Here is a 57,272-nt window from a genome sequence, read left to right as displayed (position 1 = left end):
GCGTGCGAAAGCGCGCTGGAAGTCAACCAACGCGGCCCGAACCTCGGGGATCACGGCTACTTTTGAGGCTGCTTGCGCAATCTCGGCCGTGCGCAAATCGCCCTGCTCCAACTCTTCGGGGGTCAATGCTTGAGCTGCCGCAATCGGCTCCAGTCCCTGCAATGTCCGCCTGCCGACCGCGCGGTACAAAAGCCCGGTGTCCAGATGCGCGAAGCCAAATCGGGCCGCGACCGCTTTTGAGATCGTGCCCTTGCCCGCTGCAGCTGGTCCGTCAATGGCGATTGTAAACTGAGAATCCGACATCAAACCTACCGATTATTTCGCTGCAGTTTCGCACCCAACGTGGCCATCAAAGGTTCAAAAATCGGGAACGAAGTGGCGATCGGGCCCGCATCGTCGACGGTTACACCCTTTTTGGCGCCCATCCCCAAAATCATAAAAGACATGGCGATCCGGTGGTCAAGAAAGCTCTCACACGTGCCGCCGCCGGGGACGTTGCCGATGCCCAGCCCCTCAACCGACCACCATTCATCACCTTCTTCAACGGTTACACCGTTGGCACGCAGGCCCCGGGCCATTGCGTCGATCCGGTCACTTTCTTTCACGCGCAGCTCTTTTACACCGCCCATCATCGTGACGCCGGTGGCATTTGCCGCAATCACGGACAGTACAGGGTATTCATCGATCATCGAGGCTGCGCGTTCTGGTGGAACATCGATCCCCTTCATATTCGGCGAATATTTCGCGCGCAGATCGGCCACGGGTTCACCGCCCTCTTCGCGCTCATTCTCATATGTCAGATCTGCACCCATCTCGCGCAGCGTGGTGAACAACCCTGCCCGGGTGGGGTTCAGGCCGATGCCCGGCACCAGAACGTCCGACCCCGGCGTGAGCAGCGCCGCGCAGACCGGAAAGGCCGCGCTGGACGGATCGCGCGGAACGGCAATAACCTGCGGTTTCAACTCGGGGCGACCGGTCAGCGTGATAACCCGGCCCTCATCAGTGTCCTCAACGGTGATTTCCGCGCCAAAGCCTGCCAGCATCCGCTCGGAATGGTCGCGTGTGGCCTCTTTCTCGATCACCACAGTTTTGCCGGGGGCATTGAGGCCAGCCAGCAGCACCGCAGATTTTACCTGGGCGGAAGGCACGGGTACCTCGTAGCGCACTGGCGTGGAGTCAGCCGCGCCAACGATGGTCATCGGCAAGCGCCCCCCTGAACGGCCCACCGATTGCGTTCCGAACAATGCCAGCGGATCTGTGACCCGCGCCATGGGGCGTTTGTTCAGGCTCGCGTCGCCCGTAAAAGTCGCCGAAATCGGACAGGTCGCCATCGCGCCCATGATCAGCCGAACGCCGGTGCCAGAGTTGCCGCAATCAATCACCTGATCGGGTTCGGCAAAGCCACCGACACCCACACCATGCACAGTCCATTCACCGCCGCCGTGATCGGTGACCTCAGCCCCGAAGGCGCGCATGGCCTTGGCGGTGTCCAGAACATCTTCGCCTTCTAACAGGCCCGAGATTCGGGTCTCGCCCACGGCCATCGCACCCAGGATCAGCGACCGGTGCGAAATAGACTTGTCACCGGGCACCTCTGCCGTTCCGGTCAGCGGGCCGCAGGGATGCGAGGTCATCGGGATGGGCGTGCCGTGTCCGGACATGGGGGCTCCTGTTTTCGCTATCAGTTCAAGGCGGATTAGCGAATTGGGGCCGGTTGGTCCAGCCGCAATCAGTCTTTGCGGCGGAAGGTCAGGTAGTGTGGCGTACGGCCTTCACGCAGGGCTTTCTGTTCATAGCGGGTGGAAATCCAGTCATCCCACGGCTCGCGCCAGTCGGCAGAGCGCTCGGCCAGCCATTCGAACCCGGCGCGTGGCACCTCTTCCAACGTCTGGCGCACGTAGTCGGGAATGTCCGTAGCAACGCGAAAAATAGACCGCGGCTTCAGGGCACGGGCCAAAGGATCCAGATGTTCCTGTGTCACGAAACGGCGACGGTGGTGCCGTGTTTTTGGCCAGGGATCAGGATAAAGTAGAAAAGCGCGTGAGATGCTGGCCTCGGGCAGAACATCGAACAGATCGCGCACATCGCCCGGATGCACCGCCAGATTTTCGACCCCGGCCTGACGAATCTTACCCAAAAGCATCGCGACGCCGTTGATATACGGTTCGGCCCCAATAATGCCAATATCGGGGTTGCTGGCGGCCTGGTGCACCAGATGCTCACCCCCACCAAAGCCGACCTCAAGCCAGACCTCCTTGCCACCGAACAGAGCGTTCAGGTCTAGCGGATGGCGTTCAGGGTTGGTTTCCCAATCCACCGCACCCGGTGACAATGCATCTAGGTCTTCGTTCAGATAGGTCTTTTGGCTGGGCTTCAGGGTTTTCCCTTTGAAGCGGCCATAGAAGTTTCTGCGCGGGCGTTGTGGGGTCTGGGTGCTCATGGCGGTGGCCATACTGCGACACCGAGGTTGGTTCAAGAGGGGCGTAGTAATCACCGGCCAACAAAAAAAGCGCGCCGATGTCGGCGCGCTTTGATAATTCGGATCAGACGGCAGCTTTCAGCGCATCCGCCAGATCAGTCCGTTCCCAGCTGAAACCACCATCAGCCTCTGGATCACGGCCAAAATGGCCGTAAGCCGCTGTGCGCTGATAGATGGGTTTGTTCATCTGAAGATGCTGGCGAATGCCGCGCGGGGTCAGGTCCATGACCTGACCAACAGCCTTTTCGATTTCTGCGTCCGGGATTTCACCAGTGCCGTGAGTGTCGGCATAGATCGACAGTGGCTTGGACACACCAATCGCATAGCTCAGCTGGATCGTGCAGCGTTCTGCCATTCCGGCGGCCACAACGTTCTTGGCCAGATAACGCGCGGCATACGCAGCCGAACGGTCCACCTTGGTCGGATCCTTGCCCGAGAACGCGCCACCGCCGTGCGGGGCGGCACCACCATAGGTGTCCACGATGATCTTGCGCCCGGTCAGACCTGCGTCACCATCCGGGCCACCGATCACGAATTTGCCCGTGGGGTTCACGTGCCACTCGGTTTCGTTGCTCAACCATCCTTCGGGCAGAGATTCACGAATGTAAGGCTCGACAATCGCGCGGATGTCGGCCGAGCTCAGCGCTTCGTCCAGGTGTTGTGTCGACAACACGATCGAGCTGACACCCACAGGTTTGCCGTCACGGTAAATGACCGACAATTGCGACTTGGCATCAGGGCCCAACGCGGGTTCGCTGCCATTCTTGCGCACTTCGGCAAGACGGCGCAGGATCGCGTGCGAATACTGGATCGGTGCCGGCATCAGCGCAGGCGTTTCCGTGGTCGCATAACCGAACATGATGCCCTGGTCACCGGCACCTTCGTCCTTGTCTGCGGCGGCATCCACACCTTGGGCGATATGTGCGGACTGTTCGTGCAGCAGGTTCGTCACCTCGACGGTTTCGTGGTGGAACTTGTCCTGCTCGTATCCGATATCTTTGATACAGGCGCGCGCAATCTCGTCGATGCGGCCCATGTAATCGTGCAGCTTTTCCTGATCAGACAGACCTACTTCGCCACCGATGACGACCCGGTCGGTCGTAGCAAAGGTTTCGCACGCCACGCGCGCTTCGGGTTCTTCATTCAGAAATGCGTCAAGTACGGCATCGGAAATCCGGTCGCAAACCTTATCCGGGTGCCCTTCGGAAACAGACTCCGAAGTAAATGTGTAGTTCTGTCGGGACATGAAAGTGCTCCATTAAGATTATCCCATCACGTCAGGAAGCCGTTGTAATGAGCATGCAACGGGATACGCATCAAGAAACACAGCGTCAATCCGAAAATACTATTGCTGTTCTCTGGCGTTGCGCCAAAGCAGCGCAAAAAACGCCAACAGCGCGACAAATACCGGTGCATCACCCAGCCGGGCGTACACTGTCGGAGCCAGCGCCTTGGGCAATGTCGCATCGACAAAACCGGCCTGCCCCAGAGGCAATGCCTCGGTCACCCGGCCCAGCGGGTCAATCATCGCCGACACTCCGGTATTAGCCGATCGCATCATCGGCAACCCTTGCTCGATGGCGCGCATCTGAGCTTGTGCCAGATGCTGATACGGCCCCGAGCGCGTTCCGAACCACGCGTCGTTGGTGATCTGCAAAAGAAAATCGGCACGACCCGGTGCAGACAAGACGTCCTGAGTAAAGACTGCCTCATAGCAGATAAGTGGCAGGGCTTTCCCCAGCTTGCCAGCGTCCATCAGCGAAGCACCCGGTCCGGCGCTAAAGCCATTGCCAGTAGTGGCAGCCATTCCGTAAATTCCGAACTGGGCCAAGATGTCACCAAATGGGACATATTCCCCAAAGGGTGCCAGGTGATGCTTGTCATAAAGCTCCTGCTGCCGGCCATCTTCATCCAGATAGATCATCGAATTGTAAATGCGCGGGCCGTCCCCTCTCTGAATACCCAGAAATACGGACGTCCCCTGCGCGGCATCAGCGATTGCGGTCAGATAAGGCTGCGCACTACCCAGCCATGCAGGAACCGAGGTTTCCGGCCAGACAATCAAATCCGGTCGCGGGGCCGCCGCCGTAAACTCTAGTTGTCGGGCAAAAAACAGCGGGGCGTAATCCGGATCCCATTTCTGATGCTGGGGCGCATTTGGTTGAATGAGGCGAACAACATTGTCAGTGTCCGTAACAGCCGGGCGCGACGCGGCATAAATCAATGCGAAACACGCGGCTCCAACGGTCAGGCCGAACGGATTCACGTAGCCGTTGCGCTGCGACAGCGCGGCCCCAAGCGGCAAAGTCGCCAGCAAAGTCACCGCGCCCAGCCCATATGGCCCGAACAGAGACAAAAGCTGTGCGCCCTGTGTGTCCACCCAGACCTGCGCCAGCCCCGCCCAGGGAAACCCCGTCAGAACATAGCCTCGGGCAAATTCCAGCAGTGAGATTGAAATCGCCAGAAACACGGCCTGTGATACGCGATCGCCGTCGGGACGTCGCACCAGCCCAAAAGCAAGCGCCCAAAACAGCGCGAGGCCGCCTGCCATGAATGTCAGGGCAAAAGGCGCCATCCATCCGTGACGCTGGACATCAACAAGGAACGGCTCGACAATCCAACTGAGCGCGTGTGCGAAATACCCGGTCGCAAAGGCCCAGCCCAACCACGCCGCCCTCGCCCGCGTCTCAGTCGTAAGAAACAGAGGCGACAGCAGGATCAATGCGATCACTGTTGCTGCCCAAATGCCGAACGGAGCAAGCCCAAAAGCCGCGATCGCGCCCAGCAGAGCTGCGGATATTAACCGCAACCAAAACGGCCAGCCCTGTGCAGGGTTCATTCAACGCGATCCGGCAACATGACACGCAGACGTTTGATGCGGCGCGGGTCGGCGTCAATCACCTCGAACTCGGGACCTTCGGGATGCAACACGACCTCGCCCCGTGCTGGGACGCGACCAGACAGCATGAAAACCAATCCGCCCAAGGTGTCGATTTCTTCCTCGTCCACGTCCTCGTGACTTGTCAGAGAACGCCCTATCTCGGCCTCAAATTCCTCCAAGGGGACGCGGGCTTGCACGACATAGTAGCCGGGCTTTTCCTGTATCCAAAGCTGGCCTTCGTCGGCATCGTGCTCATCCGCAATCTCACCGACCACCTGCTCGATCAGATCCTCGATGGACACCAGACCATCAACACCGCCGTATTCGTCAATCACCAGCGCCATATGGCGGCGTTCGGTCTGCATCTTCGTCAACAACACGCCAATAGGCATCGACGGCGGCACAAACAGCAAAGTGCGCAGCATCGAGACCAGATCAAACTCTGAACCCGTGCCATTAAATCCGTGCGTAAGCGCAAAATCCTTCAGGTGTACAAACCCCAAAGGCGTATCAAGCGTTCCCTCGTAGACGGGAATACGGGACAGGCCGCTGTCGCGGAAAACCTGGGCCAGCTCATCCTTGCTGATTGTCGAGGGCACGGACACGATTTCCGCTGTCGGAATAGCCACATCTTCGACCCGCATTCGCCGCAAATTGATCATGCCGCGAGGCTGAACCATGTCGACCTCATGTCCATTGGTCGTGCTGACCTCTTCGTCGCTCTGCGGCGAGAACGCGTCCACTATTCGAGAAAAGAAGCCAGCATTTTTGCTGGCATTTTCACCGCTGTCCTTCGGTTGCGCGCTCTGCGCCGCCATAGAACTGCCGTCTGTATCGCCCATAATCCTGTTCCAAATGATCGGCCAATGTGGCCACTATTACATACTATATGGGTCATCTATACCCATTTTGCCAAGTATCTCGACCTCGACCTCTTCCATCAAAGTGGCGTCGGGGTCACGGATGTGGTCATAGCCCAGCAAGTGCAACACTCCGTGAATGATCAGATGCGTGACGTGATCGTCCATAGTTTTGCTGGCGTCGGCTGCTTCGCGGGCGCAAGTATCGAAAGATATCGCAATATCGCCCAGCGCGATTTCGCCCGTAAAGTCTGGCGTGGGTCGGGCAGGTCTCTGCCCCGCTTCATCAGCGGCCAGATCTTCGGCCGGCCAACTCAGCACATTGGTCGGAGTGGGCTTTTCCCTAAATTCCGCGTTCAGATCAGCAATTCGCGCATCATCGCAAGCCAGCAGACTGACTTCACACAGCTCGGCGTCCAGATCGCAAAAGTCCAAAACAGCCTTTATCGCGCGCGCGGCCAACGGTTCAAGCTGTTGCCAGCGCGCATCTTCGATCGTCACTTCCAGGTTCATCTCACCGTGTCCAAAGCCCTGTGGCCGCAACCGGGACGACTATGCTTTCTCGCGGCCCGAGTCGGCCTCATACGCTTCGATAATGGCGGCCACAAGCGGGTGGCGCACAACATCCTTGGACGTGAAGTAGTTGAAGCTGATGTTTGGTATCGTATTCAACAAACGCTCGGCATCGGCCAACCCTGACTGAACACCGCGCGGCAGGTCAACCTGCGAGCGGTCACCAGTGATCACCATTCGGCTACCTTCACCCAGACGCGTCAGGAACATTTTCATCTGCATGGTCGTGGCGTTCTGAGCTTCGTCCAGCACAACAAACGCATTCGCCAGCGTACGTCCCCGCATGAAGGCCAGCGGCGCGATTTCGATTCGCTTTTCTTCGATCAGCTTGGCCAGCTGCTTTCCGGGAAGAAAGTCATTCAATGCGTCATAAAGCGGCTGCATGTAAGGATCGACTTTGTCTTTCATGTCGCCGGGCAGATAGCCCAGCTTTTCGCCAGCTTCGACTGCAGGGCGGCTAAGAATGATCCGATCTACATGGCCGCCGATAAACATCGATACTCCAGCGGCCACGGCAAGATAGGTCTTACCCGTACCGGCAGGGCCAATCCCGAAGGCCAGCTCATTGTTGAACAAGGACTGGACGTATGCCTTTTGTGCATCCGTGCGCGGCTCGACCAGTTTCTTGCGCGTCTTGATCTCGACCGTGCCGCCTCTGAACATCTCAAGCTGATCACCGTCGCGGCTGCCGGTTCCCGTCTCCGAGCCCCCCATCCGCAGCTCGCGGTCCACATCGGCCGCTTCGACGTCACGTCCGCCTTCCAGGCGTGTGTACAGCGCCTGCAAAACCTCGATGGCCTGCTTCTGGGCGTCTTCGTCACCCATAACGGCCAGCTGATTCCCGCGGCGCACGATCTGAACTGAGAGCTTTTGCTCAATATCTGTCAGATTGCGGTCATATTCCCCGCACAGGTCAATTAATAATCGGTTGTCTGGAAACTCAACAAACGCTTCGCGCTGAGGCATTTCATCTTGCGGTGGGTTTAGGGCACCGATGGCCAATCCGCTCTCCTGTCTTGGCGTTTCACCTTGAGCGTAGACAGGAAGTCTTGGTGGGCGCAAGCCACAGTTTCATTTTTTCCGCCCAAATGGCAAAACCGCCAATGCGCCCGACCCGTGAGCGGCACTTGTTGGCGCCGCTGTTTTAGTCGGTGTGTCAGAACCGATAGTTCAAACCCAGCTTCAGACCGCGATATTTCGGTGTCGATCTGGTCGACGTTCCATTGCCGAAATCCACGTTTTCCGCGCTGAACTGAACGTATTCGAATTCACCCGTGATCGACCAGTGTTCGGTCAGGTTATGTTCGGCCCCGATGCTGGCGGTAAAGCCGCTGCGTCGGCCGCCACTTTCGAAGAATTGAGAGCCCCCCTGGACGGCCTGTCTGCTTGTTGTGTTGATGTCGCCATTCACATATCCAGCCGACACAAAATACAACACCGTACCGCTTTTGTTGGTCAGGCCATTGCGCAGCCGAATCGAGAACACGTCCGATATTTCGGACCCGCCCGTGACCGTCTGGCCGTTGATCGGGTTGGAGGCGTCATCGCTAAGCGAACCGAACTCATACCCAAGCTCAAATCCGTAAACGTAGTCGCGCCCGCCGCGCGCAGGCAAAACGCCGCGCCACCCGGCCCGCACGCCACCCAACGAACCGCTCAGGTCCAGGTCGCCTACTTCCGAGGTTCCGCCGGGTCCAGTCAGTCCAAATCGATCGTCGCCCCCAAAAGCGTACGCACCCGTAGCACCCAGGTAAAAGGCGCTGACGTCACTGCCGAACCGTTTTGGGTTGACGACGGGAGGGTCAGAAAGACCTTGATCCAGATTGCCTGCAGCGGTCACACCGGGAAGCACCGAAACAGCGATCGCGGTGGTAAGGGCGGATTTTAACAGCCGCCCAGATAAACGTTTCAAAGTCTTCACTCGTACCCTTTCCATTCACCGACCTGCTCATCCCGCCGGCAAGAGATGAGGTTTCCCAAAGGCACAAAACACTCGACCCCTAAGCAACCTGATTTTTCTCGGAACATAATTCCGAGTAATAAATCAAGGGTAAATTTGGAATTAACAAAACCGTATGGTTTCCAAAATCCAAATAACGGACGCGTTACCGCAACGCACCCGCCAATGAATTTGCGCCCGAGGACATAATCCGGACATCGCGCAATTCGCCCACCGCAACATCAGCGTCAGACACGTGAACCGAATGAAGATACTCGGATTTTCCGACCATCTGACCTGGCAGACGGCCCGGTTTTTCAAACAGCACTTTCACGTCCCGGCCAACCATCGCGTCCTGAATCTCGCGTTGGTGACGGGTAATCAGACCCTGAAGCCGCTGCAGACGGTCGTCCGCAGCCTTAGGATCAACCTGAGACCGCTCGGCCGCCGGTGTTCCGGGGCGGGTCGAGTATTTGAACGAATAGGCATATCCGTATTTGACCTCTTCCACCAAATCCATGGTGGCCTGAAAATCCTCTTCGGTCTCTTCAGGGAAGCCGACGATAAAATCGCCGGACATCACAATATCTGGACGCGCGGCACGTATACGCTCGATCAGGCGCAGATAGCTCTCGGCTGTGTGGCTGCGGTTCATTCGCTTGAGGATACGATCCGAACCCGACTGAACCGGCAGATGCAGATAAGGCATCAGCTTGTCGCACGTCCCGTGCGCCTCGATCAGGTCATCGGCCATGTCGTTGGGGTGTGAAGTGGTGAACCGGATCCGCTCCAGCCCGTCGACCTTGTTCAGCTCCCAGATCAGACCGGCCAGCGTCATGTCCCCATTCGGACCAGCGCCGTGATAGGCGTTGACGTTCTGCCCCAGCAGAGTGATTTCGCGCACCCCGCGTTCGACCAGATCGTTCGCCTCGCGCAGGATACGATCGGCGGGACGGCTGACTTCGGCACCGCGCGTATACGGCACCACGCAGAAGGCACAGAACTTGTCGCAGCCTTCCTGCACCGTCAGAAATGCGGTCGGTCCGCGTTTTGCCTTGGGACGGTTTTTAAGTTTCTCGAATTTGTCTTCTTCGGGGAATTCCGTGTCCAGCGCCTTGGCACCGGTGCGCGTCTTCGCCTCCATCTCGGGCAGGCGGTGATAGCTTTGCGGACCGACAACAAGGTCAACAATCGGCTGGCGGCGCATAATCTCTTCGCCTTCTGCCTGTGCAACACATCCAGCAACACCGATCTTGAGGTCGGGCTTTTCGGTCTTCAAACCTTTAAACCGGCCAAGCTCGGAATAGATTTTTTCCGCAGCTTTTTCCCGAATATGGCAGGTGTTCAGCAGGATCATATCCGCATCATCGGGGCTTTTGGTTTCCACGTAACCCTGACCGCCCAGTGTTTCCGCCATACGCTCGCTGTCGTATACGTTCATCTGGCAACCATAGGTCTTGATGTACAGCTTTTTGGGTTCTGACATGAAAACGGCCTTTGCATTCGCGGGATCGGCGTCGTCTATACCCTACGAACGCCGCTTGCAATGGCGACGCGATTACCCGATTTTGACCCGAAACTCCAGCAAGGCGGCAGCGGACAGGCAATGCAATACGAATCTCTCGACTCTTTCCTGCAAACGGGCAAGTCCGCTTTGGCAAAGGGACCCCTCGCGTTGGTTTTTGTCGAAGATGACGTCGAAACTGATAGCACTATCCGTCACCATCTGAATCTGGGCTTCAAGTCCCCAATCGTTTTCATGCCGCAAGAATTTGCTGTGGACCCCGAGCTTGAGGACCGAGTTCACCGCGTCTCTCTCAGCTGCGTCCCGCGCACCGTCGTGTTCGAGACGATCAACAAGATCATTCAGGCGGCGCCAAGTTTGTGGATGTATTACTGCTTCAACGCCGAGTACCTTTTTTTTCCCTTTTGCGAGACGCGCACAATCGGTGAAATGCTGGCATTTCACACCGAAGAACGCCGCGACTCGATGCTGAGCCATGTTGTCGATCTTTATGCCGAGGATCTGAACGAATTCCCGAACGGCGTCGCACCTGAACGCGCAATGATGGATCGCACCGGATATTTCGCCCAGGCGCGGCTTGATTCATTAAAGCACCCGAAGGAGCGCCAGCTGGATATGTCTGGTGGCTTGCGATGGCGGTTCGAAGAACACGTTCCCGCACAAAGCCGCCGAATTGATCGGATCGCCCTATTCAAATCCAAACAAGGATTGTCATTGCGACCGGATCACACGTTCAACGACGAAGAATACAACACGTATTCCTGCCCGTGGCACCACAACCTAACGGCTGCAGTGTGCTCGTTCCGGGCAGCCAAAGCTTTGAAAACCAACGCAGGATCTACTTTTGACATTCCAACATTCCGCTGGAGGAATTCGATCCCGTTCGAATGGTCGTCAAATCAGTTGCTTGAGATGGGGTTGATCGAAACGGGCCAGTGGTTCTGACCCGCCTCAATGACCTGTCCGGTGTCTGATCACCGCCGGAGCAACATCGGAAACCAATCTTCGCGCAAGCGCTGGCCTGGAATCATGTCATGCCCCGGAAACGGCGGTGAGGTCCGGCCCGGCCGCTCGACATATCGCGCATCGTCACCAACCAAACGCAGTGAAAATGCGCGGCGGCGGCTTTCAGAGTTGTTTCCCCGCGCGCCGTGAAGCGTTCGGTAGTTGAAGGCAACCGCGTCGCCCGGCTCCATCTCGAACTCGACAACCCGCATCCCTTCGGCATCCGGGTCCGGGGCCGGGATGTATTGGCCTTCGTCGGGAAAGAACCCATCTTCCGAAACCCAGCGGGTCGGCAGGACTTCTTTCTCCCAACGATGCGAGCCTGCCACACACCGCAGTGTGGCTTGCGTGACCGGATCAAGCGGCGACCAGAAGCTGATCGTTTGCTGCCCTTCAACAAAGTAATAGGGCCCATCCTGATGCCACGGCGTCGCCATCGAGGTTCCGGGCTCTTTGACCAAAACGTGGTCGTGGAACATCTGCACTGTATCCGACTGCATCAAATCTGCCGCGACTTCTGCCGCCGGGGATTCGTGAATTACCGTCTGAAATTGTTCAATGCGCGACCAATTGCAATAATCGTCGAAAAACCGACCCGTCTGGCCTTTTTTCTTGTTCTCGGATGCATAAGGTCCGGGATCCGCCATATTCGCTGCCACCCCTTCTCGCAGGGCCTCAACGTGATCGGCAAATAGCCCTTTGATCAGGACCACGCCGTCCCGTTGATAGGTGTCGATCATTTCGTGAGTAACCATGGGGTGCGTCATGTCTGTCTCCGTGCCGGTGGTACGACGATCTGCACATGGATGACCCCTCTGTTCAAATAATATCTTTCTAAGATAGGTTTAATTTGATGTTATATATTTCACTCCGCCAATACGAATATGTCTGTGCTATCGGCCGCTTCGGCAGCTTGTCTGCCGCCGCGCAGCAGCTGAACGTGTCACAACCGGCGCTGTCCACCGTTCTGACGCGCGTCGAATCGCATCTTGGCCATCCGTTATTTTCGCGAAAACGCGGGGCCGCGCTGGCGCTGACCCCGCAAGGACGCAGATTTATCGAAGACGCGGAAAACTTGCTGACCAATGCGGCCCGGCTTAAGAAAGCGGATCAAGTCAGTGCAACCAGGGCACAGTTGCGATTGGGGTGTTTCGTGGATTTGGCCCCGTTTTTGCTGGCCAAGACGCTGCGCCCGCTGCGCATGGCACTGCCGGATTTGACCGTTTCGTACAAGGTGGACGGGTTCGAAGGGCTGATAACCGGCCTGATCGACGGGCGCATAGATTTGGCGCTGACATACGGCCTGAGCATGGATGCCGGATTTCAACAGCACACCCTTTTCCCCAGCAGGCCAAACGCCATCATGGCCCGGGATCACCCATTGGTACGCGCGCCGTCTGTTTCGCTGAGCGAGCTGGCCGCCCATCCGCTGATCCTGTCAAACGAAGGCCTCTCATCACAGCACGTGCTTGGACTGTTTCGGCAGATCGGATTGCGACCTTCAGTGGCACACCGGGCGGCAACGCTGGAAATCCAACGCAGTCTTGCCGCTCATCATGAGGGGGTTGCGATCAGCTATGCCACCTCGCCCTCGGACCTCAGCTATGACGGAATGCCCCTTGTCAATCGTCGAATCCTGGATGACATCGCTGCGGAACCTGTGGTTCTGGCGCGCCACGGCACCGACCCTACAGAGCCGCACATTGCACAGGCCGAACAGGTTCTGATGGAGTTTTTAGTCTGAGTTATTTTTTCCGCAGACGGATTACCACGTCGACTGACGCGATCTCAACGCCCTCGGGCGCTTCGGGCAGGCGTTGAATCACCAATTGATCCGACGGCGCATCGCTCAGGCGGCTTTCGTCTTCCCAGAAAAAGTGCGGATGATCGTGGGTATTGGTATCGAAATAGCTTTTCGAACCATCAACCGTGATCTCCTGCAGAACTCCGGCCTCACAAAACGCGCGCAGCGTGTTGTAGACCGTTGCCAGAGATACCGCGTCCCCATTCTTTTTGGCCGCCTCAAACAGGCTTTCGGCAGTGACGTGCCGATGGCGACCATCGCCGACTAAAAGCTCGGCCAAAGCGACACGCTGGCGCGTTGGGCGCAGCCCGGCGTCGACCAACCAATCTGTGGCTCTGTTCTGGCTCTGAGGTGTCATCAATCCGAAACCCAATTGTTGCTGAACCATATATAGGTGCTGTGTTCGGGTAATTTCAAATGAAATTCATTCGCAAAGAATGCCGTCTGCACAACAGGATGTGACGTGCTGCTCTTGCAGGACCTTGCATACGGGTGCTAGACGAGGCCAGATATAACGAACGGACCCCTGGCAGGAGAGGCGGCAGAATGGCCCAATTCCCGAGCAGCTTTGACAAGGACGATCTGCTGAAATGCGCCCGTGGCGAATTATTCGGCCCCGGTAATGCGCAATTGCCTGCACCTCCGATGCTGATGATGGATCGGATCACCGACGTCTCGGCCGATGGTGGCGCGCATGGCAAAGGCCACATATTGGCCGAATTCGACATCACCCCTGACCTGTGGTTCTTTGATTGCCACTTCCCCGGCAACCCGATCATGCCCGGCTGTCTGGGGCTGGATGGCCTGTGGCAGCTGACCGGTTTCAACCTGGGCTGGCGTGGCTGGCAGGGACGCGGCATGGCCGTCGGTGTCGGCGAGGTCAAGCTGACCGGCATGGTCCGCCCTGACCGCAAGATGCTGACCTACAAGATCGACTTCAAAAAAGCGATCCAAACCCGCCGCCTGACCATGGGTGTGGCGGATGGTATCGTCGAAGCGGACGGTGAAATGATTTACGATGTCAAAGACATGAAAGTCGTTCTGTCCGAAGCCTGAGCCTGACCGGCCCGAAATAAGGAGCACGCACATGCGTCGAGTAGTTGTCACCGGTTTGGGGGTCGTGTCCTCCATCGGGAACAATGCCCAGGAAGTAATGGCCTCTCTCAAGGCCGGAAAGTCCGGCATCGAGGCCAACGAGCAGATGGTCGAACACGGCTTTCGCAGCCAAATCGCCGGAACGCTCAAGATTGATCCGGCTGAGCATGTAGACAAGCGTACCCTTCGCTTCATGGGTCCTGGTGCAGCATACGCACATATCGCCATGAACCAGGCTATCGCCGACGCGGGCTTGACAGAAGATCAGGTCGTGAACCCGCGTACCGGTTTGGTTGCGGGTTCCGGTGGTCCGTCAACCAGCGCAATGCTGACAGCGCATCAGACAGTTCTGAAAACTGGTGCGACTAAGCGTATCGGCCCGTTCGCCGTGCCAAAATGCATGTGTTCGACGATCTCGGCCAACCTTGCGACCGCATTCAAGATCAAGGGCATCAACTACTCGATCACCTCGGCCTGCTCGACCTCGCTGCATTGCATTGGTAACGCGGCCGAACAGATCATGCTGGGCAAGCAGGACGTCATGTTCGCTGGCGGCGGAGAAGAGCTGGACTGGACACTGTCCTGCCTGTTCGACGCAATGGGTGCGATGTCATCCAAATACAATGACACGCCGGACAAAGCCTCGCGTGCGTTTGACCAGGACCGTGATGGATTCGTCATCTCGGGCGGTGGCGGGATCGTCGTTCTAGAAGATCTGGAACACGCGCTGGCCCGCGGCGCAAAGATTTACGCCGAAGTGACCGGATATGCGGCCACATCGGATGGCCACGACATGGTGGCCCCGTCCGGTGAGGGTGGCGAGCGGGCAATGCGTCTGGCTCTGTCGACCATGCCCGAAGGGCGCAAAGTCGGCTATATCAACGCCCATGGCACCTCGACCCCGGTCGGAGACGTTGGCGAAGTTGAAGCCGTGCGCCGCATCTTTGGTGAAGGCAATGTGCCCCCGATCTCATCGACCAAGTCGATGACCGGACACGCACAGGGTGCGGCAGGCGCGCTTGAGACGATCTTCTGCCTGCTGATGCTGGACAATGATTTTATTACGCCGTCGATCAATGTCGACACGCTTGCCGAAGGCATCTTGCCCGGTGAAATTGCAACTCAAGTAGTTGAAAACGCAGGATTGGACAGTGTGATGACCAACAGCTTCGGCTTTGGCGGCACCAACGGGTCCATGATCTTGTCGAAGTATAACGGGTGAATGTAATGTCGGATCTTCTAAAAGGTAAACGCGGCCTGATCATGGGCGTGGCCAATGACCGCTCGATCGCGTGGGGCATTGCCAAGGCCATGCATGAGGCCGGTGCCGAACTGGCATTCACCTATCAGGGCGAAGCGTTCGGTAAACGTCTTGAGCCGTTGGCCCAAAGCCTGGGCAGTGATTTCATGGTGGACGCGGACGTCACGGATGACGCCTCGCTGGATCGCGCATTCGAAGAGCTTGGCGCGCGCTGGCCCACCATTGACTTCGTGGTTCATGCGATCGCCTATTCGGATAAATCCGAACTGACGGGACGTTTTCTGAACACAACGCGGGCCAACTTCAAACACTCGATGGATGTTTCCGCCTATTCCTTCATCGAGGTTGCGCGCCGCGCTTATCCGCTGATGCAAGAGAATGGCGGCACGCTGCTGACCCTGACGTATCAGGGATCGAACAAGGTTGTGCCGAACTATAACGTCATGGGTGTGGCCAAGGCCGCGCTGGAATCGGCGACCCGCTATCTGGCCAACGATCTGGGCCCGGAAGGCATTCGCGTCAATGCGATCTCGCCCGGCCCAATGAAGACGCTGGCAGGTGCTGCAATCGGCGGTGCCCGCAAGACTTACAAGTTCTGCGACCAGAACGCTCCGATGCGCTCGAACGCAACGCTTGAGGCTGTTGGCGGCACGGCCGTTTACCTCACTTCAGACGCGGGAGCTTGCACGTCGGGTGAGATCATCCGCGTCGATGGTGGCTTCCACGTTTTGGGCATGCCGCAGCCAGATCACATGTGACCTGATCTTTCCCTGCCGGTGCCAAGATTTCACCATCTTTCACGGGCAGGGATATCGGCATGAGCAAAGCCGAACATATCCTTACCAGCAACACTCGCAGCATCAGGTCACGCCGCAAATCCGGGTTTCTGGGCACGCGTGGCATTGTCGCGTTATTGGCCCTAACCACCCTATTGTTGTTTGTGTTTTTCACACAGCCGCAAATGCAGGAAACCGTTAAAGCCTGGATCAGCCTCATATCAGGCTGATCCGACTCGTTTCATGGGTCAGTTGATCGAAACGACCTCGATATCAAATATCAAATCCTGACCGGCCAATGGGTGGTTGGCATCCAGCGTGACGGTTGCTTCGTCGACCTCTACCACCGTTACCGGAACGGCCTGTCCGTCCGGCGTTTGCATCTGCAATTGGGTGCCGGGATCCAGCGGAATATCGTCCGGAATGCCTTCGCGCGGGATTTGCTGGCGCGCCGCGGGGTTGATCGGGCCATAGGCGTCAACGCAGGCGATTTCGACCCGCTTTTTGTCTCCGATGTTCAAACCCGGCATCGCCGAATCCAAACCCGGGATAATCTGGCCCGTGCCAACGACGAATTCCAGCGGGTCACGTCCTTCGGAACTGTCAAAGACGTTTCCGTCCAACAGCGTTCCTGTGTAATGGATGCGAACCGTGTCGCCTTGTTTGATTTCGGTCATATTGGTCTCCGGCCTCTTTTGGGGTTTAGCGGCCAAGCCTAGGAGGTAACACGACATTGTAAACCCCGCCCTCTTTCATGCCCGTTATTGTTGTGCAAACCTGCCCCGGACGATCAGGAGGGGACCGGATGCCAATCACAACCTGCATTTTCGATGCGTATGGAACGCTGTTCGACGTGGCCGCCGCCGCGCGGCAAGCAGCCGGGGAACCGGGCTTTGAGAAACTGCAACAGAAATGGCCCGAACTGGCCAATCATTGGCGCCTGAAACAGCTGCAATACACCTGGCTGCGCGCGGTCACGGATGCTCATGCGGATTTCTGGGATGTTACACAGGATGGCCTCGACTGGGCGCTTGAGGCGACCGGCCTGGACGGCGACGCAACACTGCGGCAACGGCTTCTGGATCTGTACTGGGAATTGCAGGCCTATCCCGAAGTTCCAGAAATGCTGCGCGCACTAAAAGCGGGTGAGTTGCAAACAGCGATCTTGTCAAATGGCTCGCCACCGATGCTTGATGGCGCGGTTCAGTCAGCGGGTATCGGGGACGTTTTGGACGACGTGTTGTCCGTGGAAAGCGTCGGAGTCTTCAAGCCGGATTCGCGGGTCTATGACCTTGTGCAGGAACGGTTCTGCTGTGCCCGAAACGAGGTTCTGTTCGTCAGCTCGAATGGCTGGGATGCGGCTGGGGCCAGCGGGTACGGCTTTGTCACCGCCTGGGTCAATCGCGCCGGGGAACCGATGGACCGCTTGCCATGGAAACCTGCGCATGTACTGTCCGACCTAACGACGATTCCGCAACTGGCTGGACTTTAATGGCATTTTTCACTTCGTCTGATGACAGGCGTCTTTTTTTCGAGGACACCGGCTCTGGTGCGCCTGTGCTTTGCCTTGCCGGGTTGACCCGCAACAGCAAGGATTTTTCGTTCCTCGCGCCGCATCTGGGTGACATGCGGGTAATTGCGATGGATTACCGCGGGCGCGGTCGCTCGGACCATGACCCGGACTTTATGAACTACAACGTCCTTCGCGAATCTCAAGACGCGATCGAGCTGCTGGACCATCTTGGTCTGGACCGTGTGAATGTCATCGGCACCTCGCGTGGGGGGCTGATTGCCATGGCGCTAGCCGCCAGCCATCCCGAACGGTTGTTGAGCGTTGTTTTGAACGACGTCGGTCCGGTGCTGGAACCATCGGGTATCGCCAAGATCATGGAATTTGTCGGCAAGCAGCCCGTTTCCAAAACATATGATTTGGCGGCCCGGGCGTTGCAGCACGTCTTGGGGCCCCAATTTCCCGGCGTGTCACTAGCGCGTTGGCGGCAGCAGGCGGAAGTCCAATTCGACGAAACGCCTGATGGTCTGACCCTCAGCTATGATCCTGCGCTGCGTACAGCGCTTCTGGAACAGGCCGCTGCAGGGCCCGCCCCTGATCTGTGGCCCCTGTTTGAAGCACTGCAGAGCATTCCAACCGGCGTCATTCGCGGCACAAATTCGGATATTTTGGGCAAAGACACGCTGACTGAAATGCACAACCGCCACCCTGATCTTATATCGACAGAAATACCCGACCGTGGTCATCCCCCGTTTCTGGATGAACCACAGTCGGTAGAACTCATTCGCAAGGTACTGGTCACCGCATGAGCACACTTGAAATGATCGAGGCCGCCGCCGAGCGCCTTAGAGGGCATGTTCGCGAGACACCGATTCTAACCTCGCCGTTTCTGGACAAAATCGCGGGCCGCCGCGTGCTGGTGAAACCCGAGTGTTTGCAACATACCGGCAGCTTCAAGTTTCGCGGGGCCTGGTCGGCGATATCGGCCCTTGGTGATGCGGACCGGCAGCGCGGTGTCATCGCCTATTCCTCGGGCAATCATGCGCAGGGCGTGGCCTATGCGGCCGCGCAGCACGGGATTTCCTCGGTCATCGTCATGCCCTCTGACGCACCGCAGCTAAAGATCAACAACACCCGCGCGCTGGGGGGTGAGGTCGTTCTGTATGACCGCGCGAACGAAAGCCGCGAAGAAATTGGCGAGGCACTGGCGTCCCAACGCAGTCTGACCCTGATCCGGCCTTACGACGAACCTCAGGTCATCGCAGGACAAGGCACAGTCGGGCTGGAACTGGCGCGGCAGACGGCCGATTTGGGTATCGAGAAGGCGGATGTTCTGGTGTGCTGCGGCGGTGGCGGGTTGACCTCAGGTATTGCGCTGGCGCTGGAAGGCCACGCGCCGGGGCTGCGCGCCCGCCCGTGCGAGCCTCAGGGGTTCGACGATGTCAAACGGTCTTTGGCAACCGGGCACATTCAAAGCAACAACGCCGCATCGGGCAATATCTGCGATGCAATCCTGACGCCGGAACCGGGCCAGATCACCTTTCCGATCCTGAATAGGCTGTGCGGTCCGGGCTTGTCGGTGTCCGAGGAAGACGCGCTTCGCGCCATGGCGCAGGCGTTTTTGCGCCTCAAGATCGTGCTGGAACCAGGCGGGGCAGTATCGTTGGCCTCAGCCCTTTTCCGCGCCGAGGAAATCGAGGGCGACACTGTGATCGTAGTAGCATCGGGCGGCAACGCCGACCCCGAAGTCTTTGGAAAAGCGCTGGAATACCTGACCTGACAAGTCGTTTAGGCTGGGGCAACCTGAAATGTGGGCGTATTGACGCCAGGGGATTGAGTCGTGCAGATCGCAGACATTGGAAACGTTCAAATCCACTATCGGATCGATGGTGATCCAGACGGCGCGCCAATTGTGTTTGCCAATTCTTTGGGAACCGACCTGCGGCTTTGGGACGATGTGTTGCCGCACCTGCCCGCAGGGCTGCGTGTGATCCGTTTTGACAAGCGCGGGCACGGTCTTTCGTCGCAACCCCCGGCCCCCTATTCGATGGGTGCGCTTGTGCGGGACGTGGAAGGATTGCTTGATTTTCTTGAAGTGCGCGATTGCGTGTTTGTCGGCCTTTCGATCGGCGGGCTGATTGGACAAGGACTGGCCGTAAAACGTCTGGATCAGGTCCGCGCCTTAGTGCTGTCCAACACCGCAGCCAAGATCGGCATTCCTTCAATCTGGCAGGACGGCATGGACGCGGTACAAAAGGGCGGGATCGAGGCCCTGGCTGATGCAACCATGGAGCGCTGGTTTTCCAAGGCATTTCGCGCAGCGCCCGAGCATCTGCTTTGGCGCAACATGATGGTGCGCCAGCCAGTGGATGGCTATCTGGGCTGCTGCGCGGCAATCTCTGGCACAGACTTCTACACCCCCACCAGCGGCCTGCGCCTGCCGACGCTCGGCATCGCCGGCAGCGAGGACGGATCGACCCCACCGGATCTTGTGCGGGAAACCGTTGACCTGATCCCCGGCTCTCGGTTCGAGCTGATGCGACGCGCTGGGCACTTGCCTTGTGTGGAACAACCGGCAGAATACGCGGCATTGCTGCACAGCTTTCTGACCGAAATCGGACATGTTTGAAGGAGCCTTGGTTTGGCCGATCTTCTATTAGTCCATGGGTCCTGCCACGGTGCCTGGTGTTGGCGCGACCTCATCCCGGCGTTGGAAGCGCTGGGGCACGAGGTCCGTGCCATTGACCTACCCAGCCACGGATCGGATCCGACGCCCGTTGCCGATGTGACGTTGGACAGCTGTCGCGACACGATTTTGGATGCGACCTCGCGCAATACGATCATTGTCGGTCATTCCTGGGGTGGCTACCCGATCAGTGCCGCGGCAGAGGCGGAGCCGGAGGCGATGCGCGCCCTTATCTACCTTGCCGCCTACGTCCCGCAGGATGGTCTTTCGATGGTGGAAATGCGCAAACGATCGCCCCGGCAGACAATCCATGATGCGGTCGAAAAATCAACCGACGGCCTCTCGTATACGGTTGTACCAAGCAAGGTGCATGACCTGTTCTACCACGACTGCCCACCCGAAACACTGCCATTCGCGTTTGCGCGCTTGTGCCCGCAAGCCATCGCACCACAGGACACCCCCCTGCCCCTGACCGGCAATTTCGACCGGGTTCCCAAGGCATATATCCGGACAACCGATGACCGGACGATCCCGACCGAATACCAGGAACAAATGAGCCGCAGCGCCCCCGAAGCGATGCGGCATACGATTGACACGTCACATTCCCCATTCTTTGCACAACCGCAAAAATTGGCTGAATTGTTGGACAAAATCGCAAAAGACCTGCCAGGGTCACAAGTCTGAGCACATCCCTTTCAACCCGCATCGTCCGCGGATAAGGTCCGCCCAAATCATCATCCTTGCGGTTCAAATGCGTCTTCCGTTTTTCTTCGTCCTTCTCACGGTCATGATCGACGCCATGGGCATCGGCCTTGTCTTGCCTATCATGCCGGAACTGATCGTCGAGGTTCAGGGTGGCACGTTGGCGACGGCTGCGATCTGGGGTGGCATCCTCAGCACCGCGTTTGCAGCAATGCAGTTCGTGTTCGGACCAGTTCTGGGTAACCTTTCGGACGCTTACGGGCGACGGGTGGTATTGCTGGTCTCGCTGTTCGTCATGTCGCTGGACTATGTTGTCATGGCACTTGCGGGCAGCATCTGGTTGCTGTTGGCCGGGCGCATCGTCGGAGGCATTACGGCCGCCACGCATGCAACGGCGGCGGCCTTCATGGCGGATGTGTCGAAACCCCACGAAAAGGCTGCAAACTTTGGTCTATTGGGCGCAGCATTTGGCGTCGGGTTTGTCTTTGGCCCAGTACTTGGTGGGCTGCTGAGCGAATATGGCACACGTGCACCATTTTGGGCTGCCGCAGGTTTGTCTGCCCTGGCCTTCGTCATCGGTGTATGTGTCATGCCCGAGACGGTCACCGACAAGACACGCCGGGCCTTCAGCCTGCGGCGGGCAAACCCAGTGAACTCGCTGCGCGCGATTGCTGCGTTGCCCGGTATCCGGCCGATGCTGTGGGTCTATCTCCTGTACTCCATCTCGATCTATGTCTACCCGGCAATTTGGGCGTATTTCACAACCGAGCGGTTTGGCTGGTCACCACAAATGATCGGCGTGTCACTGGGCGTCTACGGAATCGGCATGGCGGCCGTTCAGGGTGGCCTGATCCGGCCCGCAACCAAATACTTGGGTGAACGCGTCACAATCATCTACGGCATGGGGTTCGAGCTGTTTAGCTTTTTTCTTCTGGCCTTCCTGACCAATGGGATCATTGCCCTGATGCTGATCCCGATCACCGCGATCGGAGCGGTTGTGACCCCTGCCCTGCAGGCCCTGATGTCGCGCAAGACGCCCGACTCGCAACAGGGTGAACTGCAGGGTGTACTGACATCCTTGCACGCTTTGTCGATGGTCATCGCACCGTTGCTCATGACCAGCGTGTTCGCTCAGTTCATCAAGCCCGACGCGGCGATCTACTTGCCGGGCGCACCATTCCTCTTGGCATTCGTCATGATGGTGATCTGTCTTCTTGTGTTTTCCCGTTCACGTAGGGTCATGGCATAACTACGACATCCCTTTGACGGATTCCGCCTTGCAGCGTCCCCATAAGCGCGCCACCGTAGCGCAAAGGGAGAGAGGGACAGCATGCAAACCATCAAAGCCGCCGTTTGCCGGGCGTTCGGTGAACCTCTGGTCATTGAAGATATTCAGATCGCACCGCCCAAGTCAGATGAGGTCGAGGTGACGTTGGATGCGGTGGCAATTTGCCATTCGGACATTTCATTTGCCGGTGGTGCGTGGGGCGGACACCTTCCTGCCGTCTATGGGCACGAGGCTGCGGGCATTATCACTGCGGTCGGCGACTCGGCAGGTGAATTTCAGGTCGGAGACCCGGTTGTCGTTACCCTGATCCGGGCATGTGGCTCGTGCCCCTCTTGCGCGGGGGGGAAACCAACTGTCTGCGAAACGCCTTATGACAAGGTCAACGGGCCGTTGCGCACAGCAGATGGCGGACTGCTGGAGCAGGCTATGGCCTGCGGAGCTTTTGCAGAAAAGGTTGTGGTCAGCCATCGGCAGATCGTCAGGATTCCACAGTCCATGCCCAAAGACGTTGCCAGCCTGCTGTCCTGCGGTGTGATCACGGGCGTCGGCGCCGCCGTCAACGCCGCCGGTCTGCGGCCCGGACAGGATGTGGTTGTGATCGGTGCCGGAGGTGTCGGGCTGAACGCAATTCAGGGCGCCCGCATCGCCGGTGCACGCCGTATTGTGGCCGTGGACATGACCGAAGAAAAGCTGGCCATTGCCAAGGAATTCGGCGCGACCCACGGCGTTTTAGCCGATCAGAAAGCCCCCTGGAAGGCCGCTTACAAAGCGCTTGGGGGTCGCGGCGCAGATGCCGTTTTGATCACCGTCGGCGCGATTCCTGCCTACGACCAAGCCCCTCGTTACCTGGGCCCGGGTGGCAAGGCAGTCATGATCGGGATGCCGCATTCCGGGGATATGGCAAGCTACGAGCCGGTAGTTCTGGCCGCCTTGGGTCAGGGTCTTATCGGATCGAAAATGGGCGATGTTGTCATTCAGCGGGATATTCCGTGGATGATCGACCTTTATGATCAGGGACGCTTGAAACTGGATGAACTGATTTCGGGCCGATGGTCGCTGTCGCAGATCAACGAAGCGATCGAGGACACCAAAACCGGATCCGCCAAGCGTAACGTGATCGTTTTCGACAGGGATTAACCCGGCAGGGCAGGAGACCACCTGATGAAACTGCAAGACCTCGACATCATTGTCACAGCCCCTCCTGCGCCCGGATGGGGCGGGCGGTATTGGATACTGGTCAAAGTCACGACCGATACCGGGATCACGGGCTGGGGGGAATGCTATGCATCCTCGGTTGGCCCCGAGGCGATGCGCCATGTCATTCGAGACGTGTTTGAACGGCATATGCTGGGCGAGAACCCCGAAAACATCGAGCTGATGTTCCGCCGCGCCTACTCTAGTGGGTTTACTCAGCGGCCCGATCTAACGGTCATGGGGGCTTTTTCCGGGCTGGAAATCGCGTGTTGGGATATTCTGGGCAAAGATCGCGATCGCCCGGTCTACGCCTTGTTGGGCGGATTGGTGAACGAACGCATAAGGGCCTACACCTATCTGTATCCCCTGCCTCAACATAATCTGAACGATTTCTGGACGTCGCCTGAACAAGCGGGCGAATGTGCCGCCGAAATGGTCAGACGCGGGTTCACAGCCGTCAAGTTCGACCCCGCCGGGCCCTACACTGTTCGGGGCGGGCACATGCCTGCGATGTCCGATATCTCGATGTCCGTTGCGTTCTGCAAAGCGATCCGAGAGGCCGTGGGCGACAAAGCCGACCTGCTGTTCGGCACCCACGGCCAGTTCAACACCGCGGGCGCAATCCGATTGGGTCAGGCGCTTGAACCCTATTCACCGCTTTGGTTCGAAGAGCCCACACCTCCGGACATGATTGAAGATATGGCTCGTGTCGCGCGAAATGTTCGGATCCCGGTTGCAACCGGTGAACGCATGACCACCAAGGCCGAATTCGCGGCCGTTTTGCGGGCTGGGGCGGCAGAAATCCTGCAACCCGCGCTGGGTCGTGCCGGCGGGATTTGGGAGATGAAGAAAGTGGCCGCAATCGCCGAAGTCTTCAACGCCCAGATGGCCCCGCATTTGTACGCCGGTCCGATTGAATGGGCCGCCAATATCCATTTGGCCGCATCCATCCCAAACCTGCTGCTGCTTGAGACCATAGACACGCCGTTTCACGATCAACTCATCAACAGCTCATTGCGGGTTGAGGCCGGATTTGTCCCCGCGCCGACCGCACCGGGACTGGGGATTGAGGTGAACGAAGATCTTGCCCGCGCGCACCCTTTCAACGGTGACGGCCTGCATCTGCAAATGCAAGAAGAGCCCTGTGATTACGTGAACGGAAACGCCTTTCAGGGTGGTGCCCCTGCAACCGAGGGGTGACAACCCAATAGGTCTTGGGGCACATTGACCCAACCCATAGGTGTTAAACAGGCCACGCGTGACACTTGAAGACGACCAAACCGAACAAACCGAAGCTGCGCTATCTGAAATGAAAGAAAGCGCGGCTCGGGCCTCTGCGTTTCTGAAAACGCTCGCGCATGAGGGTCGGTTGATGATCTTGTGCCATCTGGCCGACGGCGAAAAATCCGTGGGTGAGCTGGAGGCCTTGTTGCGTATCCGTCAGGCTGCGGTCAGTCAGATGCTGGCGCGCCTGCGCGCTGAAAACATTGTTGCAACGCGCAGGGACGGAAAGTCCATCTATTACTCGCTGAACAACGACGGCGCGGCGCAGGTGATCGCCGTTCTTTACGATATGTTCTGCAGCCCCGACAACGAATAACCCTTAGTTCGATACATAGCCCGCAATCACCTGCAACAGTTTGAACGCGGTTGCGGCATCATTTTCGACCACGGCCAGGAATTCCTCTTCACCAATACGCAGGCACGACAGTTCCGTCTCGGCGATCATGCTCAGCGCCCTAGGTTCCTTGCGGATCAGGCCCAACTCTCCGACCAGGGCACCGGGGCCGACCGTGGCAATCAACTGATCCACTCCGTCGGTCTGTGGAAGGTACAGCCCGGCTTCCCCGTCCAGCACCACATAGGCGCCGTCGGTTGGCTGATCGTCCTTAAGGAAAACAACCTCTCCTGCTTTGGCATCGAACCAGCGCGCGCCAAAGGCCAGCAGGCGCAGCTGCCGGCGATCCAGCCCGGAAAACAACGGTGTCTGTTCCAGCGCGCGCAGCTTACGCGAAAGGTCAGCCGAGGCGGCACTGTCTTCTTCCACGTCCGCAGGTCCTTCGTCCGAGACGACCCGACCTTGCCTGATTTCCACATACATGTCGAATACGCCCGGGTTTTCGAACTGGTCGTTCAGGTAGATCACTGTGGTATCCGGCAGTAACGCGCGGAGGTTTTTGTAAACGGCCACCTTCGAGGCCATATCATAACTGGCCAACGCGTCCTCAAGGATCAGAATATCCGGTTTCTTGATCGTCGCGCGCGTAAAGGACAGAGGTTCAGCAAAAACCGCGGGCAGGTTTTGACCGCCCAGCGCCACCGGAACGTCGTAGATCAGCTCGACCACCAGCGGGCGCGCACCGTTTTTGTTCAGAACATCCACGATCAGTTTGCGCGCCTCGTCCGAACGGGCGCCGCCGATCTGACTGACCTTCCCGAACAAAGCGTTTTCCAGAACCGTCAAGCCAGGCGCGAACTTCGTTTTGTCTAACGGGACAAATACATCCAGCAACCGCTCCAACAGTTTTTCGGAATGGCTATGCCGCAACTCAAGAATGCGGTCTTTGAGGTCGTCGGTGAAGGCTGGTCCAATCTGTTCCGCCGAAATCACGAACGGAACGGCCAGCAGGTTTGCCAGCTGTTCATCATTCAGCCCCGATACGCCCTCGTTCCGGGTCTTTTCAACCAGCTCGACAGCAGCCTCATAGGTCTGCGCCTCTAGTCCCAGTTTGCGAAACAGCGGGTGATCGGTGCCGTCCAGTCCGAAAATCTGGCGCAGCATCTCAATCACATCGCGTGTCAGGCTCACCAGAGTCTCATCCAGGCCAAATTCGCGCAATTGATCAAGGAACACGGTCTGCTGCGCCAAAAGCTCCTGCGTGACAGGCACTTTGGGGGTGGCGAACAACAGGTTTTCCGCAACTGGCAAGGCAGGATTATAGCTGTTGCGGTCAAAGATCAGGGCTTGTTGCTCCAGACCCGACGCTTTCACCGCATCCTGAACCAAAGGCCGCAGTTCGACCAGTTTGTCGGCCAGCTCGGGATGCTCGGTGGCATCGAACACCTGCTCGGCCCCGCGCAGGAACAGCGTCGCGCCAGAACCCATCCCGTCAATCAGTTTCAACCACCAGTCGCGCACCTCTTCAGCACTGTCCAATCCCGCAGTCGTCGGGTCCAACCAATTTGCCCTGAAGGGGTCCGGGCTATTGCCGGCACGCAACGTCTCATCATATCCGGGGTCGTTTATTTCGGTTGTCTGCGGCTTGAACCGCATCGGCATCATGACGTTGTCGCCCAGCGTGCCCTGGAACATTACGGGCCGTGACGAAGCATACCCAATACGGGCGGCCACGACGCTTTGATGCAGCGCTGACAAATGGATTTCACCGATCCGCACCCGGCCCGAGCTGGGCGAAATTTCTCGCGTCAGCAACTCGGCCATGGCGCGCCGATCTTCTTCGCTGGGGGCCGCGATCCCGATGATTTTCCCGCTGGGAAAGGACAGGTCCAAATCATCCAGAACCTGATTGCCGTCCATATCGCGGACCGAGACATGGTCGAGTACAATGTCACCGTTCAGCCTTGGCGTGGCCTCGGGTTCGCCATCGAACAGTTCTTCGTCATGCATTCCGGAAGGTGCAAACCGTTCCGTCACCACGTCCCAGCGCAACGACATGTCCTGTGTCTGGTTATAATAGGTCAGCAGTTCCTTCCACGGCGAGCTGAGATCCTTATACGCGGCCAGCGCAGCGACCAATGCACCCAGCGAAACCGACCCCTGCAAGACCAGAAGACCGCCAACCAAATAGAACAGGAACGGCGTCATCTGCGAGATGAAGTTGTTTATGAATTTCATAAAGAACTTCTTTTGGTAGATCTCGAACCGGATACCAAACAGGCGCCCCAGCTGCTCGGACACCATCGCCCGGCGATACCGCCACCCGCCATTGGCACGCAAAGTGGACGCGCCCGCGGCGTTCTCGCCGATCTGGGCGGCCAGCAAGCGAACCTCTTGAATGCGTTTTTTGTTCAGAAGGTTGATCTGACGCTGCAGTTTCGGAATTAGCCAGGCTTGCAGAGGTATCAGCGCTACTGCCGCCAACCCAAACCAGAAGCTTTGCAGAAACAGGAAGGACAGGATGGTGATCATCTGACCCGCCTGCAAAACCGGTTGGCTGATCGCGTCCCCCATGAGCCCGCCCATCGGCTCGCTTTCGGCGGTGACCATCGACACCAGCTCACCTTGGCTGACGCGCTCAAAATAAGGTTGAGGGAAACGCAACGCGCGGCTGATCAGCACATACCGGAACCGGCGCAACATACGCTCGCTCAGCACGCCTTTCATTGTGTTGATGCGCATTTTCATCAGGCCATGCGCCAGCACCGCGATCAGAAACCCGATACACAGAATGATGAGGAATGTCGTCTGAGGCAGGCTATAACCCCAGACATCTACAACCGGGCTGGCCGCGCCAATCGCATCGTTGATGATGCGTTTGGGCAATTCGAGCGTCAGATAAAGTAGTGGAAACAACGTCGAGGTCACGGCCAGCAGAATCAACTGGTCGCGTTTCGAGTATTTCCAAATAAACTGGAAAATTGAACGTTCTATGGAACCTGCCCCTACTACGGATCACTGAAACGATCTTGACGAAAGTGCCGTAAACCCAACACTCTGAATTTACCTTAGTCCAGCCAAAAGAGGCAAATAGTTTCCAATTTGATCAGTTAATTGCCGAGTGTGAACAAGTTCATTTGCGCAACCACAGATTAGTGCCTAGACTCCGTTTGGGACGATTTCGGGAGGACTCATTTGACTGCCAGTATAGGCGCAGTGCTATTGATGCTCTGCTTGTTGCAGATCAAACATATGTTTGCGGATTTTTTTCTCCAGACTCCGAAAATGTTGGCAGGGCGCGGTGAGTATTTCCACCTGGGCCGCGCGCAGCATGCGGGCGTGCACGTCATCGGGTCAGTGATTGTCTTTTTGATTTTTGGCGCGCCGTGGTCGTTTATTTTGATCATTGCTGCACTGGAATGGATTGTTCACTTCAATATTGATTTCGCCAAAGCCAGCTATTCAGACAAAAAGAAACTGATGCCGACACAGGCTGCGTTTTGGCGGGCTGCAGGACTGGACCAGTGCCTGCACAACCTGACATACATCGCCATGGTCTGGGCCTGGGCTGAATTCGCGACCTGATCAGCGATTGCTTCAGGCGACGTTTTCAAGGGATTGCGGACAATACGCGTCCAGCCACATTCGATCCAAATGGTCAATTCTAGCGGCGTCAAAACGTTCCTCTTCCATCCAGTAGCGACCAGACGGAACAAAGTAATTAAGCTGTGCCTCCGCCTGCACTGCCGCTTGCATACCCTTTGTCGAAGGCCGTGCGGCAGACATTAGGGTGTCAGTCGTCACCGAAGGAAAGACCAGCCGGCTTTCACCCTGCGACAGTCGAACCACGCGGCAGTTCTGCGCGGCACCAAACAAAGCCAGTCGGGCGGATTTTGCCTCGAGCGATCGCAGCGTCACATCAGCGCGCAAAGGATCGGCTGCTCCGTTGCCGTAAAAATGGGTCTTGCCGGAATTTGGGTAAATCATGTCACAGCCAAAAAAGGCCAAAACGGCTGGCTGAAGCGCGGCCAAGGCCCAGTAGCCCACCGTAAACGCCATGGTGCCGCCGGCGTAAACAAATCCGCCGAACTTGTTTTGATGCGGAACGTATTCATCCGCCTCGACGATGCTTTGACCGCGCGCCAGTATGTCCGGACGGTTGCGTACAGGAAAGTCCTCGGGATGGACGAGGAAATCCCAATCGTCGCGGATACGCCAGGCGTTGTTGATGGCAACAATGCGAGTAAACGGATCCCGCGACCACTCTCGTGCTGCAGCGGCGGCCGGCGCACTTCCAAGTATCAAAACGCGATGCATCGGTTCGGCCATTCTGGGCCCTGCCCTTTTCCAGTTCCCCGGAAGGATAGAGCGATTTTTTTCCTTAACTACCCCAGTACAGAAAAACTGCTTTCTTCGTTGATCGGGCGCTTGCGGGAATAGAACCCGACATCAATGCTCCGCCCGATATAGGGAAGTTCGTATTGCAGCGGCTGCGCATCGTGATCCGCGCCCCCTTCACAATACGCGATCAGGGCCGTCATCATCTTGCCTGCGATCGGCGCGTTCTTGTACTGGTTCCCACTGGTCCCGCAGGCCATGTAGAACCCCGGCAGGCTGGATTTGTCATAGATCGGAATCCAGTCTGTGGATGCGTCATACAGGTCCACAACTCCGCGCGTTTTGGACGGGATGCCAAGACTTGGGACGCGCTGCGCGTATCGCATGGCCTGCGTTGTCCACTGGTCGGTGAAGTCGTGGTTGTAATCCACATCATCCTCGCACCACTGATGCGGGTCACATTCCGGATCTTCCGAGCCAACCAGAATGTGGTTGCCGTGCTCGGGTCGACAGTAGCAGGCAATATCGCTGTCCGAGACAATCGTTCCGTCGTTTTCGAAATCAAACCCCTCGGGTGCGGGGACGTGCACAACCTCTTGCCGCAAGGGGCGGGTTTCGATCGTCATGTCGTCCAGAACACCCGCCATCTTGTTGATGATCGCCGAGCCGGGGCCCGCGACGTTCACGACGACTTTTGCGTGGATTTCTTCGCCCGAGGCAAGTTTGACACCCGAAACCCGACCGTCGCTGGACAATATCTCGACCACTTCGGCACCAGTGCGCACTTCTGCGCCATGCAGCTTGGCAGCATCCATCAAGTTCTGCGCGGACAAAGCCGGGTCGGTGACGTATCCCGCCTGCGGCCAGAACACACCGCCTTGCATCTTGCGCCCGTTCGGGTGCCCGAATTCCGGATCATCCATACGGCGCGCCGGCGCGAAACTGTCCTGCGAGTAGATCGGCAGGCGCTCACTGACTTTATCAGGTGACCATTCTTCGAACGGGCAATCCAGATCGGCGCTGTTCTTCATGTGCTTGTCAAGCAAGCCATTGGCATCGGTCTTCATCACCAGACAGCCGGTCTCGCGAAATTGCGCCAGATTAGCATCCTCGGGCAGGCCGAGGTAGTCGGCCCAATCGCGCCAATAGTGGTAACCTTCCCACGCAAACGCCGTTCCATCGAAGGTCGAATAGTGCATCCGAATAATAGCACATGACCCCGCGGTCGAACCGTGGCCAACCTGACTGTTTCGGTCCAGCGACAGGGTTTTCCAGCCTGCTTTGGCCATTTCAAAGGCGATGGCCGCGCCGATCACACCTGTTCCGATGATGATTGCGTCAGGTTGACTCATGAGGCTTCTCCCTTCCAATAGCGCGTTGAATAGGCGCTGAATTCTTCGACTTCTTCGGGCTTGGGCTCAACCCCGGTGAAGACATAAAGGTAATGCGGAACCATTGCGATCCGCGTGGACATTGGCTCATTCAGCTGGGCCAGATCGTACCCGATTTGCATATAGTACAGCACGCGCGCGCGCGTTTCGGCCTCGACCTCTGAATAGCCGTACCGCGCGAACATGGCGTGAAGCGCTTCGAGCCTGCGCGCATCTGACTGATCGAGCGCCCGGCGTACTTTCCCCGATTTGCGCGCCCAATCCCGGATGGCAAAGTCCAGCGCCGTATCGAACAGTTCAGTATTCACCACGCAACGGTGCACGTTGCAGACGGCTGCGGTTATCGTATCCGCCGGGGCCTTGGCCTGCGCGACCAAAGCCGCTGTATTCGTCGCATGCCAGCGCGCAAGCAGGGCGTCCAAAAGCTCTTGGCGGGATTTGAAGTACCAATAGAAGGAGGATCGTGACACAGCCATTCGTTCAGCCAGGTTCAGGACCTTGATTTGGTCCACACCGTCCGAGATCAGGACATCCATAGCCACGTTCAGCCAGTCGTCACGCGTGACCTTGATATTGCCGACCAAAGGCTCGGCTTCGGGGTCGTCCCTGTGCAGGATGGGCTTGGTACTCATTCAACTCTCCGGCGGAGCGCCGCCCTCAGCGGTACGGCGCGCAATGAACTCATGCAAGGCACCCATGCGGTCGCTGTCACATGAAGGCGCTTTGAAGTCAGACAGAATACTCTTCCAAACCGCCGTCGCGCGATGATTGGCATCCATCGATCCGCGCTCTGTCCAGGTTCCGAAATTTGCATAATCGTGCAAATGCGGTTCATAGAATTCGGTGTTGTACCGCTCCATCGTCTGGCTTGAGGCAAAGAAGTGCCCGCTGGGTTCAACTTCACTCAGGGCGGTGTCGAAACCGATCTCGGCTGTACCTGCCTGCGCCCCTGCACAAAGCTCGGCCACCATGTTCAGAACCTCGGCATCGCAGATCATTTTCTCAAAAGAAACGGTCAAGCCACCCTCCAGCCAACCGGCCGAGTGAATGATTACTGTCGCTCCTGCCATCAGACAGCCCCAAAGACCAAACTGGTTTTCATTCGCTGCTTGAACATCGTTGATGTTCGACGCTGATCCGGCAGCCGACCGCCAAGGTAGGCCCAGATGCCGGGCCAATTGACCTGCGGCAAGCGAAGCCTGGAAATGTGAGGGTGTTCCAAATGCGGGCGCACCCGATTTCATATCCACGTTGCTGGTGAACGTGCCATAACACACCGGCGCACCCGGCTTGGTCAGCTGTGTCAGCGTCAGCGCCGCCAGCGCCTCGGCATGCGACAGCGTAATCGCCCCGGCCACAGTAATCGGGGCCATCGCGCCCATCAGAGTAAACGGCGTGATGATCGACATCTGTCCATTGCGGGCGAAATCTATCAGCCCTTGCGCCATCGGTATGTCCAGCGTGCGCGGGCTGTTCGTATTGATGATTGTGTAGCAATGTGCGCCCGCCTGAAATGCATCATCTGACAGGCCCCGTGCGATGGATAGCATTTCAAAGCAATCCATCACCTGCGGCGTTCCGCGAGAGAAAAAGAACGGGAACTTGTCGGTCAGCTCCATCTGCGCCTGCGTAGTGAAGTAGTGACGCAGGTGAATCGGAACGTCCTGAGGCTCGACCTGAGGCGAGATCATCTGGAATACATCAAAATGATGCGTCAGCTTGAGGAACTCCAGATAATCCTGCCCTGTGGCGGGACGGCGGCCGCGTTCAAGATCTGTCGCGTTCGGTGCCCCTGCCCCCGGTTGAAACACCAAACTACCTAGCTCAAGTGTGAAGTCCCTGAGCCGCGCGCCTGCATGGCACGCAATCGACTTCGGTGCTGATGCAACGGCGGCTTCAACAATGTCGCGGCCGATAAAGACCATCTCGGTATCTTCATCCATCCGCGCGCCCGCTTTCGCAAAGAGACGCCGGGCTTCCGGAAGCAGGCATTTGACGCCCAACTCCTGAAGTGTTCGCAAAGCCGTTTCGTGCATATCCGCAATCTGGTCAGCCGGGAACACCTCCATCAACGGGAAGGGATTCTTCAACTGGCGATAATTCACGTCCCGACTGGGCGCAGGGGCGGCCTCGGCGCTTCGCCCGCGCCGTCGTCGCCCGCGTTCGGATGTTTGTCCGATCATGCTTAGCCCCTCATCGCTTTGCCCTGCGGGTCGTAAGGTGAAGGCGCGACAACCCTCGCGGGCCTCTCGACACCAACCACATGGACCGAAAGCTCTGTTCCGGGCGCGGCCTTGTCGCGGTTGACCAACGCCATTGCCAGTGACTTCCCAGTGTAGTGCCCGTACCCTCCCGACGTTACAAAGCCCACGCGCTCACCGCCCGCCCAAACGGGTTCGTAACCGCTTGCGTCCGCGTCATCGGCGTCCACTTCCAGTGTCACCTGTATCTGCGCCGGACCGTTTCCGTCGCGCTCGGCCACAGCGGCCTCTTTGCCGACAAAATTCTTGTCCCAATCGATCCGTCGATCCATGCCTGTCATTCCCGGCGTGTAAAGCTGCGTGAACTCTGCCGACCAGATGCCAAAACTCTTTTCAAGCCGCGTTGACAGCATCGCGTTGAAACCGCACTCGCGAATGCCCTCTTCGGCACCGGCCTCCAGCAACATACGGCGCAGCTTGATGTGGTCACCGTAGCGGCAGTTGATCTCATACCCTTTCTCGCCGGTCACCGACATGCGGGCGACGCGCGCGCGGACCAACCCGATGTCAAAATCTCCACAGCCCATGAATTTCAGACCCGAGATGTCCTGTTCAGCCAACTTTTCGACCACGGCTTGCGACTTGGGACCAACCACCGCAAACCCGCAATATTCCTCGCCCAGATCACGAACAGTAACGCCGTCGATCATGTGATCTTCAAACCAGCGCATGTGCCAGGCCCGCAGGTAGTAGCTGCCCATGATCCACCAGGTTCCGTCACCCCAGTTGAGCACCGTGAGGTCCCCTTTGAGCCGCCCGTTCTCACCCAGCATCGGCGCCAGCTTCGCCCGACCGGGCGCCGGCAGTTTTGAGGCCATGACTTTGTCCAGCCAAACCTCAGCATTCGGGCCACTGACCTCAAACCGTGAAAATCCCGAGATATCCATCAAGCCGACGCCTTCGCGGATCACCTTGCATTCGTCAGCTACAATATCATGCGCATTCGACCGCTTGAGCGTCGGTGTTTCCTCGAACCCTTTCGGCGCGAAATACAACGGCACTTCAAGATCCCAGCTAACACCCCATTTGCAGCCCGCATCCGTCATCGCGTCATGCGCTGGGGCCATCTTTAGTGGCCGCCCCGCTGGCAGTTGCTCGTTTGGGTAGGTCATTACAAAGCGGCGGGAATAAAACTGGCCCGTGGTTTCACGGATATACCGCTTGTTCTGCGCAAAATCGCCAAAACGCGCCACGTCCATCGGCCAGGCATCCGCTTCGGGCTCGCCATGGATCATCCACTCGGCCAGCGTTTTGCCGACACCGCCGCCCTGCAAGAAGCCCGCCATGACAGCGCAGGCCGACCAATAGCCGCGCTTGCCGGGAACCGGGCCGACCAACGGGTTTCCATCGGGCGCAAAGGTGAAAGCACCGTTTACCCATGTCTTGATGCCCACGTTCTGGATCGACGGATAGCGTTCAAAGCCAAGCGTCAGCTCATTCTCGATCCGGTCGAGCTGTTCCTGAAACAGCTCTTCACCGTAGTTCCACGGCGCACCGTCCATCGCCCAGTGTTCGTGATCGACCTCATAAATGCCAACCAAAACGCCTTTCTGATCTTGCCGCATATAGGTGAACCCTTCGAGGTCGACGGTCATCGGCATCTCGAAATCTGCCTCAGCGACCTCGGGGACGGTATCGGTGATCAGATAGTGGTGTTTGAGCGGTGAAACCGGCAGCTCCACCCCGGCCATACGCCCGATCTGTTTGGCCCACAGGCCAGCGGCGTTAACCACGTGTTCGCAAGTGATCGTGCCCTTGTCGGTGATGACCTGCCAGCCATCATCGGTCTGGATCAGCTCCTCGACCTTGGTTTCCTCATAATACTCAGCACCGCGTTTTTTGGCAGCCGTCGCGTAAGCCTGCACCGTGCCGGTTGTATCGATATAGCCCTCGCGGTCGGCCCACATCGCGCCCAATATGCCGTCGGTGGACATGATGGGGCAACGTCTTTGTGCCTCTTCCGGAGACAGCAATTCGCAGTCGTCAATGCCGATGGATTGGAAAATGCGATAGTTCGCCTGCAGCCACTCCCATCGCTCTGACGTACCGGCCAATGTCAGACCACCGGTCATGTGCAACCCGATATTCTGACCAGACTCCTTTTCGATCTCGCTGAGCAGATCGATTGTATAGGCCTGTAGCGACGCCATGTTCGGATCGGCGTTTAGCGCGTGAATGCCCCCCGCTGCGTGCCAGGATGACCCCGAGGCCAGCCGCCGCCGTTCCAGCATAACCACATCTGTCCACCCAAACTTGGCCAGATGATACAGAACCGAGGCGCCCACGACGCCGCCCCCGATGACCACAACGCGATACTGAGAATTCATCCTGCGCTCCCCTGCATGTCTCACGAGGGACGCTAGAGGCACTGTTCACATCTGTCTAGACATTTCTGTACAGTTCTGCGCCTACCAAGAAACCGCCTTGGAGCGGCAGTTTTCAAAGTTGTGCGCTGGGACGGGAAGCGATCTTATCAAACCACGCTAAAGTGGCTGTGTTTTCTTGCGGAATTCGCTTTTTGATCACGCGGGCAAAGTCAACGAAGACAAAGGTGGAAATGTCAGCCAGAGTGAAATCTGAACCTGCGATAAACGCGCTTTCGCTCAGTCGCTGTTCCAGAAGCGAAAAGAAATGGTCAACGCGAGATGACCCGCGCTGCGCCAGTTCCGGGATTTGCGGGTGGTTCACCGGCCCCGGAATCGCCCTGTCGGCAAAGGCCGGATGCGTGTTGCGTAAGGCCTCGCCGACAGGCATGCCGCCCTGCTGTTCGACAATGCTGTTCCACATCAGAACCTGCCCCTTTTCATCGGGTGTGCGCCCCATCAGCGGTGGCTCGGGAAACCGCGCCTCAAGGTACGCGGCTATCCCAAGATTCTCGGTCAACGCGATGCCCTCATCCGTCACCAACACGGGTATGGTTGCGTTCGGGTTCACCGCGCGAAAGTCGTCACTGAGTTGTTCACCTTTGCCGATCGAGATTTCTCGGGTTTCGATATCCAAACCCTTTTCGGCAATGAACATGCGCGCGCGCCGTGGGTTGGGGGCCGTGGAACAATCATAAAAAAGCATCAGGTTCTCCCACCCTGTCAGCGGCGATAAATGAAACAGCGGCCCTCGACGGCCCCTTCAGGAAGGGAAACTTCGGTCAAGGTATCGAAATACATCCGGTCGCTGGATACCATCAAACCACCCTCGGCCAATAGCGGCTCGATCAATGGTGAGACAAATCTGGCGAAGTCGTCGTTCTTTTTGCGGTTGTGGCCGCCCAAGTCCGCGTGGATCAGGCTGGCAGTTGCTCCGAACCGATTCACCGAGGCCGGTAGTGTTTCACGCACATCCCCCAAAATCACCCGATCTTCGGGCGGCGTGGAATCCGGATGCGACGCCACGGCGCGCTCGAATACATAAACAGGTCGACCTGAGATATACTGCACCATGTGATGATAGGTGCGCCCGTTGCCTAACCCCAGTTCGAACACCGGTCCTGGCATCCCATTGGTCTGAGCGATGGCAAAATCCAGACAGGCCCGTTGGGACACCATGCGGTCGATGAACAGATCCAGGCGGCTTTGGTTGTCGGGCACGGGGAAATCTCTCCTTGATATCAGTCAGCTCATGATTTGGGGCCGACACCGCATGTGATGACAAATCCTCAAGGATTTGTGTAGGTAAATTGGCCTAAGTTTCACATTTTCGCGACAATTCGGCCCAAGAACGGGTTTGACTACACAGGCACAACCGCGCGAGACTAAGTCAAAAAACACAGGGAGTTGAATACGCCGATGTCGAACCACGGACGAACGGGTGGAAAACCCGCATGACTGCGTTGTTGTCCGTCAGAGACCTCAGCATCGGTTTTGGTGCGGGCGACTCAGTTGTCAAAGGAGTCAACTTTGATGTCGAGGCCGGGCAGACATTGGCTCTGGTTGGCGAATCCGGGTCAGGAAAAACCATCTCGTGCCGGGCAGCCTTGCGTATTCTGCCCCGTGCCGCGCAAATCCGCAGTGGCACTATTACCCTGAACGATTCGAAAGGCTTCGAGGATCTGACCAAGATCAGCGAGCGGCAGATGCGTGACATTCGCGGCAATCGGATTTCGATGATTTTTCAGGAACCGATGCGATCCCTGTCCCCGTTGCACAAGATCGGCAATCAGGTCAGCGAGGTCTTGTGGCTGCATCGGAGCGCGTCCGAGGCGCAGGCCCGCAAAGAGGTCCTGACCCAATTCGAACGCGTGGGCTTTCCTGATCCGCAGCGTGCGTATGATTCTTACCCGTTCGAGTTGTCGGGCGGCATGCGCCAGCGCGCCATGATTGCGATGGCCATGGTTTCCAAGCCAGAACTGCTGATCGCGGACGAGCCGACGACCGCGCTGGACGTAACGACACAAGCGCAAGTGCTTGGTCTGATCAAGGAACTACAGCGCGAGACAGGAATGGCTCTGATCCTTGTGACGCACGATCTTGGTGTGGTTGCCAATATGGCGGAACAGGTCGTTGTCATGCACAAGGGCCGTGTGATGGAGGCAGGGGCAGCCGCCCCGATCCTAAGCGCCCCGGCGCACCCCTACACACAACAATTGTTCAACGCGGCCCCTGCAATTCCCGACGAAGATTCGGTCGGGCTGCCGATGCCGGATGATGACCTCATTCTACAGATGAAGGGGGTGTCCAAGACCTACACCATGCGGTCCAGCAGGGGCTGGCAGGGGGACAAGCTGATCCATGCCTGCCGAGGTGTGGATCTGAATCTGGCCCGCGGCAAAACACTGGCAATCGTCGGCGAAAGTGGCTCGGGCAAAACAACGGCCGCGCGGATCGCCCTTGGCGCGGAACTGCCCGATCCGGGTGGCGAGGTTCTGTTTCGCACCGCGCCTGGCGAAGACCCGATCACTGTGCACCACATGAACCGCTCTCAGCGCACGGCCTTTCAACGCAAGGCGCAGATGGTTTTTCAGGACCCGTACAGCTCTCTCAGTCCGCGGATGCGCATTCAAGACGCGCTGACCGAGCCTTTGGAAATCCACTCCATTGGTTCGACCGCCGAACAGCGGGACAAAGCGGTCGAGATGCTTCAGCGTGTGGGACTGAATGGTGATATGCTCAAACGCTATCCACACGCCTTTTCCGGCGGACAGAGGCAACGCCTGTCAATTGCGCGGGCGATGATGCTGGACCCGCAGCTGATTGTCTGTGACGAGCCGACATCGGCACTGGATGTATCGGTTCAGGAACAGATCCTGACCTTGCTGGAAAACCTGCAGGACCGGTTGAACCTGTCCTACCTGTTCATCTCTCACGACCTTGCGGTTGTGGCGCGCATTGCCGACGAAGTGGCCGTGATGCGCCGGGGTCTTGTCGTCGAACAGGCCCCGCCCGAGACGCTGTTTTATAACCCCCGACACCCTTACACCAAGGCGCTGATTGCCGCCCAACCAGAACCCGACATAAACCGGCCCATCGACCTTAAACTGGTTGCGTTGGGCGCTGGTTCACCAGACAGTTGGGATGACACCTTCCGATTTACGGACTCCGTGATACCCTCACTGGTAGAGATGGAGCCCGGCCATAAGGTACGATGCCATGTTTAAAACCACTCGCCCGCTTATTCTGGCTGCCACGTTGGCCGCCACTTTGGTTCTGCCCGCCACGGCAGGAACACCGACCCCTCAGGAAAGCGAATTCTGGAAAGCCGAGGTCAGCGCCGGGAACCTGCCGCCGGTCGCTGAGCGCCTGCCGGCCGAACCTCTGATCGTGGATCTGGCAGCCAAAGGCCGCGAGTTTGGTGCCCCTGGCGGCACGCTTCGCACAATGGTGACCCGGTCAAAAGACATCCGCCAGATGGTCGTTTACGGGTATGCTCGATTGGTTGGGTTTGACGAAAACTACGAAATCGTCCCTGATCTGCTGGGGTCCTATGAAAACGAAGGTAATCGAAAGTTCACACTGCATCTGCGTGACGGGCACAAGTGGTCTGATGGATCGCCGTTCACATCCGAAGACTTTCGTTATTGGTGGGAAGACGTTGCCAACAATGAAATGCTCAGCCCGTCTGGCCCACCTGATTTCCTGATTGTTGAAGGAAAAACGCCAACCGTGACCTTCCCGGATGAGACAACTATTGTCTTTGAGTGGGAAAACCCAAATCCTGATTTTCTGCAGTCGCTGGCCCAAGCGCGCCCGCCGTTCATCTACCGGCCGTCTGAATTCCTCAAACAGTATCACGAGAAATTCGCAGATGCTGAAGACCTCGCCTTTCAGGTCGAAGACGCACGGGTCAAAAGCTGGGCGGCGCTGCACAACAAACTGGACAACCTCTACAAGTTCGACAACCACGAACTCCCGACGCTGCAGCCTTGGCTGAATGCAAGTTCGGGCAAGAAGATCCGCCACAATTTCGTTCGCAACCCATATTACCACCGCATCGATTCCAACGGCGTTCAGTTGCCTTATATCGACGTCGTCGAGATGGAAATCGTCGCTGCTGGCTTGGTCGCGGCCAAGACCAATGCTGGCGAGACTGATCTGCAGGGGCGCGGTCTGGCGTTTCGCGATGCATCTATCCTGAAAAAGGGCGAAGCCGGCGGAGACTACAAAACTCTGCTGTGGAAGACCGGTGTCGCATCTCAAATCGCGATCTACCCGAACCTGAACTACTCGGATGAAGTTTGGCGCGACGTTCTGCGCGATGTTCGTGTTCGGCGGGCGCTGTCCCTGGCTATCGACCGCAAAACCATCAATCAAGCGCTCTATTTCAAGCTGGCCCATCCCGGTGCGATGTCCGTTTTACCCGCGTCTCCGTTCTATGACGAGGAAAACGCAAAAGCCTGGGCGCAGTATGACGTTGAGATGGCCAACGCCCTACTGGACGAAGCTGGCCTGGCCGAGCGCGATAAAAACGGCATTCGCCTGCTGCCGGATGGCCGCCCGATGGAATTGATCATCGAAACCGCAGGAGAACGGCAAGAGGTTGAGAACGCGCTTCAGATCGTCACGGATACATGGCGCGAAATCGGTGTGGACCTGATCATGCGCCCACTGGACCGGGACATTCTGCGCAACCGCGTATTTTCAGGCAACACCATGGCCTCGGTATGGTTTGGCTGGGATGACGGTATCCCGCAGGCGCACACATCCCCCGCATATTTGGCCCCTACGGATCAGGTGTTTCTGGCCTGGCCCAAATGGGGACAATTTTACCAGACCAGCGGCGATGTTGGTGAAGCGCCTGACATGCCCGAAGCCGAGCGTCTGATGCAACTGGCCCATGATTGGGAGGTTGCCACCACCGACGAAGAGCGCAAGGCAGTCTGGACCGAGATGTTGAAAATCCACGCTGACCAGCTTTTCGCCATCGGAATTCTTAACGGCGCACCACAGCCCATCGTGGTGTCCAACCGTCTGCGCAACGTGCCCGAACAAGGTATGTGGGCATGGGAGCCCGGCGCACATTTTGGCATTCACCGCCCCGACGAATTCTTTTTCGCCGACTAATCAGGAGCAGCTAAATGGTAATGCTGCGCTATGCGGTGTATCGCTTTTTCACGATGCTGCTGACTTTGCTGGTGGTGTCGGTTCTGATCTTCGTGATCATCAACCTGCCACCCGGCGATTATCTGAGCAATCAGATCGCGGAATTGCAGGCCTCGGGCCAATCTGCCGGGGTCGCCAAGGCTGAATTCCTGCGCGCGGAATACGCCCTGGATCGCCCCATATGGGAACAGTACCTGGTCTGGATGGGCTTCTGGCCCGGACCGCACGGGTTTGAGGGTCTTCTTCAGGGCAATTACGGCTGGTCTTTTGAATTCGACCGCCCCGTGGCCGAGATCGTTGGCGATACCCTATGGCTGACTGTTGTAGTCAACCTGGCCGCTATCCTGTTCGTCTATGCCGTTGCCCTACCGCTGGGCGTACTCGCCGCGGCAAAATCGCGAACCTGGATCGACTATACGTCGGCCTTTGTTGGTTATCTTGGTCTGGCGACGCCCAACTTCCTGCTAGCGTTGATCCTGTTCTATTACGGACACCGCTACTTCAACCTGCCCATCGGCGGCCTGATGGACCCATCCTTCGAAGGTCAACCAATGAGCTGGGAAAAGTTGAAGTCCATTCTTGTCCACCTGATCGTGCCGACTTTCGTCATTGGCACATCTGGCGCATCAGCCATGATGCAGCGCCTGCGTGCGAACATGCTGGATGAACTGGGCAAACCTTATGTGGAAACGGCCATTGCCAAGGGTATGGCGCCATCGCGAATGCTGACAAAATATCCGCTGCGCGTGGCATTCAACCCCTTTGTTGCGGATATCGGGAACCTGCTGCCGTCGATGGTATCCGGGTCGGTTCTGGTGTCGGTCGTGCTTGGCCTGCAAACCATCGGCCCGACCTTGCTGACCGCACTCAAAACCCAGGACCAATTTCTGTCTGCCTTCATTCTGATGTTCGTGGCCTTGCTGACACTGATCGGCACCATGATCTCTGATATCTTGCTGGTCATGTTGGACCCGCGTATTCGGTACGAGGGGCGTGAAGCGTGACCAAACACACCGACGGTCGCTTTGTCGACGATGCACCTTTCGACGCGGATGCCGCCCTGCAACAGTTAGAGCGCGCAGATCTGGACGCACCCAACTGGGTTCTGGTCTGGCGCAAGTTCAAAACCCATAAGCTGGGTTTGATTTCAGGCGTCTTCCTACTGTTCTGCTACCTGATGCTGCCCTTCGCTGGATTCATCGCCCCCTATGGCCCGAATGAACGAAACGGCGAACACCTTTACGCCCCACCACAAAGCATCAATTGGTTCCACGATGGCTCCTTCATTGGCCCGTATGTCTATCCGATCGTGGCCGAAGCTGATCTTGAGACCTTTCAGTGGAAATTTGTTCCCGACACGGAAGACCCTCGCCCGATCCGCTTTTTCTGCGAGGGGGCCGAGTACAGGCTTGCAGGTCTTGTGAAATCAGACACCCACCTGTTCTGCGCGCCAGAGGGCGCAACGCTGTTCCTATGGGGATCCGATCGTTTGGGCCGCGATGTGTTCAGCCGCATTCTATATGGCGCGCAGCTGTCGCTGACGGTCGGCCTGATCGGGATTTCGGTATCGTTCACCCTTGGCATCTTTTTTGGATCAATCGCCGGGTATTTCGGCGGCAAGATCGATTGGGTCATCAACCGCGTGATCGAGGTCTTGCGCTCGCTACCTGAACTGCCGCTCTGGCTTGCCCTATCGGCGGCGGTGCCTTCAAACTGGAGCCCGGTTGCTGTTTTCTTCATCATCTCGATCATCCTCGGGATTCTCGATTGGCCCGGCCTCGCCCGTTCCGTACGCGCGAAATTCCTGTCCTTAAGGGAAGAGGAATACGTCCGCGCCGCCGAGATGATGGGTGCAAGCTCTGGCCGTGTGATCCGCAAGCACTTGTTACCGAACTTCATGTCTCACCTGATCGCCTCGGCTACGTTGTCGATCCCCGCGATGATCCTCGGGGAAACCGCGCTCAGCTTCCTGGGCCTTGGCCTGCGGGCCCCGGCCGTCAGCTGGGGTGTAATGCTGAACGACGCGCAGAACCTGGCCTCGATCGAGATCTACCCCTGGACGGCAATCCCGATGCTGCCGATCATTGTTATTGTGCTGGCCTTCAATTTCCTGGGTGACGGGCTGCGTGACAGTCTGGATCCATACCAGCAATGAGCTTGATTTCGGCCCTTCCTGCAACCGACGGATACCGCAAAACGGGCACCGGGGCTTGGTCCAGCGTCTACGCGGTATCTGAACTGGCGACGGCAACCTTTGGCGCGGTGGGTCAGGAACTGGCACGTCTGACGACGGCGCTGAACCTGTCGCCCAGCGCGCCGGACGTGTCTGTGGATCACCGGCTGGCCTCGCTTTGGTATCAATATTCCTTCAAGCCCAATGGTTGGGAGATGCCTAGTCTCTGGAATGCGATAGCAGGCGACTACCAGACTGCGGATGGCTGGATCAGGCTGCACACCAACCTACCCCGCCACCGGGCGGCGGCACTAAAAGTTCTTGAGGTCAAAGCAGATCGGGACGCGGTCTCTCAAGCGGTGCGGCGATGGTCCGCCAGCGAGCTGGAATCGGCAATCGTGGCCCAGGGTGGCGTTTCCGCAGCCATGCGTAGCCGGGCAGTGTGGTTAGAGCATCCGCAAGGTCGGGCCGTGTCCCGCGATCCACTGATCGGTTGGCACAGCCCGCGACAGATCAAACTGCGAGATCGATCCGAGGCCACGGTTGAGCGCCCTTTGGCAGGGCTGCGCGTCCTCGACCTGACGCGCGTGCTGGCTGGGCCGGTTTCAACGCGAACCCTCGCCGGTTTTGGTGCTGACGTTCTGCGTGTCGACCCGCCCGGTTGGGACGAGCCCGGTGTCATACCCGACATCTCATTAGGTAAATCCTGCACTTACCTCGATCTGAAATCGCCCTCAGGGTTGGAAAAGCTGAAGGAGTTGCTGTCACAGGCCGATGTGTTCGTCCATGGGTATCGCCCCGGTGCTTTGGACGCGCTCGGCCTGACCAGGGCCAAGCGCGATGAATTGGCCCCAAACCGGGTCGAAGTCACATTAGACGCTTATGGCTGGCAAGGCCCATGGGCCGCGCGGCGCGGGTTCGACAGCCTTGTCCAGATGAGCGCAGGTATCGCAGATGCAGGCCGTGACTGGGCAAATGCGGATAAACCAACACCATTGCCGGTTCAGGCGCTGGATCATGCAACCGGCTATCTGATGGCCGCCGCCGTGCTGTCCGCCTTGGCTGAGGCCGCCTCGGGCAACGCGATCATGCTGGGCCAGCTCTCGCTCGCACGCACGGCCGAGTTGTTGGCCATTCTCGGCAAGTCCGACACGAAAGAGGTCATCGACGGTGCCAGCCCGTCAGACTACAGCCAAGCTCTCGAAGAATCAGGCTGGGGCTCCGGTCACCGCCTGAAACCCGCTCTGACGGTGGGCGCCGCCAAGATGTTCTGGGACAAGCCTGCACCTAAACTAGGCACGTCGGCTCCGGTCTGGGCCACGGCCATCACCTGAGCTAACCGCCGCGCGGTACGCGCGGCCCGGCCCAACGCTTTGGGTCTCGTCTCGCCAGAGACGTCACCCAAAGGGGCGGGAGACCCCGTCAGCGATCGTCCCCACCCGGACCGATATCGTCCAGATAATCCTCGTCAATCGCCGCCTGCACCGCACCCGTTACAGCTTCGCGCTGCTTGGGTGTCAGATCCTCGGGGTCCTTGCCTTCGGCCAGGCGCACGGTGACCTCACGGTGTGCGAACTTGATGCCTTCGCGGGCGAACAATTCGCGGATATCCTGATAGACTTTCTTGCGCACCAGCCATTGATCGCCCGGCTTGGTCATGAACTTGACCCGAATGATCATTGCAGAGTCCTGCATTTCGATCACGCCCTGCGACTTCAGCGGTTGGATAAAGTTGTCGCCAATCACCGGGTCGCTCAACAACTCTTGACCCAACTTCTTGATCAGCTTGCGCACCTTCTCGACATCGGTGTCATACGTCACCCGTAACGGCAGTTTCATGATCACCCAGTCGCGGGAATAGTTGGTCAGAACCTTGATCTCACCAAAGGGGATGGTGTTCAGCGCGCCCAGATGGTGACGCAGTTGGAACGACCGGACCGAGATCTTTTCGACCGTTCCTTTCACGTCACCGATGTCGATGTATTCACCCTTGCGGAACGCGTCATCCATTAGGAAGAACGCCCCCGAAAAGATATCGCGGACCAATGTCTGCGACCCAAAGCCCACGGCCAGGCCCACAACGCCAGCACCCGCGAATAGCGGACTGACATTGATACCCAATTCCATCAGTGCAATCAGCGCTATGGTCACAACAACGACAGCTAATATGGCGCCCCGGAACAAAGGCAACAATGTTGCAAGGCGGCTTTGCCCACCTTCTCCGCCTTCATCGCCCAGCTCAGCCTCACCACCGCCGTCGTCAATCTCCTGCGCGATCTTCGAGTCGATCCCGATGCGGAAAAAATGGAACAGGATATAGCCCATAAAGAGGATCACCATCACATCCAGCGCCCGCTCGATCGGCAGGTCCTCGCTCCAGCTGGCATCCGGATTCCAGATGACAACCAACGCATACAGACCGACAACAAAAGCCAGAATACCGGCAACCCGCCGCGCCAGATCTTCGTAGGTCAGGATCGAGTGCTTGCGCATCTCGGCCTGCGGCGTTTCGATCGCTTCAACCTCGGCATCCGCCTCATCAGCATCGGCATTCATCGCGTCAAGCTGGTTGTTGCGATTGAAATACCGTTCCAGAAGATAGTTCATGGCCCCATAGGCAACCACGACCGACATGAAGATGGCATAGCTGCTGGCCACGATCGGGATCGAGTTTTGATTTTCCAGCACAAGGTCGACGGCCAGTTTGAACCAACTGAACACCATGTACAGGATCAGCACCGGCGCCCATGCGAACGAGATCAGGCGCAGAATCCACGACACCTGATCCGGTGAGCGCCCGCCGCGAATAGCGTTCGAAATGGCGCGGGCATTGAACAGGATCATCAGGACATTGCCGATCGCACCAAACATGGTCAGGCCGCCATAGACCAAGGCGTAGACGTTATAGTTCAGCCCAAAATCAGCTACCCAAGTGGCAAAAAGCACCACGGTAATGTCGTAGGTCGCCAGCGCCGAAGCCCAGATATACAGGCGTTTGGCGTCTCGGTCCGAGAACGGCGGCAAGCGATATTGGCTCAGATACGGGGATAGAACCATGCGCCACAGATCAGACACCGTACGCGACAGGAAGAAGGCGGTAAAAATTGCTGTGACCGTGAACTGGATCGAGATGTCCTCAGCCTCGCCGAAAAACACGAAACCGACGATAAGCGCCATCACCATGGCAAAAATCGTGGCGCCTATCCCCATCAGGAATCGGAACACCAAAAACGGCATCTTCTCGCGATAGCCTTGTGGATCTTCCTTGGATCGCGCGACGACGATTCGCTTTGCGATACGCTTGCCGTAGATTTCAATCGACAACCATCGTCCGATCAAAAGGAAGAGAACGTTCCAGAACAGGACCTCGACATAGGTCTGTATTCGGCCATCCGGACTGGTCTGACGCAGGATGTATTGCACCTCGAAGATCGAATAAGGCAGCGCCTGAAGCCGTGAATTCATCGAGTCGCGAAACCTCGAAAACCGCTCCTGTGCTTTCATGAGCTGCGAACCGTCGCCCATCGGATCCCCGGGTGCAGCCTCGGGGGTGACACTGTTTTGCTGGCCGGAAGACACGATTTGCCCGGTGCTGTCGATGACAATCACACTCGCCCCGGCTTCGGTCGCGGAACGGATCGCCGTAGCCAGATCGCTGTCGCTGGCTGTGTCCGAGCTGCTGCCCCCGGCTGAGGGGTACCCCGGTATCAGAGAGGTCTGCGCAACTGCACCGGTGACCAGCGCCAGAGTAAGGGACCAGATTACAAACGTTAATCCAGCCAGCAATGTTCGTGTCATCGGATATTTTTCCAGTTCGCCATTCGTAACACAGGTTATCGAAGCCCGGTGGCGGGTTCAAATATTCAACCCCCGCAGCCTCAACATCTTATCAAGCCGTGTTCCCCGCACCATGCTGTGAACAGAAGTGTTTGCAACCCGGAAAAAACTGAATATGACCAACCAGACGCTGTCATCATGACGGATGGGCAGGAAATTTGATATAGAACAGGGCGCCGATGCGAAACCCACGGCTAAAATCGATACAAGCCGGTAACGACTGGTGGGATCAGTGATTTTGCACGCGGCTGAAAAAAATATATACGATACGGGTGCAAGCGCGCGGAGTTGCACCGGAACACTGAATTGGGCAAAGGCATGAGCCTAGGAAGACAAAACGATACAACCGGCCGTGCGCCGCGCATCTTGTTCTACAGCCACGATACGTTCGGGTTGGGTCACTTGCGCCGATCCCGTGCACTGGCTGGTGCGATGACGCAGGCTGACCCATCGGCATCGGCGCTGATCCTGACCGGGTCACCCGTGGCCGGGCGGTTCACCTTTCCGCGTCGCGTCGACCACGTGCGTTTGCCAGGTGTGACCAAACGCGCCGACGGGTCTTATGCATCCCAGACAATTGGCATGGGCATCGAGGAAGTGACAGAGTTGCGGGCGGGTCTGATCCAGACGGCGGTTCAGCAATTCGATCCCGACGTTCTTATCGTCGACAAGGAACCAACCGGTTTCCGCAGCGAGCTGTTGCCCACCCTGGAAAATTTACTGCGGTCCCGCCGCACCAAAATGGTCCTGGGCCTGCGTGACGTTTTGGATGAACCCGAAGTGTTGGCCGCCGAGTGGGAGCGGAAAGAAGCCATTGCAGCAACCGAAAGGTTCTACGACGAAATCTGGGTGTACGGGCTGCGCTCGATCTATGATCCGACCGAGGGCCTGCCGCTCAGCGCTGCCGCGCAGTCGCGTATCCATTGGACTGGTTATTTGCGCCGCGACCTTGGCCCGATAGGCGATCCGCCGGAACAGCCCTACATCCTGATTACGCCGGGAGGCGGCGGCGACGGTAAAGCCATGGTGAACCAGGTTTTGTGCGCCTATGAAAAAGACCCCAACCTGTCACCGCGCGCTGTCCTTGTCTACGGCCCCTTCCTGTCGGGCGAGCTGCGGGACGATTTCGAAACCCGCGTTGCTGCGCTGAATGGTCGGGTCACGGCTGTTGGCTTTGAATCGCAGATCGAAACGCTGTTTGCCGGCGCTGCAGGTGTGGTCTGCATGGGCGGCTACAATACGTTCTGCGAGGTGCTCTCGTTCGACAAACGCGCCGTCATCGTTCCACGCACGACACCGCGGCTGGAACAGTGGATCCGCGCCTCACGGGCCGAGGGCCTGGGACTTGTCAGAATGCTGGACGAAAACCGTGACGGGTTGACGGCGGACACGATGATTACGGCAATTCGGAATCTGCCCGATCAGCCATTGCCTTCTCAGGCAATCCGCGACGGCCTGCTGGATGGTCTCGACTATGTCACAAGCCGCGTGGACGCGCTGCTTGGTGGGGAACGGGAACGAGCCACCGGATGACGTTAGAAAAACCCAAGCTCGCGGTGCTGGTCAAAGGATGGCCGCGCCTTTCCGAGACGTTTATCGCACAGGAACTGGTCGCCTTGCAGGACGCGGGCCACAGCTTTGACATCTGGTCCCTGCGCCACCCGACCGACATCAAACACCATCCACTGCATGATCGGTTCAAGGGACAGGTCCACTACCTGCCCGAGTACCTGTACGAAGAACCTGATCGCGTCTGGGCCGCGCGCCACCTCGCGCAGACCCTGCCCAGCTATACCGAGGCTTACCGGGTCTGGCGTTCTGACCTGCGTCGTGACCCCACGCATAACCGCATCCGTCGGTTCGGGCAGGCCTGCGTTCTGGCCGCTGAGTTGCCCGAGGAAACGCAGGTGATGTATGCGCATTTCATGCATACACCGTCGTCAGTCGCACGCTATGCCGCCATCATGCGCGGCCTGCCCTGGAGCTTTTCGGCACACGCCAAGGACATCTGGACGTCACCCGACTGGGAGAAAGCCGAGAAACTACAAGCCAGCACGCACGGGGCCGCTTTTGGCGCAACCTGTACTGCCATCGGGGCCGAACACTTGCGCAGTTTGGCCGATGATCCGGCGCGGGTCGATCTGATCTATCATGGCTTGGACCTGAACCGTTTTCCCGACCCACCGACCCGCGCAGCTCGGGCACCGGATGGGCCGTTTCACATGCTCTCAGTCGGTCGTCTGGTCGAAAAAAAGGGCTTTGATCGCCTGATCGATGCGTTCGCCATGCTACCCAATTCGCTGGACTGGCACTGGATACATATTGGCGGCGGTGCGCTTGGTGATGCGCTGCGCGAACGGGCTGAGGCCCAAGGTATCGCGAACCGGATCACCTGGAAAGGGGCCTGTGACCAGCCCGAAGTGATCGAGTCGATGCGCGGCTCTGATCTGTTCGTGCTGCCCAGCCGGATCGCGGCTGACGGAGATCGCGACGGCTTGCCAAATGTTCTGATGGAGGCAGCATCTCAGCTATTACCGATCCTGTCGACACCGGTTTCCGCCATTCCGGAATTCATAGAAACCGGGACGCACGGCGTTTTGTCCGACGACAACCCGGCCGCACTTGCCAGCGCGATCACCGAATTGGCCGCCGCTCCTGAGCGTACTGCATCTATGGCCAACGCTGCCTATTCCCGCCTGATCGCCGAGTTCCGCATGGACCCCGGCATAGCCCTGTTGTCCAAACGGCTCAGCGCGTTGGGCGCGGGCAAAGACTGATGGCCCGCGTCGCCTTTTTCTCACCGATGAAATCTCCGGACAGCCCGGTGCCGTCGGGCGACAGGGAAATGGCACGCAATTTGATCAGGGCGATCGGGGCACAGGGTGATGATGTCGATCTCGTCTCGGACTTGCGCATTTATGACAAAACGGGCGATCCGGCGGTTCAACAACGTCTCTGCTCTGACGCCGATGCCGAGGCCCGGCGACTGATCGCGGACATGACCCACGACACGGATTTGTGGGTGACCTATCACAACTACTACAAGGCCCCCGATCTGCTGGGCCCTAAAGTGTGCGCCGCTCGGGGCATCCCTTATGTGCAATTGGAAAGTACCCGTGCGACTAGCAGGTTACGCGGCCCATGGTCCGGCTTTGCGCAAGCCGCACATGATGCCTGCGACGCGGCGAACGTCGTTTTCTACCACACGGCCAACGATCTTATCACGCTGGAACGTGAAAAATTCGAGGATCAGCGTCTGGTCGAATTGCCGCCCTTTTTGCCAATCTCGAGCCTGCCGCCCGCTTCCTCATGTGACGGGCCGATGCTGACGGTGGGAATGATGCGGCATGGCGACAAACTGGCGTCGTACCAACTGCTGGCGCAGGCCCTGTCGCATTTGAACGGGGATTGGGCTTTGGATATTGCAGGGGATGGACCTGCGCGGGCTGAGATCGAAGACCTTATGACACTGTTTGGCTCGAAGGTCCGGTTTCTTGGGCAACTGGATCGTGACGCCCTGCAAAACTTATACGCAAATGCGTCCATCTTAGTGTGGCCCGGCGTGAATGAGGCATATGGCATGATTTACCTTGAAGCGCAGGCCAGCGGAGTTCCGGTTGTTGCGCAGAACAGGCCCGGTGTCCGCGATGTTCTGGCGCCGGCCAACTACCCCGAGGTCGAAGCAGGACCCGAAGCGCTTGCCACCAGGCTACAGACGCTGATTGGCGACCCTGCCCTGCGTCGTTCGCTTGGTACGATAGCCCGGGGATACGTGTCCAACCGCCACCTTATGCCCGCAGCAACCGAACGGTTCTGGCAGGCTGCGCGGCCTTTGATCGGAGGCACCGCATGAGCCAACTTGCTCTTTTGCGCCACGGCCACACCCATTGGAACCGCGCTGGCCGTATTCAGGGCCGCAGTGACATTCCGCTGGACGATGACGCGCGCACCGAACTGGCCGGATATGAATTGCCCGAGTCGTGGAACAAGGCAGCGCTCTGGTCCAGCCCCCTGCAGCGCGCCAGCGAAACCGCCGCATTGGTCGCGGGGCGAGAGCCTAAGGTGTCCGAAGCCCTGACCGAGATGAACTGGGGCGATTGGGAAGGCAAGCGCGGCGTTGACCTGATTGCAGACGCAGATAGCGGATATCGCCATATCGAGGATTGGGGCTGGGACTATTGCCCGCCGAACGGCGAAAGTCCGGCGGAAGTGCGGGCGCGATTGCAACCCTGGCTGGGCGGTTTGCAGGGCGACACTGTCGCCGTGTGTCACATTGGGATCATGCGCGTCATTCTGGCCTCGGCCTGGGGATGGAACTTTGACGGCACCGCCCCGTTCAAGATCAAGCGCAACCGACTTTATGTCATTGATCTGGATGGTTTTCAGCCGCAACCCGAACCGGTTCGACTGCTGCGACAAGGCCCCCGCGAATGAAAGTCATAATTGTTGTCACCCACCTGTTGGGCACCGGGCACCTGAGCCGCGCGTTGACGCTGGGCCGGGCCTTTGTCGCGGATGGGCATGATACCTTTGTGGTCTCTGGTGGGATGCCTGCTCCTCAATTGGACACGACCGGAATAACACTGCTGGGACTGCCCCCTTTGCGCTCGGATGGCACTGATTTCACCCGTCTTTTGACACAAGCCGGAACGGTGGCGGATGAGGGGTATTTCGCGGCGCGCAAGACTGCTTTGGTTGAAGCAATTCGGAGCTTTCCACCGGATGTTCTGATCACCGAGCTTTATCCGTTTGGCCGCCGATCCCTGACAGGTGAATTCTCAGCTGCGCTAGAGGCGGCCCGCGACATACGCCCGCGCCCGGTAATTCTGGGATCGATCCGGGACATTCTGGCACCGCCCTCGAAACCCTCAAAGGCAGAGCGGGCGGATGAGATCGTCGCAAAATACTACGACGGCATCCTTGTCCATTCGAACCAGAGCGTTGTGCCGTTGAACGTCAGTTGGCCTGTGTCTGAGCTGCTGGAGGACCGCCTGTTTTACACGGGCTTCGTGGCTCCGCTGGCCCCAACACCGCACAAGGATGCAATCGGCAAAGGCGAAGTGCTTGTCAGCGCCGGCGGCGGTTCGGTCGGGCAACCGATCTTTCGCGCGGCCATCGAGGCCGCCCGAAAGATGCCGAACAGGCGCTGGCGCCTGTTGGTCGGCGGGCAAGACGCAAAGGCGCGCATTGCAGAATTGCAGAAACATGTGGAGGGCGCCCCAGTCACTCTGGAAGGGGTGCGGCCCGATTTTCGCCAGATGCTGCCCCATGCGGCGGCTTCGGTCAGCATGTGTGGCTACAATACAGCATTGGATATTCTGCAGGCAGGAACCGCTGCCGTGTTTATCCCATTTGATGATGGCAATGAGGTCGAGCAGAGCCTGCGCGCCCGCACCCTTGCGGAAATGCCCGCCATAGATGTCATCCCAAGCAAAGATTTGAACGAAGACCTGCTGGCCCAGGCCGTGGGCCGTGTGATTTCATCGGAACCTCGTCCAGTCTCAGATCAGGGGTTCGACGGCGCAGCGCAATCCGTACGCATCGCCAAAGGACTTTTGGAGCGCCGCAGATGAGTGTTGACTGGCGCAGTTTGTCGGATGAGTTGGATATCTGGCTTCAACAAGGACTGGCACTGCCTTTGTGGTGGCGCGACGATGATGCGGTTTCCACAACGCCGCAGCTTGATCGCTTGACCGCGATGTCAGACCACCTTGGGGTGCCCGTTCATCTGGCGATCATCCCCCGCGATGCCCAAGATCTGCTGATCGAATATGTAACTTCCCATCCAAACCTAATCCCGGTCGTGCACGGTTGGGCCCATCAGAACCACGCACCACCGGATGAAAAGAAATCCGAGTTCCGCCTGCACCGGCCCATGGACGATATCACTGGGGATATCGGTTCAGGGATATCGCGGCTGCGCACCCTGTTTGCAGATCGATTGTGCCCGATGTTCGTGCCGCCATGGAACCGCATAGCGCCAGAGGTGGTGCAGGAATTGCCCGCAGCGGGGTATCGCATCTTATCGACCGCCACGCCACGGTCCAGCCCGCAGGCAGCGCCCGGATTGGCCCAGATCAACACGCATCTGGATCCAATAGACTGGCGCGGATCACGCGGACTGGCCGACCCGGACATGTTGATCACAAAGACCACTCAGCTGCTGCAAAATCGCCGCGAAGGTCGCGCAGACAACACCGAGCCCTTTGGCATCTTGACCCACCATCTGGTTCATGATGAGGACATCTGGGCCTTTACCCACGACCTGCTAAACCGGCTGCTGAACGGGCCGGGCTTTGTCTGGTCAGCCCCCCAAGCCGATTGAAAACGGAGATCTGAATGAGCCGACTGGATTCCATGCTGCGCCGCCTGACCGCACAACGTGACGGTTTGAATTGGGCGGTAGATCAGATCTCGGGTATGGCAGGCGACGTGCTGGATATGGGCCTTGGAAACGGGCGCACTTATGATCACCTGCGGGAAATTCTGCCGGATCGGAGGATCTGGGTCATGGACCGCGTGCTGCAGTGCCATCCGTCCAGCACACCGCCAGCGGAAGATTTTTTGCAGGGTGAGGCCGAGCCGATGCTGCAGAAGCTGGCAGAAGGTGGACCCAGGATCGCTTTCGGTCACTACGATTTCGGGCGGGGTGTCAAGGAAGAGGACGTTGCCGAAGCGGCGCGCCTTAGCCCACTGATTGCGCAGGTGATGTTGCCCGGTGGTCTGCTAATCTCGGGCCAACCTTTGGTTGGCTTTGAACAGATAAGCGGCCCGGACACCATCGCGCCGGACCGATACTTGTTCTACAGGGCCTGATCAGGCCACGCGTCGTCCGCGCGACCAAACACCATTCAACGCAGGGGTTCCTTCGCGCATCCGGAACCGGATGACGTCCGCCCGGGTGCCCGCCCGCAGCTCACCACGATCATCCAGCCCAACGACCTCTGCCGGTGTCTTTGTCACGGTTTTCAATCCGCGGGCAAAATCACCCCACATCTCGCCCAGTTTCACAGCAGACAGCAACAATGCGGATGGCACATAGTCCGAGGACAGTATGTCGAGATGACCCAGCTGCGCCAATTCATGCGCAGCGACATTGCCGGAATGCGACCCGCCTCGGATCACATTGGGTGCGCCCATCATCACCTTGATACCATGATCATGACAGGACTGCGCAGCCTCGACCGTAGTCGGGAACTCGGCAAGGGTGATCCCGTGACCGGCCGATACGCGCACCTGTTCGTCCGTCGTGTCATCATGGCTGGCCAGCATTGCACCAAACCGTTTGGCCGCTTTTACCGTCTCAACCTCGTGCAGATCACCATAGCGGTCGCGCATCGCCTTAAGGTCGGCCACGTGTTGCAGAAATCCATCGCCCTCAAGCCCCAGTTTGCCTTTCAGATACGCTTCCAGTTTCGACATATCGCGGAACTGTCGTTGTCCGGGCGTGTGGTCCATGAGTGAGACCAGACCAACACGGTCTTCGGCCCCGAATTCGTTTAATTCTTCGGCCAGGGTTTCTGAGCAAACCTCGGCCCGCAAATGCAGAAAATGGCTGATCTTCAATGCATCCTGTTCCCGCAACTGCCACAGCTCACGCGACAGACCGCGCGCGTATTTGACATAGCGTTGCCCGGATGGGATCGAGCCTATCCGCATCGCGTCGAACACGGTCGTGATCCCGGTACTGGCCAGTTCGGCATCATGGGCCAGAATAGCGGCGGCATGAGGCCAGTCGACCTTGGGCCGCGGCTGAATGTGGCGCTCAAGATTATCAGTGTGCAGTTCGACCAGACCAGGGCAGACATAATCCCCTTCGCAGTCAATTGCGCCAGCGGGAACAGCCGGGCCGGTCGCGACCTCGGCAATCGTATCCCCCAAAATCCGAAGGCTGCCCACGACCGTCTCATCGGGAAGAACAAGCGTGGCATTGGCAAATATCATTTCTTCTGTCATCTGAACTTCACAAGGTTTGAGCTATTGGAAAGGCCACGCATAGGAGGCCAATGTGACATTCACGCGATACGCGATCTATTTTGCGCCACCGGCTCAGGCCGGATGGACAAGCTTTGCGACCCAATGGTTGGGCTGGGACATGGAAGCCGGAACTGAAGTTGCGCATCCTGTCATTGACGGCGTGGACGTCGGAGCCGCGACCGATGTTCCGCGCAAATACGGTCTTCACGCGACGTTGAAGCCGCCGTTTCGCCTGAACAAGGGGCAATCTCTGGCCGTCTTGCAAGACGCCTGTGAACGGTTGGCCGGAACGCAACCGCCCGTCACGCTGGACGGGTTCGAGATCGCCCGGCTGGGTCGTTTTCTGGCCCTGCGGCCCTTGGGCGATACCGACGCTCTGAACGCGCTGGCAACGGCTTGCGTCCGTGAAGTTGACAGCTTTCGCGCCCCCGCGTCCGCCGTGGAACTGGACCGCCGACGTGCCTCGGGCCTGACGCCGGAACAGGACGCCAACCTGTTGCGTTGGGGTTACCCCTACGTGATGGACACGTTCCGCTTTCACATCACCCTCAGCGGAAAACTGGACAAACCCACGCTGAAAACCGTTCAGGCCGCATTGGAGGACCAGCTGGTCCCCCTGCTGCCCGCCCCCTGTCAGATCAAGGATCTGGCGCTTATGGGCGAAGCCGAAGATGGGAGGTTTCATCTGATCCATCGCTACGCCCTTTCCGGTTGAAGCCCGGAAAGGATCGCATCAATCGTGACTTCCAGCGGCCCGGAATTATCAACTTCGATCACGCGGTTCAGCCCGTCGGGCAAGGGCATACCAGCCCGTCCCAAACGACGCGCCTGATCAGAGGTGCTTTCCCGCCCACGCGCGAAGAGGCGCTGCGCCAGCACCTCAGGGTCCGCTGTCAGCGAAATCACGATCAGGTCGCCAAAAACCACCTGCGCGTTCAACAAAACCGAACGGGACAGATTGACCAACAGCGCATTCGCCTTTTGCCGTTGGTCTTCGATTTCAATCGGGATGCCGTAGTGCAGTCCATGCGCGCTCCAGTGCAACGCAAAGGCTCCGTCCAGCATCATCTGCTCGAAGATTTCAATCGACACCCGGTCGAAATCTTCGCCTTCTTCGCCTTCGGGGCGGGTTATCACCCGGCGAACCCGCAGGATACCTGGCGACGCCGCGACCAACGCTTCCATGACGCTGTCTTTGCCGACACCTGACGGACCAACAACGGCTATGACAGGCGCAAGCCTCACGCGACCATCCCCGGGGTGAATTCAGACACGTTGATCTCGCGATCACAGACCCGGTTGCGGGCTTCGACATCGTGGAAGATGCCAACAATCGCCGCGCCGCGTTCTTTGGCCTCTTCGATCAAAGACAGCACCGTTTCGCGATTTTGCGCATCCAGTGAGGCAGTCGGTTCGTCCAACAGCATCGCAGGGTAATCATGCGCAAATCCACGTGCGATGTTCACCCGCTGTTGCTCACCACCCGAAAAAGTGGTCGGGCTCAGGCTCCATAGTCTTTCGGGAATGTTCAACCGCCGCAACAAACCCGCCGCCCTATCCAGCGCCGCTTGCTTGTCGCACCCAACGGCGAACAGCGGCTCGGCCACCACCTCAACCGTCGGAACCCTGGGGACCACGCGCAGGAACTGACTGACATAGCCAAGCGTCTCACGCCGCAAAGCCAGAATTTCGCGCGGCTTGGCCTTGGCAACGTCCAGATCACCGACAAGAACCTGTCCTGATGCGGCCAGATAATTCCCATAGATCACCCGCATCAGCGTTGATTTCCCTGCCCCCGAGGCTCCGGTCAGGGCGACGCATTCACCTGCGGCGACTTTCAGCGATGCACCCTGCATCACCGGAATTACGGCACTACCCTGATTGTGCAAGGTAAAGCTCTTGCTGACATTGATAAGCTCAATCATAGCACTTCATCTTTTTCCAAATACTCAAACCTGCAGAACACTGGATACGAGCAACTGCGTGTAGGCATGTTGCGGATCGTCCAGAACCTGATCGGTCAACCCGGCCTCAACCACTTGACCGCTTTTCATCACCATCAGTCGATCCGCCAGCAGGCGTACGACGGCGAGGTCATGGGTGACGATGATCGCGCTCAACCCCATCTCACGCACCAACCCGCGCAGCAGATCCAGCAGACGCGCCTGAACGGAAACATCCAGCCCGCCTGTTGGTTCATCCATGAACACGAGGCGCGGCCCTGTGACCAGATTGCGGGCAATCTGCAACCTTTGCTGCATCCCGCCAGAAAAGGCCGACGGACGGTCATCCACACGGGATTCTTCAATCTCGACCCGGCCCAGCCAGTCGATCGCACGGTCCCGGATGGCGCCATAGTGACGATCTCCTACCGCCATCAGACGCTCACCAATATTGCCGCCAGCACTGACCGACATCCGCAGGCCATCGCGGGCATGCTGATGTACAAAGGCCCAATCCGTGCGGCTAAGCATCCGGCGTTCCGGTTCGGACATGGTGACTGTATCCACCGGACCATCAGTACGTGTGTCAAAAATCACCTGCCCCGCATCGGGTTCCAGATGACC

The 57,272-nt window shown here is 58.2% G+C and carries 55 protein-coding genes and 1 riboswitch (2 of these 56 only partly in view); of the genes, 29 read left to right on the top strand and 26 right to left on the bottom strand.

Annotation, left to right across the window (positions count from 1 at the left end; translation table 11 throughout):
- The 10 genes from cmk to miaB form a co-directional block, all read right to left on the bottom strand.
- Positions 1-303: the 5' end (the start) of a (d)CMP kinase gene (cmk, locus tag AC2FLA_RS11545; RefSeq protein WP_496722318.1), read on the bottom strand. It extends 324 nt beyond the left edge of the window; the window shows 303 of its 627 coding nt (coding positions 1-303); it begins with the start codon at positions 301-303; its stop codon lies beyond the left edge, outside the window.
- A 5-nt stretch (positions 304-308) separates the two neighbouring features.
- On the bottom strand, positions 309-1,661 hold the full coding sequence (gene aroA, locus AC2FLA_RS11540; protein WP_496722316.1) for a 3-phosphoshikimate 1-carboxyvinyltransferase: 1,353 nt from the start codon (positions 1,659-1,661) through the stop codon (positions 309-311).
- Positions 1,662-1,729: 68 nt separating this feature from the next.
- Positions 1,730-2,440, bottom strand: a complete 711-nt coding sequence (gene trmB, locus AC2FLA_RS11535; protein ID WP_496722314.1) for a tRNA (guanine(46)-N(7))-methyltransferase TrmB — start codon at positions 2,438-2,440, stop codon at positions 1,730-1,732.
- A 103-nt stretch (positions 2,441-2,543) separates the two neighbouring features.
- The gene (metK, locus tag AC2FLA_RS11530) at positions 2,544-3,725 is read right to left on the bottom strand and encodes a methionine adenosyltransferase (RefSeq protein WP_496722312.1); all 1,182 of its coding nucleotides are present in this window, start codon (positions 3,723-3,725) and stop codon (positions 2,544-2,546) included.
- A 5-nt stretch (positions 3,726-3,730) separates the two neighbouring features.
- Positions 3,731-3,779, bottom strand: a riboswitch (SAM-SAH riboswitch).
- Between the two features lie 45 nt (positions 3,780-3,824).
- Entirely contained in the window at positions 3,825-5,318 is a 1,494-nt protein-coding gene (gene lnt / locus AC2FLA_RS11525; protein ID WP_496722310.1) for an apolipoprotein N-acyltransferase, read from the bottom strand.
- Entirely contained in the window at positions 5,315-6,202 is an 888-nt protein-coding gene (locus AC2FLA_RS11520; RefSeq protein WP_496722308.1) for a hemolysin family protein, read from the bottom strand. Before AC2FLA_RS11520 ends, lnt begins: the two co-directional genes overlap by 4 nt.
- A gap of 36 nt (positions 6,203-6,238) precedes the next feature.
- Positions 6,239-6,733: an rRNA maturation RNase YbeY gene (ybeY, locus tag AC2FLA_RS11515; protein WP_496722306.1), complete on the bottom strand. Its 495-nt coding sequence runs from the start codon at positions 6,731-6,733 to the stop codon at positions 6,239-6,241.
- A gap of 39 nt (positions 6,734-6,772) precedes the next feature.
- Positions 6,773-7,795: a PhoH family protein gene (locus AC2FLA_RS11510; protein WP_108860953.1), complete on the bottom strand. Its 1,023-nt coding sequence runs from the start codon at positions 7,793-7,795 to the stop codon at positions 6,773-6,775.
- Positions 7,796-7,949: 154 nt separating this feature from the next.
- Positions 7,950-8,714 carry an outer membrane protein gene (locus AC2FLA_RS11505; protein WP_496722304.1) on the bottom strand — a complete coding sequence of 255 codons (765 nt, stop codon included), beginning with the start codon at positions 8,712-8,714 and terminating at the stop codon, positions 7,950-7,952.
- Between the two features lie 184 nt (positions 8,715-8,898).
- A complete protein-coding gene (miaB, locus tag AC2FLA_RS11500) occupies positions 8,899-10,218 on the bottom strand; it encodes a tRNA (N6-isopentenyl adenosine(37)-C2)-methylthiotransferase MiaB (RefSeq protein WP_058273157.1) in 1,320 nt (439 codons plus the stop codon).
- 60 nt (positions 10,219-10,278) lie between these two features.
- Here miaB and AC2FLA_RS11495 point away from each other — a divergent pair, with 60 nt between their 5' ends.
- Positions 10,279-11,202 carry a hypothetical protein gene (locus AC2FLA_RS11495; protein WP_496722302.1) on the top strand — a complete coding sequence of 308 codons (924 nt, stop codon included), beginning with the start codon at positions 10,279-10,281 and terminating at the stop codon, positions 11,200-11,202.
- A gap of 29 nt (positions 11,203-11,231) precedes the next feature.
- On the opposite strand, the gene AC2FLA_RS11490 is transcribed toward AC2FLA_RS11495, so the two are convergent.
- A complete protein-coding gene (locus AC2FLA_RS11490; RefSeq protein ID WP_496722300.1) occupies positions 11,232-12,029 on the bottom strand; it encodes a phytanoyl-CoA dioxygenase family protein in 798 nt (265 codons plus the stop codon).
- Positions 12,030-12,115: 86 nt separating this feature from the next.
- On the opposite strand from AC2FLA_RS11490, the gene AC2FLA_RS11485 reads away from it, so the two are divergent.
- Positions 12,116-13,006 (top strand): LysR family transcriptional regulator, encoded by an 891-nt coding sequence (locus tag AC2FLA_RS11485; RefSeq protein ID WP_496722298.1) that lies wholly within the window; start codon positions 12,116-12,118, stop codon positions 13,004-13,006.
- 1 nt (position 13,007) lies between these two features.
- On the opposite strand, the gene irrA is transcribed toward AC2FLA_RS11485, so the two are convergent.
- On the bottom strand, positions 13,008-13,424 hold the full coding sequence (gene irrA, locus AC2FLA_RS11480) for an iron response transcriptional regulator IrrA (protein WP_109312620.1): 417 nt from the start codon (positions 13,422-13,424) through the stop codon (positions 13,008-13,010).
- A 188-nt stretch (positions 13,425-13,612) separates the two neighbouring features.
- Between irrA and fabA the strand changes: the two genes are divergently transcribed.
- From fabA to AC2FLA_RS11460, 4 genes are read left to right on the top strand one after another with little or no spacing between them, the layout of a single operon-like run.
- Positions 13,613-14,122 carry a bifunctional 3-hydroxydecanoyl-ACP dehydratase/trans-2-decenoyl-ACP isomerase gene (fabA, locus tag AC2FLA_RS11475; RefSeq protein WP_282152633.1) on the top strand — a complete coding sequence of 170 codons (510 nt, stop codon included), beginning with the start codon at positions 13,613-13,615 and terminating at the stop codon, positions 14,120-14,122.
- A gap of 31 nt (positions 14,123-14,153) precedes the next feature.
- Entirely contained in the window at positions 14,154-15,383 is a 1,230-nt protein-coding gene (gene fabB / locus AC2FLA_RS11470; protein ID WP_109312551.1) for a beta-ketoacyl-ACP synthase I, read from the top strand.
- A 5-nt stretch (positions 15,384-15,388) separates the two neighbouring features.
- The gene (locus AC2FLA_RS11465; protein WP_282120727.1) at positions 15,389-16,180 is read left to right on the top strand and encodes an enoyl-ACP reductase FabI; all 792 of its coding nucleotides are present in this window, start codon (positions 15,389-15,391) and stop codon (positions 16,178-16,180) included.
- Between the two features lie 59 nt (positions 16,181-16,239).
- Positions 16,240-16,428: a hypothetical protein gene (locus AC2FLA_RS11460; protein ID WP_496722295.1), complete on the top strand. Its 189-nt coding sequence runs from the start codon at positions 16,240-16,242 to the stop codon at positions 16,426-16,428.
- Between the two features lie 18 nt (positions 16,429-16,446).
- On the opposite strand, the gene AC2FLA_RS11455 is transcribed toward AC2FLA_RS11460, so the two are convergent.
- Positions 16,447-16,875: an FKBP-type peptidyl-prolyl cis-trans isomerase gene (locus AC2FLA_RS11455; protein ID WP_058273150.1), complete on the bottom strand. Its 429-nt coding sequence runs from the start codon at positions 16,873-16,875 to the stop codon at positions 16,447-16,449.
- A gap of 128 nt (positions 16,876-17,003) precedes the next feature.
- Between AC2FLA_RS11455 and AC2FLA_RS11450 the strand changes: the two genes are divergently transcribed.
- The 9 genes from AC2FLA_RS11450 (at position 17,004) to AC2FLA_RS11410 (ending at position 25,178) form a co-directional block, all read left to right on the top strand.
- Positions 17,004-17,690 carry a haloacid dehalogenase type II gene (locus AC2FLA_RS11450; protein ID WP_472724300.1) on the top strand — a complete coding sequence of 229 codons (687 nt, stop codon included), beginning with the start codon at positions 17,004-17,006 and terminating at the stop codon, positions 17,688-17,690.
- A complete protein-coding gene (locus tag AC2FLA_RS11445; protein ID WP_282152637.1) occupies positions 17,690-18,517 on the top strand; it encodes an alpha/beta fold hydrolase in 828 nt (275 codons plus the stop codon). Before AC2FLA_RS11450 ends, AC2FLA_RS11445 begins: the two co-directional genes overlap by 1 nt.
- On the top strand, positions 18,514-19,488 hold the full coding sequence (locus AC2FLA_RS11440) for a threonine ammonia-lyase (protein ID WP_282152638.1): 975 nt from the start codon (positions 18,514-18,516) through the stop codon (positions 19,486-19,488). The genes AC2FLA_RS11445 and AC2FLA_RS11440 overlap by 4 nt, the downstream gene beginning before the upstream one ends.
- A gap of 60 nt (positions 19,489-19,548) precedes the next feature.
- Positions 19,549-20,337 carry a 3-oxoadipate enol-lactonase gene (gene pcaD / locus AC2FLA_RS11435; RefSeq protein ID WP_496722293.1) on the top strand — a complete coding sequence of 263 codons (789 nt, stop codon included), beginning with the start codon at positions 19,549-19,551 and terminating at the stop codon, positions 20,335-20,337.
- 12 nt (positions 20,338-20,349) lie between these two features.
- Entirely contained in the window at positions 20,350-21,078 is a 729-nt protein-coding gene (locus AC2FLA_RS11430; RefSeq protein WP_496722291.1) for an alpha/beta fold hydrolase, read from the top strand.
- Positions 21,079-21,145: 67 nt separating this feature from the next.
- Entirely contained in the window at positions 21,146-22,345 is a 1,200-nt protein-coding gene (locus tag AC2FLA_RS11425; protein ID WP_496722289.1) for a TCR/Tet family MFS transporter, read from the top strand.
- A gap of 81 nt (positions 22,346-22,426) precedes the next feature.
- Entirely contained in the window at positions 22,427-23,521 is a 1,095-nt protein-coding gene (locus AC2FLA_RS11420) for a Zn-dependent alcohol dehydrogenase (RefSeq protein ID WP_496722287.1), read from the top strand.
- 24 nt (positions 23,522-23,545) lie between these two features.
- Positions 23,546-24,778 carry a mandelate racemase/muconate lactonizing enzyme family protein gene (locus tag AC2FLA_RS11415; protein ID WP_496722285.1) on the top strand — a complete coding sequence of 411 codons (1,233 nt, stop codon included), beginning with the start codon at positions 23,546-23,548 and terminating at the stop codon, positions 24,776-24,778.
- A 109-nt stretch (positions 24,779-24,887) separates the two neighbouring features.
- Entirely contained in the window at positions 24,888-25,178 is a 291-nt protein-coding gene (locus AC2FLA_RS11410; protein WP_496722410.1) for an ArsR/SmtB family transcription factor, read from the top strand.
- Between the two features lie 3 nt (positions 25,179-25,181).
- Here AC2FLA_RS11410 and AC2FLA_RS11405 read toward each other — a convergent pair whose 3' ends face one another.
- The gene (locus AC2FLA_RS11405) at positions 25,182-28,178 is read right to left on the bottom strand and encodes a cyclic nucleotide-binding domain-containing protein (protein ID WP_496722408.1); all 2,997 of its coding nucleotides are present in this window, start codon (positions 28,176-28,178) and stop codon (positions 25,182-25,184) included.
- A gap of 243 nt (positions 28,179-28,421) precedes the next feature.
- Here AC2FLA_RS11405 and AC2FLA_RS11400 point away from each other — a divergent pair, with 243 nt between their 5' ends.
- A complete protein-coding gene (locus tag AC2FLA_RS11400; protein ID WP_369935462.1) occupies positions 28,422-28,781 on the top strand; it encodes a DUF3307 domain-containing protein in 360 nt (119 codons plus the stop codon).
- Between the two features lie 12 nt (positions 28,782-28,793).
- Here AC2FLA_RS11400 and AC2FLA_RS11395 read toward each other — a convergent pair whose 3' ends face one another.
- The 7 genes from AC2FLA_RS11395 to AC2FLA_RS11365 form a co-directional block, all read right to left on the bottom strand.
- Positions 28,794-29,525: a hypothetical protein gene (locus tag AC2FLA_RS11395; RefSeq protein WP_496722283.1), complete on the bottom strand. Its 732-nt coding sequence runs from the start codon at positions 29,523-29,525 to the stop codon at positions 28,794-28,796.
- Positions 29,526-29,581: 56 nt separating this feature from the next.
- On the bottom strand, positions 29,582-30,886 hold the full coding sequence (locus tag AC2FLA_RS11390) for an NAD(P)/FAD-dependent oxidoreductase (protein ID WP_496722281.1): 1,305 nt from the start codon (positions 30,884-30,886) through the stop codon (positions 29,582-29,584).
- On the bottom strand, positions 30,883-31,557 hold the full coding sequence (locus tag AC2FLA_RS11385) for a TetR/AcrR family transcriptional regulator (protein WP_282170725.1): 675 nt from the start codon (positions 31,555-31,557) through the stop codon (positions 30,883-30,885). Before AC2FLA_RS11385 ends, AC2FLA_RS11390 begins: the two co-directional genes overlap by 4 nt.
- Positions 31,558-33,108 (bottom strand): trimethylamine methyltransferase family protein, encoded by a 1,551-nt coding sequence (locus AC2FLA_RS11380; protein WP_496699724.1) that lies wholly within the window; start codon positions 33,106-33,108, stop codon positions 31,558-31,560.
- A 2-nt stretch (positions 33,109-33,110) separates the two neighbouring features.
- Positions 33,111-35,513, bottom strand: a complete 2,403-nt coding sequence (locus AC2FLA_RS11375; RefSeq protein ID WP_496722280.1) for a GcvT family protein — start codon at positions 35,511-35,513, stop codon at positions 33,111-33,113.
- Between the two features lie 112 nt (positions 35,514-35,625).
- Positions 35,626-36,255 carry a glutathione S-transferase family protein gene (locus AC2FLA_RS11370; RefSeq protein WP_496722278.1) on the bottom strand — a complete coding sequence of 210 codons (630 nt, stop codon included), beginning with the start codon at positions 36,253-36,255 and terminating at the stop codon, positions 35,626-35,628.
- A gap of 17 nt (positions 36,256-36,272) precedes the next feature.
- Complete coding sequence (locus AC2FLA_RS11365; RefSeq protein WP_496722276.1) at positions 36,273-36,770, bottom strand: class I SAM-dependent methyltransferase; 498 nt, start codon at positions 36,768-36,770, stop codon at positions 36,273-36,275.
- Positions 36,771-37,003: 233 nt separating this feature from the next.
- Between AC2FLA_RS11365 and AC2FLA_RS11360 the strand changes: the two genes are divergently transcribed.
- The 5 genes from AC2FLA_RS11360 to AC2FLA_RS11340 are packed head-to-tail and all read left to right on the top strand — an operon-like array spanning position 37,004 to position 44,225.
- Positions 37,004-38,776: an ABC transporter ATP-binding protein gene (locus AC2FLA_RS11360; protein WP_496722274.1), complete on the top strand. Its 1,773-nt coding sequence runs from the start codon at positions 37,004-37,006 to the stop codon at positions 38,774-38,776.
- Positions 38,769-40,679: an ABC transporter substrate-binding protein gene (locus tag AC2FLA_RS11355; RefSeq protein ID WP_496722272.1), complete on the top strand. Its 1,911-nt coding sequence runs from the start codon at positions 38,769-38,771 to the stop codon at positions 40,677-40,679. Before AC2FLA_RS11360 ends, AC2FLA_RS11355 begins: the two co-directional genes overlap by 8 nt.
- 14 nt (positions 40,680-40,693) lie before the next feature.
- A complete protein-coding gene (locus AC2FLA_RS11350) occupies positions 40,694-41,722 on the top strand; it encodes an ABC transporter permease (RefSeq protein ID WP_108860926.1) in 1,029 nt (342 codons plus the stop codon).
- Complete coding sequence (locus tag AC2FLA_RS11345) at positions 41,719-42,873, top strand: ABC transporter permease (protein ID WP_496722270.1); 1,155 nt, start codon at positions 41,719-41,721, stop codon at positions 42,871-42,873. Before AC2FLA_RS11350 ends, AC2FLA_RS11345 begins: the two co-directional genes overlap by 4 nt.
- Positions 42,870-44,225 (top strand): CoA transferase, encoded by a 1,356-nt coding sequence (locus AC2FLA_RS11340; RefSeq protein WP_496722268.1) that lies wholly within the window; start codon positions 42,870-42,872, stop codon positions 44,223-44,225. Before AC2FLA_RS11345 ends, AC2FLA_RS11340 begins: the two co-directional genes overlap by 4 nt.
- Before the next feature lie 88 nt (positions 44,226-44,313).
- Here AC2FLA_RS11340 and AC2FLA_RS11335 read toward each other — a convergent pair whose 3' ends face one another.
- Positions 44,314-46,689, bottom strand: a complete 2,376-nt coding sequence (locus AC2FLA_RS11335) for a mechanosensitive ion channel domain-containing protein (RefSeq protein WP_496722266.1) — start codon at positions 46,687-46,689, stop codon at positions 44,314-44,316.
- Positions 46,690-47,046: 357 nt separating this feature from the next.
- Here AC2FLA_RS11335 and AC2FLA_RS11330 point away from each other — a divergent pair, with 357 nt between their 5' ends.
- The 7 genes from AC2FLA_RS11330 to AC2FLA_RS11300 are packed head-to-tail and all read left to right on the top strand — an operon-like array spanning position 47,047 to position 53,544.
- A complete protein-coding gene (locus AC2FLA_RS11330; protein ID WP_496722264.1) occupies positions 47,047-48,261 on the top strand; it encodes a glycosyltransferase family protein in 1,215 nt (404 codons plus the stop codon).
- Entirely contained in the window at positions 48,258-49,505 is a 1,248-nt protein-coding gene (locus AC2FLA_RS11325) for a glycosyltransferase family 4 protein (RefSeq protein WP_496722262.1), read from the top strand. Before AC2FLA_RS11330 ends, AC2FLA_RS11325 begins: the two co-directional genes overlap by 4 nt.
- Positions 49,505-50,581, top strand: a complete 1,077-nt coding sequence (locus AC2FLA_RS11320) for a glycosyltransferase family 4 protein (protein ID WP_496722261.1) — start codon at positions 49,505-49,507, stop codon at positions 50,579-50,581. The genes AC2FLA_RS11325 and AC2FLA_RS11320 overlap by 1 nt, the downstream gene beginning before the upstream one ends.
- Positions 50,578-51,162: a histidine phosphatase family protein gene (locus AC2FLA_RS11315; protein WP_496722259.1), complete on the top strand. Its 585-nt coding sequence runs from the start codon at positions 50,578-50,580 to the stop codon at positions 51,160-51,162. The genes AC2FLA_RS11320 and AC2FLA_RS11315 overlap by 4 nt, the downstream gene beginning before the upstream one ends.
- Positions 51,159-52,301 carry a glycosyltransferase family protein gene (locus tag AC2FLA_RS11310; RefSeq protein ID WP_496722257.1) on the top strand — a complete coding sequence of 381 codons (1,143 nt, stop codon included), beginning with the start codon at positions 51,159-51,161 and terminating at the stop codon, positions 52,299-52,301. Before AC2FLA_RS11315 ends, AC2FLA_RS11310 begins: the two co-directional genes overlap by 4 nt.
- On the top strand, positions 52,298-53,053 hold the full coding sequence (locus AC2FLA_RS11305) for a polysaccharide deacetylase family protein (RefSeq protein ID WP_496722256.1): 756 nt from the start codon (positions 52,298-52,300) through the stop codon (positions 53,051-53,053). The genes AC2FLA_RS11310 and AC2FLA_RS11305 overlap by 4 nt, the downstream gene beginning before the upstream one ends.
- Positions 53,054-53,067: 14 nt before the next feature.
- The gene (locus tag AC2FLA_RS11300) at positions 53,068-53,544 is read left to right on the top strand and encodes a class I SAM-dependent methyltransferase (RefSeq protein ID WP_282152660.1); all 477 of its coding nucleotides are present in this window, start codon (positions 53,068-53,070) and stop codon (positions 53,542-53,544) included.
- Here AC2FLA_RS11300 and AC2FLA_RS11295 read toward each other — a convergent pair whose 3' ends face one another.
- Positions 53,545-54,684: an alpha-D-ribose 1-methylphosphonate 5-triphosphate diphosphatase gene (locus tag AC2FLA_RS11295; protein WP_496722254.1), complete on the bottom strand. Its 1,140-nt coding sequence runs from the start codon at positions 54,682-54,684 to the stop codon at positions 53,545-53,547.
- A 52-nt stretch (positions 54,685-54,736) separates the two neighbouring features.
- On the opposite strand from AC2FLA_RS11295, the gene AC2FLA_RS11290 reads away from it, so the two are divergent.
- Complete coding sequence (locus AC2FLA_RS11290; RefSeq protein WP_496722252.1) at positions 54,737-55,420, top strand: DUF1045 domain-containing protein; 684 nt, start codon at positions 54,737-54,739, stop codon at positions 55,418-55,420.
- Here the strand turns inward: AC2FLA_RS11290 and AC2FLA_RS11285 are convergent.
- The 3 genes in view from AC2FLA_RS11285 to phnK are tightly spaced (at most 24 nt apart) and all read right to left on the bottom strand, a layout consistent with a single transcriptional unit that may run on beyond the window.
- Complete coding sequence (locus tag AC2FLA_RS11285; protein WP_496722250.1) at positions 55,402-55,950, bottom strand: ribose 1,5-bisphosphate phosphokinase PhnN; 549 nt, start codon at positions 55,948-55,950, stop codon at positions 55,402-55,404. The genes AC2FLA_RS11290 and AC2FLA_RS11285 overlap by 19 nt on opposite strands.
- A complete protein-coding gene (gene phnL, locus AC2FLA_RS11280) occupies positions 55,947-56,630 on the bottom strand; it encodes a phosphonate C-P lyase system protein PhnL (protein WP_496722248.1) in 684 nt (227 codons plus the stop codon). Before phnL ends, AC2FLA_RS11285 begins: the two co-directional genes overlap by 4 nt.
- 24 nt (positions 56,631-56,654) lie before the next feature.
- Positions 56,655-57,272, bottom strand: partial view of a phosphonate C-P lyase system protein PhnK gene (gene phnK / locus AC2FLA_RS11275; RefSeq protein ID WP_496722246.1) — the 3' portion only. It continues 153 nt past the right edge of the window; the window shows 618 of its 771 coding nt (coding positions 154-771); its start codon lies off the right edge, out of view; it ends in the stop codon at positions 56,655-56,657.

The sequence above is a fragment of the Ruegeria sp. CDSA033 genome, assembly GCF_059612305.1.
The sequence above is the reverse complement of the archived record's forward strand: the minus strand, read 5'-3'. Positions and strand labels throughout refer to the sequence as shown.

Excerpts from the sequence above, each read along its gene's own strand:
- aroA (WP_496722316.1), bottom strand. The coding sequence starts at position 1,661 with ATGTCCGGACACGGCACGCCCATCCCGATGACCTCGCATCCCTGCGGC.
- trmB (WP_496722314.1), bottom strand. The coding sequence starts at position 2,440 with ATGAGCACCCAGACCCCACAACGCCCGCGCAGAAACTTCTATGGCCGC.
- metK (WP_496722312.1), bottom strand. The coding sequence starts at position 3,725 with ATGTCCCGACAGAACTACACATTTACTTCGGAGTCTGTTTCCGAAGGG.
- lnt (WP_496722310.1), bottom strand. The coding sequence starts at position 5,318 with ATGAACCCTGCACAGGGCTGGCCGTTTTGGTTGCGGTTAATATCCGCA.
- AC2FLA_RS11520 (WP_496722308.1), bottom strand. The coding sequence starts at position 6,202 with ATGGGCGATACAGACGGCAGTTCTATGGCGGCGCAGAGCGCGCAACCG.
- ybeY (WP_496722306.1), bottom strand. The coding sequence starts at position 6,733 with ATGAACCTGGAAGTGACGATCGAAGATGCGCGCTGGCAACAGCTTGAA.
- miaB (WP_058273157.1), bottom strand. The coding sequence starts at position 10,218 with ATGTCAGAACCCAAAAAGCTGTACATCAAGACCTATGGTTGCCAGATG.
- AC2FLA_RS11495 (WP_496722302.1), top strand. The coding sequence starts at position 10,279 with ATGGCGACGCGATTACCCGATTTTGACCCGAAACTCCAGCAAGGCGGC.
- AC2FLA_RS11490 (WP_496722300.1), bottom strand. The coding sequence starts at position 12,029 with ATGACGCACCCCATGGTTACTCACGAAATGATCGACACCTATCAACGG.
- AC2FLA_RS11485 (WP_496722298.1), top strand. The coding sequence starts at position 12,116 with ATGTTATATATTTCACTCCGCCAATACGAATATGTCTGTGCTATCGGC.
- irrA (WP_109312620.1), bottom strand. The coding sequence starts at position 13,424 with ATGACACCTCAGAGCCAGAACAGAGCCACAGATTGGTTGGTCGACGCC.
- fabA (WP_282152633.1), top strand. The coding sequence starts at position 13,613 with ATGGCCCAATTCCCGAGCAGCTTTGACAAGGACGATCTGCTGAAATGC.
- fabB (WP_109312551.1), top strand. The coding sequence starts at position 14,154 with ATGCGTCGAGTAGTTGTCACCGGTTTGGGGGTCGTGTCCTCCATCGGG.
- AC2FLA_RS11465 (WP_282120727.1), top strand. The coding sequence starts at position 15,389 with ATGTCGGATCTTCTAAAAGGTAAACGCGGCCTGATCATGGGCGTGGCC.
- AC2FLA_RS11460 (WP_496722295.1), top strand. The coding sequence starts at position 16,240 with ATGAGCAAAGCCGAACATATCCTTACCAGCAACACTCGCAGCATCAGG.
- AC2FLA_RS11455 (WP_058273150.1), bottom strand. The coding sequence starts at position 16,875 with ATGACCGAAATCAAACAAGGCGACACGGTTCGCATCCATTACACAGGA.
- AC2FLA_RS11450 (WP_472724300.1), top strand. The coding sequence starts at position 17,004 with ATGCCAATCACAACCTGCATTTTCGATGCGTATGGAACGCTGTTCGAC.
- AC2FLA_RS11445 (WP_282152637.1), top strand. The coding sequence starts at position 17,690 with ATGGCATTTTTCACTTCGTCTGATGACAGGCGTCTTTTTTTCGAGGAC.
- AC2FLA_RS11440 (WP_282152638.1), top strand. The coding sequence starts at position 18,514 with ATGAGCACACTTGAAATGATCGAGGCCGCCGCCGAGCGCCTTAGAGGG.
- AC2FLA_RS11425 (WP_496722289.1), top strand. The coding sequence starts at position 21,146 with ATGCGTCTTCCGTTTTTCTTCGTCCTTCTCACGGTCATGATCGACGCC.
- AC2FLA_RS11420 (WP_496722287.1), top strand. The coding sequence starts at position 22,427 with ATGCAAACCATCAAAGCCGCCGTTTGCCGGGCGTTCGGTGAACCTCTG.
- AC2FLA_RS11415 (WP_496722285.1), top strand. The coding sequence starts at position 23,546 with ATGAAACTGCAAGACCTCGACATCATTGTCACAGCCCCTCCTGCGCCC.
- AC2FLA_RS11410 (WP_496722410.1), top strand. The coding sequence starts at position 24,888 with ATGAAAGAAAGCGCGGCTCGGGCCTCTGCGTTTCTGAAAACGCTCGCG.
- AC2FLA_RS11400 (WP_369935462.1), top strand. The coding sequence starts at position 28,422 with ATGCTCTGCTTGTTGCAGATCAAACATATGTTTGCGGATTTTTTTCTC.
- AC2FLA_RS11395 (WP_496722283.1), bottom strand. The coding sequence starts at position 29,525 with ATGGCCGAACCGATGCATCGCGTTTTGATACTTGGAAGTGCGCCGGCC.
- AC2FLA_RS11390 (WP_496722281.1), bottom strand. The coding sequence starts at position 30,886 with ATGAGTCAACCTGACGCAATCATCATCGGAACAGGTGTGATCGGCGCG.
- AC2FLA_RS11385 (WP_282170725.1), bottom strand. The coding sequence starts at position 31,557 with ATGAGTACCAAGCCCATCCTGCACAGGGACGACCCCGAAGCCGAGCCT.
- AC2FLA_RS11380 (WP_496699724.1), bottom strand. The coding sequence starts at position 33,108 with ATGATCGGACAAACATCCGAACGCGGGCGACGACGGCGCGGGCGAAGC.
- AC2FLA_RS11375 (WP_496722280.1), bottom strand. The coding sequence starts at position 35,513 with ATGAATTCTCAGTATCGCGTTGTGGTCATCGGGGGCGGCGTCGTGGGC.
- AC2FLA_RS11370 (WP_496722278.1), bottom strand. The coding sequence starts at position 36,255 with ATGCTTTTTTATGATTGTTCCACGGCCCCCAACCCACGGCGCGCGCGC.
- AC2FLA_RS11360 (WP_496722274.1), top strand. The coding sequence starts at position 37,004 with ATGACTGCGTTGTTGTCCGTCAGAGACCTCAGCATCGGTTTTGGTGCG.
- AC2FLA_RS11355 (WP_496722272.1), top strand. The coding sequence starts at position 38,769 with ATGTTTAAAACCACTCGCCCGCTTATTCTGGCTGCCACGTTGGCCGCC.
- AC2FLA_RS11350 (WP_108860926.1), top strand. The coding sequence starts at position 40,694 with ATGGTAATGCTGCGCTATGCGGTGTATCGCTTTTTCACGATGCTGCTG.
- AC2FLA_RS11340 (WP_496722268.1), top strand. The coding sequence starts at position 42,870 with ATGAGCTTGATTTCGGCCCTTCCTGCAACCGACGGATACCGCAAAACG.
- AC2FLA_RS11335 (WP_496722266.1), bottom strand. The coding sequence starts at position 46,689 with ATGACACGAACATTGCTGGCTGGATTAACGTTTGTAATCTGGTCCCTT.
- AC2FLA_RS11330 (WP_496722264.1), top strand. The coding sequence starts at position 47,047 with ATGAGCCTAGGAAGACAAAACGATACAACCGGCCGTGCGCCGCGCATC.
- AC2FLA_RS11325 (WP_496722262.1), top strand. The coding sequence starts at position 48,258 with ATGACGTTAGAAAAACCCAAGCTCGCGGTGCTGGTCAAAGGATGGCCG.
- AC2FLA_RS11320 (WP_496722261.1), top strand. The coding sequence starts at position 49,505 with ATGGCCCGCGTCGCCTTTTTCTCACCGATGAAATCTCCGGACAGCCCG.
- AC2FLA_RS11315 (WP_496722259.1), top strand. The coding sequence starts at position 50,578 with ATGAGCCAACTTGCTCTTTTGCGCCACGGCCACACCCATTGGAACCGC.
- AC2FLA_RS11310 (WP_496722257.1), top strand. The coding sequence starts at position 51,159 with ATGAAAGTCATAATTGTTGTCACCCACCTGTTGGGCACCGGGCACCTG.
- AC2FLA_RS11305 (WP_496722256.1), top strand. The coding sequence starts at position 52,298 with ATGAGTGTTGACTGGCGCAGTTTGTCGGATGAGTTGGATATCTGGCTT.
- AC2FLA_RS11300 (WP_282152660.1), top strand. The coding sequence starts at position 53,068 with ATGAGCCGACTGGATTCCATGCTGCGCCGCCTGACCGCACAACGTGAC.
- AC2FLA_RS11295 (WP_496722254.1), bottom strand. The coding sequence starts at position 54,684 with ATGACAGAAGAAATGATATTTGCCAATGCCACGCTTGTTCTTCCCGAT.
- phnL (WP_496722248.1), bottom strand. The coding sequence starts at position 56,630 with ATGATTGAGCTTATCAATGTCAGCAAGAGCTTTACCTTGCACAATCAG.